Raw genomic sequence first — 42,529 nt, 5'->3', positions numbered from 1 at the left:
CGTCCATGGGGCAATCATATACGTGTCCCACAGGGTCACCCCCAGAACGATCGCCAGCACAACGACGCTCAGGGTCAGGACCACGCGGATCAGGGTGCGCAAAAGAGGCATTGTTTATCTCGGACCTTGCAGGGGGCAGGTGTTCGGTCGTTTCTCAGACGAACAGGATCATCAGGCACAGAACACAAGTGTAGAGGGCGACCTCGAACAGCGCGAGATGCCAGAACCATTTCATGATGCCGGTCCACCACAGCAGGAAACGGATCAGCATGGTCACCGGCAGGGCGGCGATCGCGTAGACGACGATCGGCGCCATGAAGACACCGAAGAAATTGAACTCGGTCAGCATCACGCGACTCTCAATCCGAACGAACGCGTCTGGGGCGGGACGGCCATATTCAGCCTGTTATTGGCGCCTTGCATGTCGCCAGGCAATTGCAGGGGACCATGTTTGTGGAAGAATCCGGGCGCCGAGTCTACCAGGAGCGACGCCTGTTCCAGGCATGCTGCAATGCGCCGGGTGGGAACGTGGGATGCGGCGGGGCGGTCTTCGACATCGGCCATCACCTGCTGCGCCGCCGTGCGCAAGAGCAGTGCGGTGCGGGTGGGGTGCGTGCACAGATGCTGGAATGCGGTCAGCGCCGCCAGTGCGCGCGCCCGATCCTGCGCGTGAACTGCCGGGTTCTGCATCAGATGCCGCAGCCGGGTGATCAGGCGTCCCACCGAGACGGAGATGAACGCCGCGTCGGTGGTTTCGTAGACGCGCGTGGGGGGGGCGACCAGCGAGAAGCGCTGGATCATGCGCAGGATCTTCTGCATCTGCAGGTTTTCCCACACCGTCCAGCTTACATGGCGGTCCAGCGGCAGGCGGGCCAGCTGCTGGGTGGCGCGGTTGATCGACATGACCAGCCGGCCGGTATCCAGCCGGTGGTCGGACGGCAGGATGACCCGGAATACCAGTGCCAGCCCGATCAGGGCGATCAGGTAGGACAGCCAGACATTCATCAGCGACAGGTCGTCGAAGGAGATCGGGTTGCGGATCTGCACCATGGCATTGAAGAACACCGCATAGCCGAAGCCGCGCATGGCGTGGCGGGGATGGAACTGCAGCCAGATGCCCGGCAGCAGGCAGACCGACAGGGACAGCCATAATAGCGGATAGCCGTCGATACGGGGCAGGAGGAAGGTCTGGCAGATGAAGGCGGCGGGGATGGCGGCCAGGGTGCCGCTGGCGAACAGGACGCTGGCGCGGGATGCCACCGGGCTGGTGGCCAGCAGGCAGGAGGCCGGGATCAGGTAGGCAAGCATGGCCGCGCCGTTCGACCAGCGGAAGACGTACCAGGTCAGGCAGCCCAGCAAGGTCACGAACGCGCCGCGCGTGCCGTTGCGCAATGCCGCCGGCCAGTCGAAGAACAGCCGCAGCCTGAGCGGGCGCACATGGGCCTGCGGCCCCACGAAATCGTCCAGCGCGCTCCGCAACTGCACCAGGATATCGCGTTCATTGTCGATGAACGCGATCGTGGGGAGGTCTTTCGTCTGCTCGGACAAATCGTCCAGCGTGTCGATGGCGGTGGCGAGGCGCGCGCGCATATGGCCCGGATCGTCCAGATGCAGGTTTTCCGGCGGCGTGACGGCGAAGCTGGCCATGACCTCATGCACTAGGTCGCGGGCGGCGGCCGATTGCGGGTTTTGGGGCGGTTCGTCGCGCCAGATCGGGTGGTCGGTGCTGAGCAGCCCCAGCAGCCTGGCCACGCCCGCGCGCAGGCCATCGACCCGGCGGCCGATCGCGAAATTGTCGGCGGCGGCATATTCGATCGCCTCGACCAGTGCATTGGCCTGGGACAGCAGGCGGGCGCGCGCATCGTAGCTGGTCAGCGTCATAGTGCGGAAGGAGAGCGGCTGGCCGCCATCGTCCGGCATGGGTGTCTGGCCGGGAACCGCGTCCTCGAGGTCCGCCGGGTGCGAGAACTGGCTGGCGATATTGCGCAACGTCTGGTCGACCTGGCGCAGGACCTTTTCCGGCCGGCTGACCGAGGTGACCAGAAACACCACCGCCGTGCTGACGATGCCGACCGTGACCGCCGACAGGCGCGACATGGCGGCCATGAAGATGCGGTCGGGGTCCGCGAAGGTGGAGATCGAAACCAGCACGATGGTGTAGCCCGCCAGCACGGCGGCATAGGCCTTGTAGAACCGCAGCAGCGTCGACACGCAGCAGGCGATGCCGATGATGAGCGACAGGCCCATGAAATAGAGCATCGGCGATTGCGGAAAGGCCGCCATCAGCAGGACCGCCGCCGTCGCGCCGATCACGGTGCCGAAAATGCGCCAGAAGCTCTTGGAGACCATCGCGCCGACGACGGGGTTGGCCACGATCAGGACCGTCGTGACCGAGGACATCGGCGTCTGGAGCTGGAAGAAGAAGGCCAGGAACAGCGCCAGCCCGACGGCCAGCAGCGCGCGGATGCTGTAGGCGATGGTGGGCGAGAGCGTCTGCCAGTCGGGGAAGGCGAAGCCGCCGAACCGGACCAGCGAACGCGGGACATGCAGCGCCGTGTGGGGCGGAACCAGCCGGATGCTCATGTCCGGGCCGCCGCATGCGCGGCCCGGACATGCGGCGCGCCACGACCGGGCCGTCCCTGTCGAGAGGCGTTCTTATGGGTCAGACGACGTCCAAAGGATCGTGCCCGCGCACTACGCTCGGAGTCCGCCATCCCTGCAGCTACCCGGTTTCCCTGCTGTCATGAACACGCATGTGGGGCGTATGCTCATGAAATTGTGACCAGGGAACAGGGTTCCAGAAATGGGGGGCGGGGGCCAATGCAATTTCAGCATGGTCCCCAACCGGCTTTGGCGTCTCTCCTGCCAGGCGGGTGTCAACAGGAGATCAGATGCCGCCCTTGCGGCCGAAGAGCGAGCGGACGAGGTGCATGAGTCCGCGCAGGGCCTGGCGGCCGACCGGGCCCGCGATCGCCGACGTGACGGCGGTCAGGGCCAGGGCCTGCCGCAGTTCGTTCAGCGCATGTTCGCGCGCGAAGCGGGCGCGGATTTCCGTCGCCGTCATGATCGAGCGGCGGCCGAGCAGCAGGAAGAGCAGCGCCATCACGGCGTCCACAGCGAAGACCAGGATGGCCGCGCCGAGGACGCTGAACCCCAGCGTCTGATAGGCGAAGGCCCACAGCAGCGCGTGTCCCGACAGGACAGCCAGCAGGCCGAACACGGCGGCGACAACCAGGAATGCTACCTGCCTGCCTATGCGAATGGCCATCTCGCGGCGTACGGTCAGTTCCGCCTGGACAGTGGCCTTGCCAAGTTCGGCTATCTTCATGGTCCTTGCTTCGTCCCTACTACTGCGTTGGCGGGCGTTCCGCCGGAATGCCCGCCCGGCCAGATAGCTGATCGCGGCATGGCTGGCGATGGCCGCCCTGGGTGCTTGGGGCCCCGGCGGCTCAGGTCTTGCGCGGATAATCGGCCAGTTCGCGCGCCTTGGCAACGACCCGTCAGGCTGTCCATGCCCGCTCGGCCTCCGCTTCCGGACCGGGAAGAGGGGGGTGCGGGGGCGGTCGTCAGCGGCGGTGTTAGGCCGATTTTACGGGCTGGTGCCTCAGGAACGGTCGTATCTTTGATGCGGGTTGTCTACACTGGCCGACTTTCGCTCCGTCCTGTCAGGTTTCGCTTCTCGCATGGCTCCCCTCTCTCCACGTCTTGACGTTCGCGGATTTGTGTGTGCGCCGGTGGAGCCTTCCACGCCCACGCTGTCCTTTTCGATCGCACCCGGCGGGTGCCTGGCATTGCTTGGGGACCGTGCGGCCGATCTCTCCCGCCTGCTGGACACGCTGGCCGGCCATCTGCCGTGCGTGGCCGGCCAGATCCTGCTCGATGGCCGGGACGTGGCCGCACGGCCGGCGGGGAGCCGGGGCCTGGGGCTGTTCAGCGCGCGCGATCCGCTGTTCGCGCACCTGACGGTGCGGCGGAACCTGGCCTTTCCGCTGGAGGCGCGCGGGCTGGCGCGGCCGGCGATCGCGGCGCGGGTCGATGCGGTGCTGGCCCTGCTGGGGCTGGATGGACAGGCCGCCCGCCGCCCGCACGCCCTTGCCCCGCAGGATGAGTGGCGCGCGCGCCTTGGCCGGCTGCTGGTGTTCGCGCCCTCGGTCCTGCTGCTGGACGACCCGTTCGCGGGGCTGGAGCGCGAAGACCGGCTGGCGATGCGCCGCCTGCTGGCCCGCGTGGCCCGGGCGCAGGGCCTGACGCTGCTGCTGGCGACCGGGGATCGGGATGATGCGCTGCTGCTGGGGGATGCGATCGGTGTGCTGTCCGGTCGGACGCTGTTGCAGGTCGGCAGTGCGGCCGAATTGTTCGACCGGCCGGCCTGCGACCGGGTCGCCACGCGCTTTGGCGACGCCAACGCGCTGACCGGCCGCGTCGCGTGGGTCGAGGACGATCTGGCATCGGTCCATCTGGCCAGCGGTGCGCGGGTCGAGGCCATGGCCGGGCAGGGGGTGGACGCGGACATGCTGTGCACGCTGTGTGTCCGGCCCGACCGGATCGCCACCCTGTTTCCGACCGGGCGGGCCGCCGCCGACGATGATGGCGAGGACACGCTGCCGGCGGTGCTGGCGGGGCTGCACCATATGGGCGACCATATTCGGCTGCGCTTCCGCCTGGAGGACGGGCAGGAGGTCCTGGTCCGCCGGCCGCCCGCGCAGAACCTGACGGGGCTCGTGCCCGGACGGACCGCCCGGCTGGCCTGGCCGCCGGCGCATGCCGTGGCCTTTCCGTTCCGGGGGGAAATGGGCTAGCGTGCCCGCCTCTCTGCCCCGCCCCCTGCGAAAGTCCATTCCCCTGTCCGGCCCGCTCCGCACCTTCCGATCGCTCCGTCGTCTTCTGATCGGGCTGCTGCTGCTGGCGATCGTGCCGACCGGCGGGAATGCCCGGACGGGCTGGCGCGCGCATGCGCTGGTGGTGAACAGCCTGGGCGGCGCCCTGGGCGCCGCCCAGGACAAGGCGTTCTTCCGCCCCTTCGCGGCCCAGATGAAGGTCGGCATCCTGCGCTATGTATGGGATGGCGATCCGCAGCCTGCCGCCAGCCATGGTTCTGGCGGCCGTGCCTGGACCGTGGCGCTGATGGAAGACAGCACCGCCCGCGCCGCCTGCATGCAGGGAGTCCTGCTGCGGCTGGGCGGCGCGCCGGGCAGCGCGGATGCGTGTGGCGTGCCGGCCCTGCGCGAGGGGATCGCCCTGGCGTGGGATCGCGGCCGCATTCCGGTGGCCCCGCACTGGAGCGATTTCTGGAATGTCGTCCGCTATCCCGGCAAGCGCGGCCTGCGCAAGGACCCGCGCTCGACGCTTGAGATCGCCTTGATGGCCGATGGCGTGGCGCCAGCCGATGTCTATGCCGTGCTGGCGACGCCCGACGGGGTGGCGCGTGCGTTCCGCAAGCTCAGCCAGTTGCGTCCCTATATCGAATGGTGGACCAGCCCGGCGGAATCCGCGCGCATCATCGGCAATGGCAGTGTGCTGATGACCAGCGCGGTGGGGGGCGAGGTGACGGCGGCCGGGTCCGGCCAGCGCGATGTCGGGCTGCAATGGGAACAGAGCCTGGATGACGGCCTGTCCTGGGGTGTTGCGCCCGATCTGGATCGGGCGACGCGCGACCGGGCACGCAGCCTGCTGCATTTCATGACCCAGCCCGAGCAGGTGGCGCGGTTCGCTTCGCTCTATCATGCGCGTCCGGACGCGCCGTCGGCGCAGCCGGTGCCGATGGATGCCGCCTTCTGGCAGGAGCATCTGCCTGATCTGTCCCGGCGCTTCGCGGACTGGCTGGCCGCGCCATGACCGGGCTGCCGGCTTTCTCGTCGCCGGCACTGGTCGTCGGTCTGCTGGTGGAAGGGGGGGCAGCCCTGGCCGCGTGCGGGCTCGGCCTGCTGCTGCGGGCGGGGCCGCGGGGGCGGCGCGTGCTGTCGGCCGCCCAGGTCTGTGCCCTGGCACTGGCGATTCCCGGATGGATGGGGGCCGTTGCGCTGTCCGGGCCCTGGCGGGATGGCGGCGCGGAGCCGGTCGTGACGCAGGCTGTCTGCCTGGTGCCGCTGGTGCTGCTGCCGCTTCTGCGCGCGCTCGACCGCCTGCCGCCCGGACTGGCGCGGACGGCGGCGGGTCTGGGGGCCGGGCGGGTTGTCCGGCTGCGCGGCCTGTGGCTGCCGCTGCTGGGGCCGGCGGCGCTGGGTGCGGCGGCGCTGGCGGTGGCGGGCGCCGTGATGATGGGCGTTCTGGACGGGTAGGCGGCGTTTTTCTTCTCTCGGCCGGCCGGATTCAGTAAGACGGTCGCCATGACCGATACAAAGCCGTTCTGGCAGGTCCGCCGCCTGGACGAAATGACGACCGAGGAATGGGAATCGCTGTGCGATGGCTGCGGACGCTGCTGCCTGCACAAGCTGCGCGAGGACGTGACCGAGCAGATCCTGTTTACCGAGGTTGCCTGCCGGCTGCTGGACCTGGAAAGCTGCCGCTGCTCGGATTACGCGTGCCGCCGGCGCAAGGTGCCCGACTGCGTGCAGCTGACGCCCGAGGCCCTGGCGGAGATCGACTGGCTGCCGCCTTCCTGCGCCTATCGGCTGCTGGCCGAAGGGCGGAAGCTGCCATGGTGGCATCCGCTGGTGTCGGGCTCGCCCGATACCGTGCATGAGGCCGGGATTTCGGTACGGGGACGGGCGATCAGCGAGCGTCGCGCCGGCCCGCTGGAGCATCACATCGTCGACTGGCCCGGTGTGATGCCGCGTCCGCGCCGGCCACGGACGCCCACTGGGGAATGAGGGCCGGCCTCACCGGTCCGATGCCGGCGGAGGCCGAGACCGTCCGGCTGGCCGGGCGCGACGTGCCGGTCCGCTGGCGTCGGTCGAGCCGGGCGCGGCGGCTGTCGCTGCGGATCGATGCGCGTGAGGCCGAGATCGTGATTACCCTGCCGCCACGGGCGGAGCGCGAGGCGGGGTTGGCGCTGCTGCGCAGCCATGCCGTCTGGGCGCTGTCGCGGCTGGACCATCTGCCGGCGGCGGCGCCGTGGCATGACGGGGGACAGGTGGTGCTGGATGGGTGCCCGCATGGGATCGTCCATTGCCCCGATGGGCGGCGGGGCGTGTGGATCGAGGACGATGCGGTGAAGGTGAGCGGCGAGGCGCCGTTCCTGCGCCGCCGCCTGACGACGTTCCTGCGGCAGGAAGCCGGGCATCGGCTGGGCGCGCGGCTGGCGCAGATCGCGGGGGCCTCCGGCCTGCGGCCCCGCCGGCTGGTGATCAAGGATACCAGCAGCCGCTGGGGCAGTTGCAGCGCGGATGGCACGGTGATGCTGAACTGGCGGCTGGTGATGGCGCCCGTCGACGTGCAGCATTACGTGCTGGCCCATGAACTGGCCCATCTGCGGCACATGAATCATGGCCCCGATTTCTGGGTGCTGGTGGCCAGCCTGACACCGCACCGCCACATGGCCGAAGCCTGGCTGCGCCGTCACGGGCCGGCATTGCTGCGCGCCGCATAACCTGCCGAAAACCGCCGCTGCCGGATTTCACCCGCCGCGCGAGTATGCTAGATGGCGGGCCGGGCGAGCTTGGCGGAATGGTAGACGCACGAGACTTAAAATCTTGCGCCCGCAGGGGCGTGCGGGTTCGAGTCCCGCAGTTCGCACCAACAGAACCGATATCGGGGGCGCGACCCGCATGGCGCCGAGTCCGGTCGTGACCGTCCTGGTCCATGGCTGGGCATCCGATCGGATTGACTCGGCTGAGGGGAGGAGGTTCGTCCGTCCTTTCGTGGACCCGACGCAGCATGGCGCAAAGGCGGCCCGGTCCTCATCAATCCTGAAATGGTTGACGGTCTGGCGAAGGGATGTCGCATCTCGAGCAGGATTGTGCATGGCCGCGTTTCCGGGCTCTGAGAGCCTGAGCGTAAATGCGCGCTGGCGGCGCGTCCTGTGCGCGTTTCCTGTGCTTCGGTGCTTACGGCCATCAAGGCCGCTCCGCTCCGATGCTCGGAAACTCACGCCGGGCGCGACCCTTGCGGGCCGCTCTCGCTCGCCAGCCCACATTTCCGGTCAGGCTCTGAGGTCCATCTTGTTTATGGTTGAAATGCTTTCGTTCAATCTTGTGGATTCATCGGGGAGCGAATTCGAAACTTTCTTGATAGGGGAAGAGTGTTCCTTCAGGTAATTTGTCGTGATTCCTGATGCGGCGTTCGGTGTCATGCACAGATTTCACGCCGCTCCTGTCCTTCTTCTGTGACATCTGAAGTTTTTGCGCGCGGGCATCCGGGATTTCGTAAAGGCGTGATTGATGCGCAATTGATTGAGTGTGGTGGCATCGGGCCATGGTTTTAACTTGGTATCATTTCTCAACCTTGGACATCCCGGGGCCGCTTATGCATAGCTACGCGACTTGATCGCAACGCCTGTTTCCGGAGCGTCGAATGAGTGACGAGAGCTTCCTGAGCATCCTGACCGGATCTTTCTCCACGCCTTGCGCCGACAACCCGACGGTTGCCATGATCGAGGCCGCCTATCGCCATCATGGCATCGACGCGCGCTACATCAATTGCGATGTGAAGCCCGACAATCTCGCCGATGCCGTTCGGGGTGCGAAGGCGATGGAATGGGTCGGGTTCAATTGCTCGCTGCCGCATAAGGTTGCGGTCATCCAGCATCTGGATGCGCTGTCCGAGGCCGCGAAGATTATCGGCGCGGTCAATTGCGTGACCATCCGCGACGGCCGGCTGACCGGTGACAATACGGACGGCAAGGGCTTCCTGGCCTCGCTCAAAGAGGTGACCGATCCGCGCGGCAAGAAGGTGCTGCTGCTGGGTGCGGGGGGCGCCGCCCGGGCGATTGCGGTGGAGCTGGGCCTTGCCGGCACCGCGCATATCACGGTCGTCAATCGCGACCCCGCGAAAGCCGAAATCATCGCGGCGCTGGTGCGCGACAACACCAGAAGCGACGCGGCCGCCATGCCGTGGGACGGCGCGGTACGCATCCCCGAGGATGTCGATATCCTCATCAATGCCACCTCCATCGGGTTGGGCGACAAGGATGCGCTCCCGTCGATTGCGCTGGACACTCTGAAGAAAGGGCACATCGTCGCCGACGTGATCCCGAATCCGCCCAGGACGCACCTGCTGCGCGAGGCGAAGGCGCGCGGCTGCACGCCGCTCGACGGTCTTGGCATGCTCGTCAACCAGGGGGTGATCGGCGTGGAATTGTGGCTGGGCAAAACGCTTGATGCCAGCGTCATGAAACGCGCGCTGCAGGATATTTTCGGTTCCGCCGACTGATGTGAACGACGGCAGCGGCTGATCGCGAAGGGCCATCGGCTGCGCGCCGACCGTTGGGGAAGGGCTGTCATGCGCTAATTTCTCTTCCCCCGGGGGGTATTTTGCCCCCATCAAACGGGCTGGTCGATCAGCGCAAGGAAAGCCTCCCCTGCTTCAGCATCTGGACAGCCTGCTGCACCATTATGGTTACGGTATCGTGACCCTGGCCGTTCTGCTGGAGAGCATGGGCATTCCCATCCCGGCTGAAACCTGCATCATTACGGCATCGCTCTATTGCCTCAAGACGCACCATCTGGCCATTCAGGGCGTTGCGCTGGTCGCCATTGCCGGTGCCGTCATCGGTGACAATTTCGGCTACATGATCGGACGGCATTTCGGCCTTCCGCTTCTCGAGAAACATGGTGCCCGTATTGGCCTGACGTCCGAACGGCTGATTCTCGGGCGTTATCTGTTCAGCCATCATGGCAGTGCCATCGTCTTCCTGGGGCGCTTCGTCTCGCTGCTGCGTGTCTGTGTGGCGCTGCTGGCCGGGGCATGCAACATGCGCTGGCGGCGCTTCATGCTCTTCAATACCCTGGGGGGCACGTGCTGGGCGGGCGGTTATGCCGTGGGCACCTATCTTCTTGGGCGCAAGATCTCGCAGCTGTCCGGTCCGACCGGCATGGCGATCGGAATCGTGACGATCATCGGCCTGTTCTTCTCGGGGCTCTTCCTGAGGAAGAATGAACAGCGATTGACGCAGTTGGCGCTGAAGGAAGACGCCGCGCTTTCCGCGCGACCGGGAGTGTAATCGAACGCCCGGTTCGGCGTCTGGTTTGATCTGATGGGATCGAAAGTTTTTCGTTATTTTTTCGTTTTTCAAAAATATGGGAATGGAGGAAACAAACAGGATTTTCCGTGATCGTGAACGTCTGCCGATCATTGGGAATTTTTAAGAATTGTCTCAAATATCGAGACGAATGAACGTGTTAGAGCGTGCTGAGTCTTGAAGAACTCATTACGATCAGTCGCTCTCCAGAGAACCTGATGCGCCACATAATGTTGGGGGGTGGTGTTTCCTCTGGAGCATGATCGGATGGCAGGTTTATACAGGCCCCGAAGGGCCTCGGAATGGGCAACGTGCGCGGTTGCGGTACTGCTCATTGTTCTTGGACTTCCCCTGGTGATCATGGGGACCGAGCTGGCCCTGCTTGGCGGGTCGCTTTACTATATCCTGGCAGGAACAGCCATTGTTGCAGGTGGCATCCTCATGCTGAGAGGCTCGGTTGCCGGGGCCCTGCTGTATCTGCTGGCGTGGCTGCTGACCTGGCCCTGGGCCTTGTGGGAGGTCGGGTTTGATGGCTGGGCGCTTCTGCCGCGCCTGCTGGGACCGACGCTGATTGCCGTTCTTGTGATGCTGACCATTCCGGTTCTGCGCCACCTTCAGAAAATAGCCGTGGCAGAGAAGGATATTGCGTGATGGCGGCGGTCAATCCCGCTGCTGCCACGGCATTGTGCGGCCTCGTGCTTCTGTCCGCAGTGGCAGGCATGGTACCGGCTCGGGCCCAAAGCGCGTACAGGGAGGCCCCGCCCCGCTTGAGTGAGGCGGATGCATCCGAACAAAAAGAAGGTAAGGGATTAGCGGCTCCGTCGCCTTTTGCGCCGCAGGCGCCCGGGGTCAATGCCGCGAATATTCCCGATGGACCGCCGGCCGAGCCCGGTGAGGCCACACCTGCCGTCGAGCAGATCGGCAGCCATCCGGCGCATGATGACTGGCCTGCCTATGGTCGGGATACCGACGCCACGCGCTTTTCCCCGCTGGAGCAGATCACGCCCCGGAATGTCGGGCAACTCACGCGCGCATTCATCTATCATACCGGCAGCAAGCCCGCGCCGGGCCAGGCGAACAAATGGGCCGCCGAGACCACCCCCATCAAGGTGGGCGACGGGCTGTATATGTGTACGGCCATGAATGACATAGTAAAGCTGGACCCGGAAACCGGAAAGGAGGTCTGGCGGCATAATGCCGGCGTGAAATATGCCAGTATTCCCTATGCGGCGGCCTGCAAGGGGGTTGTATATTATACCGCGTCGACCGTGCCGGCGGGGCAGTTGTGCCATAACCGGATCCTCGAAGGCATGCTGGACATGCGGCTGATCGAGGTCGATGCCGATACCGGAAAATTGTGCGAAGGCTTCGGCGATCACGGACAGGTCAACCTGATGAAGGGCATGGGTGAATCCGTTCCGGGCTTCGTGTCCATGACGGCACCGCCCCCGATCGTGAACGGCGCGATCGTGGTGAACCATCAGGTGCTGAATGGCCAGCGCCGCTGGGCGCCCTCGGGTGTGATTCGTGGCTATGACGCCGAAACGGGAAAATTCCTGTGGGCATGGGACGTCAACCGCCCGGACGACCACGGTGAACCCGCGGAAGGCCAGCATTACAGCCGCGGCACGCCCAATTCCTGGGCCCCCATGACGGGCGACGATGGGCTGGGGCTTGTTTACGTCCCCATGGGCAATGCGGCCGTCAATTATTACTCTGGCATGCGCTCGCCGGAGGAGAACAGGGTTTCGTCCGCGATCGTGGCGCTGGATGTGAAGACCGGTTCGCCGCGCTGGGTGTTCCAGACCGTGCATAAGGATGTCTGGGATTACGATATCGGCTCGCAGCCGACCATGATCGACTTCCCCGGCCAGGACGGCCCGGTGCCGGCCCTGGTGGTGCCGACCAAGCGCGGCCAGACCTTCGTGCTCGATCGCCGCGACGGCAAGCCGATCCTGCCGGTCGAGGAACGTCCGGCCCCGGTGGAGACTGATGTAGAGGGCGATCCGCGTTCGCCCACGCAGCCCTGGTCGGTCGGCATGCCGCGCCTGGGCCTGCCGGACCTGAAGGAAAGCGACATGTGGGGGATGTCCCCCATCGATCAGCTCTTCTGCCGCCTGCAATTCCGCCGTGCCAAATATGAGGGCGAGTTCACGGCCCCCAGCGTCGACAGGCCGTGGATCGAATATCCTGGCTATAACGGTGGAAGCGACTGGGGCAGCATGGCGTACGATCCGAAGACGGGCGTGCTGATCGCCAACTGGAACGTGACCCCGGTCTATCAGATCCTGACCCGCAGGAAAGCCGATGGCCTGATGCCGGTCGACGATCCCAGCTTCAAGGCCGGTGGCGGGACCGAAGGCAAAGGTGCCCTGGCCGACACGCCGTATGGCATCATGGCTTCGCCGTTCTGGAACCGGTACACGCGCTTGCTGTGCAGCAAGCCGCCCTATGGCATGATCACGGCGATCGACATGCACACGCGCAAGGTGCTGTGGCAGCATCCGCTGGGCAGTGCCCGGGCCAACGGCCCGTGGCGCATTCCCACCTATCTGCCGCTGACGATCGGTACGCCCAATAATGGCGGGCCGGTGGTGACGGCCGGTGGCGTGGTGTTTGTCGGTGCCACCACCGACAATCTGCTGCATGCGTTCGATGCCAAAAGCGGCAAGGAACTGTGGAACGACGTGCTGCCGGGCGGTGGGCAGGCCACGCCCATGACGTATGAGTACAAGGGCAGGCAGTATGTCGCCATCATGGCGGGCGGGCATCATTTCATGAGGACCCCGGTCAGTGATGCGCTGGTGGTTTACGCCCTGCCTGGCAACAAGTGAGGCTGGAGCCTTTTCAGCGAGCCCTGGTTCGCTGAAAGCGGGGCTCTGCCCCGTACCCCGCCAAAGGCGGTGCCTTTGGAATCCATTCATTTGGGGTCAAGACGCATCATCCGGCCATTCGGGGCATCGCGCTGGCCATCATTGTCGGCACCGTCATCGGTGCTCTCTGTTTGACCATCAGGGCCGTGCCATCGTTTTCCTGGGGTGCCCTGTCTCGCTGCCGGACGGGTATGCATGGGAATCGTGGCGATTTCCGACCAATATTTCTAAAGATCCTCTTGGAAAGACTGAAGCTTGTCGTCTCCATTCAGGGATGGCGATGCAGCCGCATATCATCCCCCAAAATACAGAAACCGAGCGATGGAAAGGGATTTTTCAGCCATGCGCGCTGCGCCTCCCTCAAGCTTTTGCGGAGGCGCATCTCGCCGATGGTGCGCATTGTCCGATAGGGCGCGCACTTTATATTGAACTGCCTTTTTGTAATCAGTTCTTTTTCGGATGAACCCGATGGTCCACAAAACCTTGGAATGATGTTTTGTTCGGAGCATTGATGGATGGCGGGTTTATACAGACCTCGAAGGGCCTCGGAATGGGCGACGTGCGCGGTTGCGGTACTGCTCATTCTTCTTGGGCTTCCCCTGTTGATCATGGGTGCTGAGCTGGCCCTGCTCGGTGGGTCGCTTTACTATGTCGTGGCGGGCGCTGCCATTATCGCCGGCGGTATTCTCATGCTGATGGGCTCGGTTGCCGGGGCCTTTCTGTATCTGCTGGCATGGCTGCTGACCTGGCCGTGGGCCTTGTGGGAGGTCGGGTTTGACGGCTGGGGGCTTCTGCCGCGCGTGCTGGGACCGACGCTGATTGCCGTTCTCGTGGTGCTGACCATTCCCGTTCTGCGCCGCCTTCAGAAAACATCTTTGGCACAGAGGGGAATTGCGTGATGCCCAGGACGGATCTTTCTGCCGCCACGGCATTGTGTGGCCTCGTGCTTCTGTCCGCGACGGCAGGCATCGCGCCGGCTCGGGCCCAGAGTGCCTACAAGGAGGCCCCGCCCGGGCCGGGAGACGCGGATGCGCCCGGGAAGAAACCCAGTGACAAATTTGCAGGCCCGTCGCCTTTTGCGCCGCAGGCGCCCGGGGTCAATGCCGCGAATATTCCCGATGGACCGCCGGCCGAGCCCGGTGAGGCCACACCTGCCGTCGAGCAGATTAGCAGCCATCCGGCGCATGATGACTGGCCTGCCTACGGGCGGGATACCGACGCCACGCGCTTTTCCCCGCTGGAGCAGATCACGCCCCGGAATGTCGGGCAGCTCACGCGCGCATTCATCTATCATACCGGCAGCAAGCCGGCGCCGGGCCAGGTGAACAAATGGGCCGCCGAGAGTACCCCCATCAAGGTGGGCGACGGGCTGTATATGTGTACGGCCATGAACGACATCGTGAAGCTGGACCCGGCGACCGGCAAGGAAATCTGGCGGCACGAGGCCGGCGTGAAATATGCCAGCATTCCCTATACGGCAGCCTGCAAGGCGGTGGTGTATTACACGTCCTCCACCGTGTCTGAGGGGGAGCCCTGCCATAACCGGATCCTCGAAGGCACGCTGGACATGCGGCTGATCGAGGTCGATGCCGATACCGGCAAATTGTGCGAAGGCTTCGGCGATCACGGCCAGGTCAACCTGATGAAGGGCATGGGGGAATCCGTTCCGGGCTTCGTGTCCATGACGGCACCGCCGCCGATCGTGAACGGCGCGATCGTGGTGAATCACGAAGTGCTGGATGGCCAGCGCCGCTGGGCGCCGTCGGGCGTGATTCGTGGCTATGACGCCGAGACGGGAAAATTCCTGTGGGCATGGGACGTCAATCGCCCGGACCAGCATGGCGAGCCCGCGGAAGGCCAGCATTACAGCCGTGGCACGCCCAATTCCTGGGCGACCATGACGGGCGACAATGCGCTGGGCCTTGTCTATGTCCCGACCGGCAATTCGGCGGCCGATTATTATTCCGCCATGCGCTCGCCGGAGGAGAACAAGGTTTCGTCCGCGATCGTGGCGCTGGATGTGAAGACCGGTTCGCCGCGCTGGGTGTTCCAGACCGTGCATAAGGATGTCTGGGATTACGATATCGGCTCGCAGCCGACCATGATCGACTTCCCCGGCCAGGACGGCCCGGTGCCGGCCCTGGTGGTGCCGACCAAGCGCGGCCAGACCTTCGTGCTCGATCGCCGCGACGGCAAGCCGATCCTGCCGGTCGAGGAACGTCCGGCCCCGGTGGAGACTGATGTAGAGGGCGATCCGCGTTCGCCCACGCAGCCCTGGTCGGTCGGCATGCCGCGCCTGGGCCTGCCGGACCTGAAGGAAAGCGACATGTGGGGGATGTCCCCCATCGATCAGCTCTTCTGCCGCCTGCAATTCCGCCGTGCCAAATATGAGGGCGAGTTCACGGCCCCCAGCGTCGACAGGCCGTGGATCGAATATCCTGGCTATAACGGTGGAAGCGACTGGGGCAGCATGGCGTACGATCCGAAGACGGGCGTGCTGATCGCCAACTGGAACGTGACGCCGATGTATGATCAGCTCGTCACGCGCAAGAAGGCCGATGCGCTGGGCCTGATGCCGATCGACGATCCCAATTTCAAACCTGGCGGTGGCGGGGCGGAAGGCAATGGCGCCATGGCCGACACGCCGTATGGCATCGTGGTTTCGCCGTTCTGGAACCAGTACACGCACATGATGTGCAACAAGCCGCCTTACGGCATGATCACGGCGATCGACATGCACACGCGCAAGGTGCTGTGGCAGCATCCGCTGGGCAGTGCCCGGGCCAACGGTCCGTGGGGTGTGCCGACCTATCTGCCCGTGACGATCGGCACGCCCAATAATGGCGGGCCGGTGATTACGGCGGGTGGCGTGGTGTTTGTCGGTGCCACCACCGACAACATGCTGCATGCGTTCGATGCCAAAAGCGGCAAGGAACTGTGGAACGACGTGCTGCCGGGTGGCGGGCAGGCCACGCCCATGACGTATGAGTACAAGGGCAAGCAGTATGTGGCCATCATGGCGGGTGGCCATCATTTCATGATGACCCCGGTCAGTGATGCGCTGGTGGTTTACACGCTGCCTGATAACAAGTGAGGTCGGAGCCTTTTCAGCGAGCCCTGGTTCGCTGAAAGCGGGGCTCTGCCCCGCACCCCGCCAAAGGCGGCGGCTTTGGAATCCATTCGTTTGGGGTCAAGGGGCCGACTGGCCCCTTGCGGGTTCGGGCGGAGCCCGACCTTCTCCCGCCCGCCGGCGCAAGGCGGACACGATCCGCTCCAGCCCCAGGATACCGCCGATCGCGGCCACGCCGAGGGCGAGTTCGTGGCGGGCATGCGGATCGACCGCCATGGCGACGAGCACGGCGGCGAGGCCCGCCAGGGTCAGGAGCGCGGCCCGGCGCCCGTCACGCACGAGATACAGCCGGGCGAGGACGATCATCATGTTGCCCGCGATGATGAAGACGCCGACGACGCTGATCAGGAACGCGAAGACCAGAGTGGGCGAAAGGATGGCCGAGGCCGCGACGGCGGCGCTGGCGGCGGCCACGCACAGAATGGCCCGGTGCGGAATGCCGCTGGCCGGGGCGGTGGCCCTGAGCGTGGCGGGCGCGTTTCCGGCGAGGGCGACATCGCGCAGGATCCGGGACGACGCGTAGAGGCCGGAATTCAGCGTGGAGAGAACGGCCGCCAGGATGACGATGGTCATCAGCGTATCGGCGAAGGGAATATGCAGCGCGTCCAGCACCTGGAGAAAGGGCGAATGGCCGGGGGCGATGCTCTGCCATGGCAGCAGGCAGAGGATGACGGCGATCGAGGACAGGTAGAAGCCCAGCAGGCGGATGGCGATGGTGCGGGCGAGGCGGGCGATGTTCTTCTTCGGCTGGTCGGAATCCAGCGCCGCGATGGTGCCGATCTCGGTGCCGGCCATCGAGAAGACGACGATGGGCACCGCGCTGAGAATGGCCACGCCGCCGTGGGGAAACAGGCTGCCGCCGAGGAACGCGGCGTGGGGCACATGGTGGCCCGTGGCCAGCGCGATCACCCCGATGAGGATGAAGATCACCACGGCGGCGACCTTGGTGAAGGACAGGCAATATTCGGTCTCGCCATACCCGCGCACCGAGGCGAGGTTGAGCGCGGTCATGCTGCCCAGCACCAGCAGTTCCAGCAGCCAGTAGGGTAGCGGCACCAGCGGGGCGAGGAGCGAGGCGGCGGCCATGATTTCCGCCGCCAGCGTGGTGATCCAGACCAGCAGGTAGGTCCAGCCCATGACGAAGCCGTAGCGCGGGCCGAGGATATGGCCGACCTGGCTGACGAAGGACCCGCGATGGGGTGTGCGGCCCAGCAGGTCGCACAGGATCAGGTTGACGAAGAAGATCAGGATGCCGGCGAAGGCATAGGACAGCAGTACCGCCGGCCCCGCCATGGCGATGGCGCCCGAGGAGCCGATGAAGAAACCCGCCCCCATGACGCCGCCGAGCGAGATCATGGTGATATGGCGAATGCGCAGCGATGCCGCCGGTGTGGAGTCGATGCTGCCTGGCGCCACGTCTTGTCCTTTCCGTTGTCCGGGCGCCGCCCGGCCCGGGTACGGGGGCATCCGGCTCAGAAAATGGCCGGACCGGGGGAGGCGACGGAGGGAAAGGCTACGCCGAAAAGGGCGTTGGCCAATGTCGTTGTGGCCGCAATGCCGTTGGTGAAATCGCGGCGGGTGATCGCGGATCTGCAAGCCGGGCGGTCTGACATGGGCGCGCTACTCCGGACGTGATTCCGCAGACCCTTCCATGCTGTGTGCCGGATGGGCATCGGGACGCAAACAATGGCTGGATTGTCCAGATTGTTGTAGGACCGATATGATGGGCCGGCAAGAAATTTTTCACGCTCGTGAAAAAACCCGCTATATCGGACGGGCTGACCACCCAGCCAGTGAAGGCGATGCATGGAAAATCCGGATGGTGCCGTGGGGCGGCACCTGCGTCAGCGGCGGAAGGCGCTGGAGCTGTCCCTGCAACGGATTGCGGACCAGGCCGGCATTTCGGTCGGGCATCTGAGCCAGATCGAACGCGGCCTGTCCTCGCCCTCGGTGCGCGACCTGATCCGGATCGCGGAAATCCTCCAGGCCTCGCCAGGGGATTTTCTCGACCAGTCCGGGATGGCGTCGCCGGACCCGATCATGGTTCGCCGCACGCGCCGGCCCCCGGTAATGCTGAAGAACGGAATCACGAAGCGGCTGCTGACGCCGCAGGATGAGGCTCCGTTGAAGATGTTCATGGTAACGCTGGCGCCGGACAGCACGACGGGCGACGATCTGTACACCCACGAGGGCGTCGAAGCAGGGCTGGTGCTGGAAGGCCGGATCACGCTGGTGGTGGAAGATCGGGACATGCTGCTGGAGGCCGGCGACAGTTTTCGCTTTGCCAGTTCCCGGCCGCATCGTTTCATGAACGCGCATGACGGCGAAAGCCGGGTACTGTGGGTCAATTGCGCCATGCCGGCCGGTGGGCCAGCCTGACGGAGATCGGGGAGGGGAACGCGGCATGTATGGTCGTCTGGCACGCCTGCGTCTGGAATGGTACGGCCGGCTCGGCCGCGACCTGCTGGCACGGCATTGGCAATGGGCGCTGCTGGCAACCCTGCTGGTGCCGGGGGCGCCGATCGTCGCACCCTTTCTCAAATTTTCCGTGCTGCTGGGGGCGGTGGTTGCGCCCGGCGTGGGGATGGCGGGGCATGCCCTGCTGGCGGTGGTGATCGATCTGGCGGCCATGCTGTGGATCATGCCGCAGCGGCGGGCGGTGTCGGGTGGGGCGTTCATGGGCTATGTGGCCACCCTGCCGGTGTCGCGCCCCATCCGGCAGGCCGTCGAGGCCACGATGCTGGCGGTCGCCAATGGTCCGCTGCTGCCCGTGGCCGGGCTGGCCGCCGCACGGGCGGCCGTGCTCGCGGATGGGGCGTATCGGGCGTGCGGCTTCCTGGCGGTGCTGGGCCTGGCGGCCTTGGCGCAACATGCCGTCGTCACCCGGCGGCTGTTGCCGCTCGGTGGGGTGGCGATGGGTGACTTGCTGCTTGCCATGGGGCTGGATGCCGCATCGCCACCGGCGCGCTGGTGCCTGCTGGCGGTGGCGCTCGCAGTGGCCGTGGCGGGGGTCGGCGGCTGTCCGGCGGGGCTGGGTGGGCGATGGAGGCGCGGGCGTACCGGGCCGGGGGCGGTGATGTTCGATCGCCGGCGGATCGTCGCGCCCGCGCTGCGGGTCCAGTGCGGAATCCTGGCGGATCGGCCGGTGGTGTCCGTGCTGCGGATCGGTGCGGCGGTCGGGCTGGCCATGGGGGGCGCGCGGCTGGTCGAGCTGTTCGATTTCGACACGCGGGCGATCCCGACCATGATCGTGGCGGTGGCGGCGACCGGCCTGCTGCTGGCGGGCCTGTATTGCACCCTGTCCGACGCGCATCGGGCGGCGGCGCCCTATCTGGCCGCGCTGCCGCTGCCGCCGCGCTACTGGCCGCTGCGCGATACGGGGTTCCTGATGCTGGTCAATCTGGTGCCGCTGGCGATCCTGTTCCGGCCGCAGGGGCGCGGCCTGCTGGCGGTGTCTGCCGGGCTGGCGGTGGCGGGACAGGCGCTGCTGGTGGCGCTGCGCTGGCCGGTGCTGCGTGGCGGGCGCCATCGGTTGGTCCTCAGCCTGGTGCTGGCCGCCGGCTGGTCGGGCGCCGCGATCGCGGCGGTGTCGCGATGAGCGGCGGCGGCCGTCTGGCCTGCGCGGGGCTGCTGGCCACCGCCGGCGGGCGCACGATCTTCGAGGGGCTGGGCCTGGATCTCGGGCCGGGGGTGCATGCCCTGCGGGGCGAGAACGGCATCGGCAAGTCGACGCTGCTGCGCCTGCTGGCCGGTGCGCGGCCGATCGAGGCCGGGCGTATCCTGGTCGACGGGATCGACCTGGCACGGGCGCCCGAGGAGGCCAGGCGGCGCCTGGCCTATGTGCCCGATGAAAGCCCGGTCTATCCTTTCATGACCGGCGAGGACCTGCTGCGTTTCGTCGCCGCCGCGCGGCGGGCTGCGATCGGCCCGGAGGTCGCGGCCATGGTCGGCGCGTTCGGGCTGGAGCGGCACCTGCGCACGCGCTTCGATGCGATGTCGCTGGGCACGCGCAAGAAGATGCTGGTCTGCGCGGCCTGGATCGCGACGCCCCCCGTGCTGCTGCTGGACGAGCCTTCGAACGGCCTGGACCCGGAGGCCCGCGACCATCTCGCCATCCTGTTGCGCCGGGCGGGGTGCGACAGGATGGTGCTGTTTGCTTCGCACGACGAGGATTTCATCGCGGCGTGCGGCGCGGCTACGGTCGAGATGCGCGCCCTTCAGAAATCGAGCGACGTGCGGACGTAATACATGCCGCCGCTGAAGCCATAGGGTCCGAAATAGGAATAAAGCGACTGGTTCTGCAATTTTCCACGGATGGCGTAGGGAACGCGCGTGGGGTACTTGTTGCCGATATTGCGTCCGCCGACGGCGACGGCCCAGCGCGGCAGGATGCGGTAGGACACTTCGAGATTCGTCAGCATCGCCGGATTTTCCGATACGCCGGGCAGGGCGGGTGACGGCAGGAACAGGGTCGAGCCATAGCGCTGTTCCTGCGCGAAGATCGACCAGCGTCCATATTTCCAGGTGATATCGAGATTTTCCCGGTTCTTGGGGCTGGTATGGAGCAGGATTTCCTCGGCATAGGTATTGAAGCTTTGCAGGCCGAGATTTTTCAGGACCGCCGGCGTCTTGTTGTAGCTGCGGATTTCGTTGTCGGAGAAATTGACGCCGACGCGGAAATCGAACGATCCGTAGCGTCCGGTGTTCCACAGGTAGTCGAGGCTGAAATCGCCGCCATAGGTCTGGGTATTGACGGGGTTGGTGTAATAGGACGCATAGGTCACGCCGCCCAGCCCGGCCTGGCTGAGGATGTTGGCCACTGCCGGTCCGCCCAGCGCGGTGGTGCTGGCAAGGCGGTCGTTGATCGCGATGTAATAGAGATTGCCGATGAGGTGCATGTTCTCGATCGGCGAGGCCTCGAAGCCGATGCTGTAATTGCGCGAATATTCGCCCTTGAGCGGCCCGCCGCCCAGCGCGCGCGCGGCTTCGCTGTTGCTGGGGAGCTGGTCCTGGGAATAACCGGCGAAGGGCGCGTTGTAGTAGAAATATTGCTGTCCGAGCGTGGGCGGACGATAGCCGGTGTTGAAGCTGGCCCGGACGGCGAAATGCTTCGAGAAATTATAGCGTGTTCCGACCGACCCGGTTTCGATGGTCGCCAGGTTGTTGTAGCTGACGCTGCGGCCGCCGATGGTCCATTCCCATTTGGGCGTCAGGTAGAATTCGAGATTGACGTGCCCGTCATAGACGTCGCGATTCTGGTTCGTCGCGGCAAAGGGCTGGTTGCCCGCGTGATCGGAGGCGCCGCGGCCGTACCACGAGCCGTATTCGCCCTCGGTCATCTGGAACGTGTCATGCCGGTATTCGAAACCGAAATCGAGGTTGATCGGCCGGGGCAGCAGCGCGGTCGCGAATGCGCGCGAGGCCCGGAAGCCGGATGTCAGTTCGGAGACGATCGAGGCGCCGTCATCGAAATCCGTCGGGCTCATGGTGCCGAGCGTGATGTTGTTGGTGTGGATGGTCGAATAATCCTGCTGGTCGCGGGCGAAGTTGGTATAGACGTCCCACGCGAAGCCGCCCAGCGTGCCCTTGAAGCCGGTATCGGTCTCGAAATCATACTGGTCCAGGCCCAGATAGGGCAGCATGCCGTTGGGCCACAGCGCCGGGGTGGTCAGGGACGACGCCGCCGACTGGTAGGTCAGGGCGACATGGCTCGCGCGGTGGGAGAAGGTGGAGGTGTTGTAGAGATTGATCGTGTTCGTGACGGGCAGGTTCGTCACCGCGCTGATCGTCTCCATCGTGGATTTCGGAATGCCCATGATCCGCTGCACGTCGCGGCTGTCGGTCGCGTTGCGGGGGTCGGGCACGCCGCCGGCCAGGGCGGGATAGAGGGTGCCGTTGAACAGGCCGCTGCGGTTGGTGGGCAATTGATGCGTGACCTGGGCGGAAATGTTGAAGCTGCCGCGCTGGCCGACCGCCATGCCGTAATGCGCCGATCCGTCCAGCGCCTGGCCGTCCCCGGCGTAAAAGCCGCTGTTCTTGAAATTGATCGTGCCGCCGTCGGTGCCCTGTTTCAGGACGATATTGACCGCGCCGGCGATCGCATCCTGGCCGTAGAGGGCGGTCGCACCTTCGGTGATGACCTCGATATGGTCGATCGCGGAGATCGGGATCAGCGCGATGTCGGTGGGTTCGGTGCCCCAGTTCGGGCCGGCATTGGGGTTGAAATTGGCCCCGATATGCCGGCGATGCCCATTGACGAGGATGAGCGTGTCGTCAGCCGACAGGCCGCGAAGCTGCATGGTCTGGACCAGGGCGTTGCTGCCCGTGGCGCCGAGCGGCGGCGAGGTGATGGACGGGGAACTCTGGGCCAGCGCCTCCATGACGTTGGTTGCGCCGGTCTTCATGAGCGTGGCGCCCGAGACGATCACGACCGATGTCGTGCTGTGGGTTTCCGTGGTCGTGGCGAGGGCGCCCTGGCCGGCATTGGTGCCGTGGACCACCCGGATTTCCTCGGCCTGCATGGGGCGCGGCGCGGGATGGGGCACGGTCCGGGCGGCGGGCAGGGGCGTGGAGGCCGGTGCCGGCTGCTGGGCGGGGGGTGGCGCGGCCTTTGCGCTCGCCGCGTGCTTCCTGGCCGTCGCCGCCTGCGCCAGCCCCGACAGGGATGTCGTCATCAGCAGGGAGAGCGAGAGATACAGAAAACATTGCCTGTTCATGTCGTATTTGTCCCGGAACGAAATGATTGCGAGGGGGCGCCGCCGGCCCGTCAGGGCGGCGGGCTGAGGAGGGCGTGGAGAAGGACCTCCACACCCGTGAGAAAATCGTCGATTTCCATGGATTCGCACGGATTGTGCGATCCATGCTGGTTGCGGACGAACAGCATGGCCGAAGGAATGCCGGCCCGGGCGAAGATCGTCGCGTCATGGCCCGCGCCGCTTGGGAGTGTGGCCGGGGGAATGCCGAGATCGACCATGATCGCGCAGAGTCGTTCGCGCCATCCGGCATCCATCACCCCGGGCTGCACGGTGCTGCATGGTCCCGTCTCGACCGCGACCCCGCGCGCGGCGGCGACGGTCCGGCAGGTTTGCTGGAACAGGTCGTCGAACAGGCGCAGCGTCTTTTCGGACTGGCTGCGGAATTCGAAGGAGAAGGATGCCTGTTCGGGAATGCGTGAAATCGCATGGCGCGCAGCATCGGTCTGGCAGCGCCCCGCATTCATGACGAGGTCGTGGCCTTGTTCCAGCAGGCTCTCCCAAGCTGTTTCCATTTTCGACAGGATGGCGCAGGTGGCCAGGACCGCGTCATGCCGCAACGCGCGGGGGACCGCCCCGGCATGTCCGGCCTGCCCCGTGCAGGTGACCGACGGGTAGCGGACATTGCCCCGCACGGCGCTGACGACGGCCACCGCCTGGTCCTGTGCCTCCAGGACCGGCCCCTGTTCGATATGCAGTTCCAGCCAGCAGGCGATGCCGGCGGGATCCACCAGCCTGTCGCCGCGCGACACCCGCGCCAGGTCGGCGCCCACGCGCGCCATGCAGGTGGCCAGGTCCGCCTGTCCGTCGCTGGAGTGCAAGGCGAGCATCCCGGGCGTGATCTGCCCGAACAGGGCCGAGGAGCCGAGATGGGGCACGCTGAATTCCGCGCTTTCCTCGCCCCGCAGGCCCAGCAGGCGGATCGTGCGGAGTGGTACGATGCCGGCCCGCCGGATCGAGATCATTGCGACCAGACCGGCGACGACCCCGGCGGCGCCGTCGTAATTGCCGCCCTGGGGCACCGAATCCATGTGTGATCCGGTGACGATCGCCGGCTGGTCGGGGTCCCGGCCCGGCAGCGTGACGACCAGGTTCGCCGCGGCGTCGCGCGTCGTCTCCAGGCCGTAGGCACGGGCATGGGCCTCGATGATCTCGATGGCGCGGGTTTCGCCGTCGCCATAGCTGCGGCGCGTGATCCCGACCCCGTCGCTCCCCGCCGCCTGCAATTCGGCGAACAGGCGGCGGGCCAGCGCCGGGGCGCCCGCGAACAGGGAGGGGGCCGGACCATGCGGCATGCGGGTCGGGGTAGCGTTCATCGGTCAGGCGTCCTTGTGGACGGTGGACGGAAAGAGGCCTGATGTCGTCAGGTCCGCGATGCGGGCCAGGTCGTGGGCGGCGCCGTACCGTTCCAGCCCTTCGAGGATCTCGATCATCGCGCGGCTGTTGACGAAGGTGGCGGTGCCGACCTGTACCGCCGTGGCGCCGGCCAGCATGTATTCGGCCGCGTCCTCGGCGGTCGCGATGCCGCCGCAGCCAATGATGGGCAGGTCGACGGCGCGCGCGCATTGATAGACCTGGCGCAGGACGATGGGCTTGATGGCGGGCCCGGACAGGCCGCCCATGACGTTGCCGAGCCTGGGGCGGAAGGTCCGTGTGTCGATGGCCATGGCCAGGACCGTGTTGGCCACCACCAGCGCGTCCGCGCCGCCGTCGCGGGCGGCACGGGCGATCTCGGCGATATCGCCGACATTGGGCGACAGCTTGACCCACAGCGGAAGCCGCGTGGCGCGGCGCACCGCGCGGACGGCGCGCTCGGTGCCGGCGGCATGCATGGCGAACGCCCTGCCGTCCGCCTCGAGATTGGGGCAGGAGATATTGGCCTCGATCGCCGCGATGCCGGGTACGTCGACCATGGCCGCCAGTTCGGCGAATGCCATGGCGGTGGGGGCGGATATGGAAACGACCAGGGGGGCCTTCCACCGCCGGTAATGCGGCAGGTGGTCGTGCAGGAAATCACGCGCGCCGGCCGACGGGATGCCGATGGCGTTCAGCATGCCCGACGTGGCCTCCGCGACGCGCGGCAGCGGGTTGCCGGTGCGGGGGGCGCGCGTGATGGTCTTGAGGACCAGGGCGCCGAGCCGGTCGAGGTCGAAGACGTCGCCCAGCCCTTCGGCGAAGGTGCCGGAGGCGGGCATGACCGGGTTCTTCAGGCGCAACCCGCCGATGGAGACCTGCATGTCGATCATGCCACGGCGTCCATCAGGTCGAAGACCGGGCCGTCCCAGCAGACCCGCTTGTGAACGATGCCGCCGGCACCGCGGAAATCGCGGACGCAGCAGAAGCACATGCCCAGGCCGCAGGCCATCTGCTGTTCCATCGCCACCTGGCCGTCCAGCCCGTATTCGGCGGCCAGTGTCTGCTGCACCCGCAGCAGGCGCGCCGAACCGCAGGTCAGGAAGGCATCGCAGCGCCCCTGGCGGACGAGGTCGCGCAGGAGTGCCTCGACCCGGGCCGGGTCGCTGGTCCCGGCCGCGTCGGTCACGACATGGATCTCGATCCCGTCCGGACCCGTGGGCAGGGGCGGAACCAGCGCCGCGTCGCGCGCCGAAACGATGAGCGTGACGCCGATGCCGCGTGCGTGCGCGGCGGCGACCAGCGGGTGCAGGGTCGCCAGGCCGACACCGCGCCCCACCACCGCCACATGCTTCCAGTGCGGGGCGAGGCGGTAGCCATGTCCCAGCGGGCCGAGGATGCGCATCGGGTCGCCGGGCGCCATCAGGGCCAGGCTGCGCGTGCCTTCGCCTGTCACCTTGTAGAGGAATTCTATTTCCGCATCGTCCGGGCGCGCGGCGTACAGGCTGAACGGGCGGCGCAGATAGGGGATGTCCGCGCGGGCCGGCGAACAGGCGATCTGGTAGAACTGGCCGGGCATGCCCGCGGCCAGGGCGGCGCTTCCCCGCACCGTCATGTGCCGATATTCGCGGTTCACCAGGTCATGGCTGACGATGGTCGCGATTTCGTCGACGGGACGGGGATGGCGGCCGGAAGGGACGGTCATGATGCCGGTGTCTCCTGCGTGTCGCTGATCAGGGCCAGCGCGGCGATATCGATCAGATAGAGGATCGAGAGGACGGCGATCGTCCTGCCGATTCCCCACGAGACGGACAGTGCGCCCATCACCACCGGCCCGAATCCGCCGACCAGCCGGCCGCCGTTGAACAGGAGATTCTGGGCGGTGGCGCGTATGGTCGCGGGGTAGGAATCGCTGATCAGGGCGCCGTAGCCGCCGATCATGCCGTTGACGAAGAAGCCCATGGCGGCGCCCGCGACCAGCAGGCCCGGCGGCGTGGTCATCTGGGAATAGACGACGACCATGATCGCGGCGCCGCACATCCAGGTCCGGAAGGCGATTTTCTGCCCCAGCCTGTCGGCCACGTGGCCGAAGGAGGCGATGCCCGCCGCCATGCCCAGGACGGTCGTGGCCGTCCACAGTCCCGTGCGGGTCAGGGTATATCCGAAATGGCCCGCCAGATAGTTCGGCAGCCAGATCATGACGCCATAATAACAGAAATTCTGAACCGAGCAGAGAACCAGGATGCCGAGCGCGGTGCGCCGCGCGGCCGCGCTGCCCAGGAGGGGGCGCAATGACAGCCCCGGTCGGGCGGAGGCCGCCGGGCGCGGGCTGCCCGCCGGTTCGGCCAAGCCGCGCCGGATGAAGACCGCGACCAGCGCCGGAACCGCGCCGAGCAGGAACATGCCGCGCCAGCCGATCAGCGGCAGCAGCAGCGGGGTGGAGATCGCCGCGAGAAAGACGCCCGCCTGCCAGCCGAGGCCGACATAGGACGAGGCCCGGGCGCGATAGGCCGGCGGCCAGGATTCGGCCACCAGCGCCATGCCGATCCCGAATTCTCCGCCCAGTCCGACCCCTGCGGCCACGCGACAGGCCAGCAATTCGGCATAGGAATGCGCGAAGGCGCACAGGCCGGTAAAAAGGGCGAAGACAAGGATGCTGATGGCCAGGACACGAATCCGACCCAGTGCATCCGACAGCAGGCCGAAGCCCAGCCCGCCGGCGACGGTGCCCAGCAGCGTGGCGGTGACCAGCCAGGAGCCCTGTACCATGTCAAGGTGAAGATCCTTGACCAGGGAGGGCATGACGAAGCCAAGCAGCAGGAAATCGAAGCCGTCCATCGCATAGCCGACGGCCGACCCCGCGACACTGGCCCATGGAAGCCGGGCACGGGCAGGCCGCGATTGTTCGGGTAATGGAGAGATTACTCGGGAAGTCATGCGAAACGGTCCAATTCCTCTCTGCCCCGCGGAGGGTCGACGTGGCGTCGCTTCGGGACGGGCGGTGATCAATGGTGGATGCTGCCCGCAAACCCGGAGGAATTTCCAGTCCGCGTCCGTAACGTAGGAACGGGCGGCCTGTGCTGGAAAGCATCGATTTTAGGGCAAGCTGATGCCGAAACGGCATCGGCTGCGGCATACCCTGCCGGGGGAGCGCGGGGTATCATGCGTGCGGGCGACAGGGGGCTGTTCGCGGATCGGCGGGATATGCGCGACATGGCGGCTTCTACGAAAAAGACGGTGCCGGGGAAGACCAAGCTGCGTCTTCATTCGGCCGTTCTTCATTATTTCGATGCGGTGCATCGCGCGGGATCGGTCCGCGAGGCGGCGCGGCGGCTGAACGTCGCGTCATCGGCCGTCAACCGGCAGATCCTTTACCTGGAAGAGGAACTCGGCACCCCCCTCTTCATGCGCCTGTCGTCGGGCATGCGGCTGACCAGTGCTGGAGAATTGCTGGCGCATCATGTCCAGCTGGTCCTGCGCGATGCCGAGGAGGTGTCGTCGCGCCTCGACCAGTTGCGCGGCCTGCACGCGGGGCATGTGGAGGTTGCGACCGTGGAAGGATTATGCGCCTTCATCCTTCCTGAGGCCATCGGGCTGCTGGCCCGCCGCCATCCCAGGATCACGGTCGGCGTGCAGGTCCTCGATACACGCGACATCCCCGGTGCCATCGCACGCGGCGACGCGCATATGGGCCTGGCGTTCGAAGTCAGCAAGCAGCCGGACATCCGGCAGCTTCACGTCGCACCCTTCGTGCTGGGGGCGATCGTGCGTCCCGATTCTCCCCTGGCCGTGCGGCGGGTCTCCGCCCTGTCGGATTATTTCGACATGCCCGTCATCCTGCCCAAATCGAATTTCGCCAATCGCGCGCAGCTCGACGCCCTGCTGCCGCATGCCATCCGCCAGGAATGCCGCCGGTACGACGTGGGGTCGATCGAACTGATGAAGCAGCTCGTGCTGCGCAACGCGGGTGTCGCGTTCATGACCCAGGTCGGGATCGAGCCCGAATTGCGGGCCGGGACGCTGCAGCATATCCCGATCGACCATCACCGGAAGCGGGTCGTCAGCAATCTGGGCCTGTACGCCCACGCCACGGCGCCGCTGCCGGTCGCCGCCGACGCCCTGGCGCGCCACCTGATCGGCGTGATGGGGGCCGGGGGCGTTCCTACACCGTGAACTGTTCGGCGAGTATCCGTTCCGACAGGCTCTGGTCGGCGTCGAACAGAAGGGTGGCGTGGAGGGTGCGGTCCTCGGCGATCTCGACCCGCACCACGTCGCGGACTTCCGTGAAATCGGCGACGGCCGCGACGGGGCGTTTCTCGCTCTCCAGGATCGTCAGCGTCACCCGCGCGGTGGAGGGCAGCAGCGCGCCGCGCCAGCGCCGGGGGCGGAAGGCGCTGATCGGGGTCAGGGGCAGGAGATTGGCCGAGAGCGGGACGATCGGCCCGTGGGCGGACAGGTTGTAGGCGGTCGACCCGGCGGGGGTGGCGACCAGCACGCCGTCGCAGATCAGTTCCGGCATGCGGACCCGGCCATCGACCTCGATCTCGATCTTCGCGGCCTGTCGGGTCTGGCGGAACAGGAACACGTCGTTCAGGGCCAGGGCCTTGGTTTCCACGCCCGCGCGGTCGACCGAACACATGCGCAGCGGGTGCAGCGTCGCGGCCTGGGTATGGGCCAGATGGGCCGGCAGGTCGTCGGGCACGGACGGATTCATCAGGAACCCGACCGATCCGCAATTGATCCCGTAGACCGGCGTCGGCTCGCCCAGCATGCTGTGCAGCGTCTCCAGCATGAAGCCGTCGCCGCCCAGGCAGATGACGGCGTCCGCGTCTGGCGGGGCATACTGGCCGTAACGGGCGACCAGCTCGTCCTGCGTCCGGCGGGCGACATCGTTCGGGGCCGAGATGAAGCACAGGCGGCGCGGCGCGCCACTGCGGGGCCAGATTGGGGGATGGACTTCGGTCATCGCACGGTCGCGGCCGGGTGGGGCGCTGTCACGTATTCAGAGCCTGACCGGAAATGTGGGCTGGCGAGCGAGAGCGGTCCGCAAGGGCCGCGCCCGGCGTGGGTTTCCGAGCATCGGAGCGGAGCGGCCTTGATGGAAGTGAGCACCGAAGCGCAGGAAACGCGCGTCGGATTGCCGCCAGCGCGCATTTCCGGTCAGGCTCCCAGGCGGCGATGGGCCAGCACGGGCATGCCGGCACGGACACGCTCGACCTGGTCGAGGGTCAGGGTGGCCGTGGCCCAGCCGACGCCGTTCGACGCCTGGGTGACGATCGTGCCCCAGGGGTCGATGATCATGGAATGGCCGTAGGTGCGCCGGGCATGGCCGCCCGCATCGATATGGGTGCCGGTGGTGCCGCAGGCCACGACCCAGCACTGGGTTTCGATCGCCCGGGCGCGCAGCAGCGTGGCCCAGTGGGCCTCGCCGGTCTCGGCGGTGAAGGCCGCCGGCAGCACGATCACGTTCGCGCCGCGCCTGCGCAGGGCCAGGAACAGTTCGGCGAAGCGCAGGTCGTAGCAGATGGCCAGCCCGGCGGTGAACGCGCCCACCGGGACGGTCACGACCTCTTCGCCCGGGGCGTAGGTATCGCTTTCGCGATAGCCTTCGCCGCCGGGGGTGGTGATGTCGAACAGGTGGATCTTGCTGTAGCGCGCCCGTTCCACCCCGTCGGGGCCGAAGACGAGGCTGGTGTTCAGCAGCTTCCCGCCATATCGCTGGCCGATCGACCCGCCATGCAGGGTGATGCCGTGTTCGCGTGCGGTCTCGGAGAGGAAACGATAGAGCGGGCCGGCGCCGGCCGTGGCGCCGGGGGCGGGCAGTTCCTCGGCATTGGCGAATTTGGTTTCGGCCGCGCCGCCCAGGCAGCTCCAGATTTCCGGCAGCACCACCAGGTCTGGCCGGTCGGCGGCTACGGCGGCCGCGATCAGGTCACGGGCCTGGGCGATATTGTCCGGCAGGGACGCGCCGGGGGCCATCTGGACGACAGTGGTGCGCACCTGACACTCCGTGCGAAAGCGGACGCGGCCGGCCGGCCGATCCATGGTCTCGAGCCGCCTTTTATAAGGTGCGGGCCGACCCGCCCGCAACTGCCGCCCGCTTCGGGGGGCTGGTTTTCGGTGTCGGCATCTTCGACGCGGCCGGCATCCGGTCTATGCTGGGCCTTCGCTGTCCGGAGTGACCATGGCCGCCTCTTCGTCCCGTTTCGTGATCTACGCGGCCCTGGGGGGCAACCTGCTGGTTGCTGTCGTCAAGTTTGCCGCCGCCTTCATGACCGGCAGCGCCGCGATGTTGAGCGAGGCGATCCATTCGCTGATCGACACCGGCAACCAGATGCTGCTGCTGGTGGGCCTGCGCCGTGCCGCGCGCCCGGCTACGCCCCTGCATCCGTTCGGCTATGGGCTGGAACTGTATTTCTGGACCTTCGTGGTGGCGCTGCTGATCTTCGGCCTCGGGGCCGGTGTCTCGGTGATCGAGGGCGTCAGCCGCATTCGTCATCCCCAGCCGGTGGATCATGTCGTCGTCAATTACGTGGTGCTGGCGCTGGCCATCCTGTTCGAGGGCTCGGTCTGGCTGATGGCGCTGCGGGCGTTCCGGCGCAACGGCAAGGGGCGGCGCGGTTGGATCGAGGCCGTGCGCCACAGCAAGGACCCGACCGTCTTTACCGTGCTGTTCGAGGATACGGCGGCGCTGTGCGGCCTGCTGGTCGCGTTGCTGGGCAATATCCTGGCGGAAACGCTGGACCAGCCGATGCTCGACGGCGTGGCCTCGATCCTGATCGGCGTGATCCTGACCGTGACCGCCGCCTTCCTGGCGCGGGAAACCCAGTCCCTGCTGACCGGCGAGGGCATGGCGGTGGAATCCCAGGCCAAGGTCCGGGCCCTGGCCCTGCGTGAACCGGGCGTGCTGGGGCTGAACGAAATGCGTTCGATGCATTTCGGTCCGTCGGATGTGCTGGTGGCGTTGAGCCTGGATTTCGACAACGGGTTGAGCGCCGGGCAGGTGGAACGGTCAGTCTCTCATATCGAGGAACAGATCCGCGCGGCGGTGCCCGAGGTGACGCATGTGTTTATCGAGGCGCAGGATGCGTCGGCGCGGATGGCGAAGGGAAAGCGGTAGAAGTTCTTTTTTGAAAAAAAGAACCAAAAAACTTTTATTCGTTCAGGAGCCTTGTGCTGGGGACACGCGATGACCCTGAACGATTGAAAGTCTTTTTGCTTCTTTTTCTTCAGAAAAAGAAGGGCTTTAGTCCTCGCTCACGAACGATGTCGCCGGATAGCCCTGCGCAAACAGCAGTGCACGCAGGCTGGCGTGTTCCACCCGGTTGCCGATTGCCGCGCGGACGATCGGCTTGGCGTGGAAGGCGATGCCGAGGCCGGCGTCCTTCAGCATGGCCAGGTCGTTGGCGCCGTCGCCCACGGCCATGGTGGCGGCGGGTTTCAGGCGCCCGTCTTCGGCCAGGCGGCGCAGATGGGCCAGCTTGGTGTCGGGGCCTAGGATCGGCTCGCCGACCGTGCCGGTCAGGATGCCCTTCTGGATCTCCAGCACGTTCGCATGATGTTCGGTGAAGCCGCACAGGGCCGCGACGCGGCTGGTGAAGAAGGTGAAGCCGCCGGAGACCAGGGCGGTGCGGGCGTTGCGGGCGCGCATGGTGGCCACCAGTTCGCGCGCGCCTTCGTTGAGGCGTACGTCGTTCCAGGCGGTTTCCAGCAGGGTGGCGGGCAGGCCGGCCAGCAGGGAAACGCGCTCGCGCAGGGCGGCGGCGAAATCGATCTCGCCGTTCATCGAGCGCCGGGTGATCTCGGCGATGCGTTCGCCGATGCCGGCATGGGCGGCCAGGTCGTCCAGCGTCTCGTTGGCGACGATGGTGCTGTCCATGTCCGCGACCAGAAGCCCTTTGCGTCGTCCGCGCGAACGCGTCAGAAGGACGTCGATCTGGCGCGGGCCGAAGACGGCGCGCATCGTGTCCAGCGTCGGCATGCCCGAATGGGGCGCGGGGCTGGGAATATCCACGGCCTCGCCGGGCGAGAGGATGACGGGGACGCCGCCCTTCACCATGTCCCGCGCGGCGCGGGCATCGGCGTCGGTCAGGGTCGTGGCGTCGCGGCGGGCGACGAGCGTGATGGTATGGGACAGCGACATGACGAACAGGCGTGTGACAGGGAAGGCGGCATGACGCAAGCGGTGGATCTGTCGCAACGGCCGGTGGTGGTGATCGCGGGGCCGACCTGCTCGGGCAAATCGGCGCTGGCGCTGGCGGTGGCGCGCGCGACGGACAGCGTGATCATCAACGCGGATTCGATGCAGGTCTATCGCGATCTGCGGGTGCTGACGGCCCGGCCGACGCCGGAAGAAGAAGCGGCCGTGCCGCATCGTCTGTATGGTGTGTTGCCCGCGCACGAGACCGGCAGCGTCGCCTGGTGGCGCGCCCGCGCGATAGCGGAAATCGAGGCGGCGTGGGCTGAAGGGCGGTTGCCGGTGCTGTGTGGCGGCACCGGCATGTATATGCGCGCGCTGACCGACGGTTTGACCGACATTCCCGACCCCGGTGCCGAGGCCCGGGCTGAGGCGCGCCGGCTGGTCGAGGAAGAGGGGTCGGCGGCGCTGCATGCCCGGCTGGCGGCGGTCGATCCCGAAAGTGCGGCTGCGCTGCGCCCCTCCGACAGCCAGCGCGTGGCCCGCGCGTGGGAGGTCTGGTCGGGCACCGGGCACGGCATGGCCCATTGGCGCCGGGCCGCGACGCTGCCGCCTCTGGCCTGTCACCGGGTGGCGGTGCGGCTGGAGCCGCCGCGTGATGCGTTGCGGGCCGCGATCGCGCGGCGCTTCGATGCGATGCTGGGGGCCGGGGCGCTGGAGGAAGTGCGGACGCTGCTGGCGCAGGACCTGTCCCCGGCCCTGCCGGCGATGCGCGCGCATGGCGTGCCGGAACTGGCCGCCCATCTGCGCGGGGAGCTGACAGTGGAGGAAGCCGCGGGCCGTGCGGTGCTGGCGACCGGGCGCTACACGCGGCGGCAGACGACCTGGTTTGCCCATCACAGCCTGGCGGATGCGGCCGATACGCGGGTGATCGACACGCGGATCGACAGCGATGCGCAACAAATGGAAAGAAATGACGGCAACGTCATTTCTTTTATTCTAAACCGGATTGACGCGGGCCGTCAGTTTCCCTAAACCCAGCCCACATTCCGTCCGGAGGGGGCCTTGTGGCCCCGCGTCAAACACGCCGGATGGAGGAGCAGGGACATGAACGCGACACCCAACCTGAACGACCTGAAGCCGAACACGCGTGACCACGGAGCGGATATTGTCCTCTCCGGTGCCGAGGTTTTGCTTCGCGTTCTCGTCGAGCAGGGGGTCGATGTCATCTTCGGCTATCCGGGTGGCGCGGTGCTGCCGATCTATGACGCGCTGTTCAAGCAGAACGCGGTGCGCCACATCCTGGTGCGGCACGAGCAGGCGGCCGTGCATGCGGCCGAGGCCTATGCGCGCTCGACCGGCAAGGTCGGCGTGGTGCTGGTCACCAGCGGCCCGGGGGCGACCAATGCCGTGACCGGCCTGGTGGACGCGCTGATGGATTCCATCCCGGTGGTGTGCTTCACCGGGCAGGTCGGCGTGCCGCTGATCGGCACCGATGCGTTCCAGGAGGCCGACACCACGGGCATCACCCGTCAGGCCACCAAGCATAATTATCTGGTGAGGAAGCCGGCCGATCTGGCCCGGGTGGCGCACGAGGCCTTCCACATCGCCCGCAGCGGCCGGCCCGGCCCGGTGGTGGTGGACCTGCCCAAGAATATCTCGGTGGGGCCGGCGCCCTATGCCCCGGCGTCGCGCGCGCCGCATCCGTCCTACCGTCCGCGCACCGAGCCGGAGCGCGAGGCGGTGGTGCGCGCCGTCGCGGCCATGAAGCGTGCGCGCCGGCCGCTGTTCTATACCGGCGGCGGCATCATCAATGCGGGCCCGCAGGCCAGCGAGGCGCTGGGCCGGCTGGTGCGCAAGACCGGCTTCCCCTGCACCTCGACCCTGATGGGGCTGGGCGCCTATCCGACCACCGACCGGCATTTCCTGGGCATGCTGGGCATGCATGGAACCTATGAGGCCAATCTGGCCACCCATGGCTGCGACGTGCTGGTCGCGCTGGGCGCGCGCTTCGACGACCGGGTGACCGGGCGGCTGGATGCGTTCTCGCCGGATTCGTTCAAGATCCATGCCGATATCGAGCCCTCGCAGATCAACAAGATCGTGCAGGTCGACGTGCCGATCGTCGGCGATGCCGGTCGCGTGATCGAGATGATGCTGGAGGAATGGGACCGCCAGGACGGCGCGCCCGATCCGGCGGCGCTGGGTCAGTGGTGGCAGCAGATCGATGCCTGGCGCGGCATCCGCAGCCTGCATTTCGACCAGGACAGGACGCCGTCGGCGATCATCCGGCCACAGCATGCGGTCCGCCGGCTGTATGAGCTGGCGATGGAAACCGGGCGCGACACGTTCGTCTCGACCGAGGTGGGCCAGCATCAGATGTGGGCCGCGCAGCATTTCCAGTTCGACCGGCCGAACCGCTGGCTGACTTCCGGCGGGCTGGGCACCATGGGCTACGGCCTGCCGGCGGCGGTGGGCGCGCAGGTCGCGCATCCCGACGCGCTGGTGATCGACATCGCGGGCGAGGCCTCGACGCTGATGAACATCCAGGAACTGGGCACCATCGCCCAGTACCGCCTGCCGGTGAAGCTGTTCATCCTGAACAACCAGTATATGGGCATGGTCCGCCAGTGGCAGGAACTGCTGCATGGTTCCCGCTATTCCGAGAGCTACAGCGCGGCCCTGCCGGATTTCATCCGCCTGGCCGAGAGCTTCCATGCCAAGGGCATGCGCGCGACCTGCGTGGGCGAACTGGACGACGTGATCCGCGCCATGCTGGCCGAGCCCGGCGCGGTGGTGGCCGATATCTGCGTGGCGCAGGACGAGAACTGCTATCCGATGATCCCGTCCGGCGCGGCCCATAACCAGATGCTTCTGGGTCCCGAGCAGGAAGGCGAGGTGAAGGTCAGCGCCGAGGGCCGCATGCTGGTCTGATCCGACGCCCCTTCGCCCCCGGCCCATCCGGCCGTCTCCCTTGATATACACCGGCAGCGGGGTTCGCCCCGTGCCGGGCCCTGTTCAGGAATTCTCATCATGACCATGCAGGACGAGACGACAGTCTCCGCGGTCATCTCCATTCTGGTGGAAAACGAAAGCGGCGTGCTGGCCCGCGTGATCGGGCTGTTTTCGGGCCGTGGCTACAATATCGAAAGCCTGACCGTGGCGCCGGTCGAGCAGTCGCGCCACCAGTCGCGCATCAATATCGTGACCTCGGGCACGCCGCAGGTGATCGAGCAGATCAAGGCCCAGGTGGGGCGGCTGGTGCCGGTCTATCGCGTGGCCAACCTGACGCAGGTGGGGCCGCATGTCGCGCGTGAAATGGCGCTGGTGAAGGTCGTCTCGAGCGGCGAGGCCCGGACCGAGGCCCTGCGCATTGCCGAGGCCTTCCGCGCGCGCGCGGTGGACACCACCGCCACATCCTTCGTCTTCGAGCTGACCGGCGCGACCGAGAAGCTTGATTCGTTCATCGACCTGATGCGTCCGCTCGGCCTGGCCGAAGTCTCCCGCACGGGCGTGGCCGCGATCATCCGGGGCCCCCGGACGATCTGACCGCGGGTCATCCATCCTTATCTTTCGTCTCAACAGGAGGTCTTATCATGCGCGTGTATTATGATCGCGACGCCGACGTGAACCTGATCAAGTCCAAGAAGGTCGCGATCATCGGCTATGGCAGCCAGGGCCACGCCCATGCCAACAACCTGAAGGACAGCGGCGTCACCGAGATGGTGATCGGCCTGCGTCCGGGCTCGTCCGCCGTGGCCAAGGCCGAGGGCGCGGGCTTCAAGGTCATGGACCCCTCCGCCGCCGCCGCCTGGGCCGACGTCGTGATGGTGCTGACCCCGGACGAGGGCCAGGGTGCGCTGTACAAGGAGCATCTGGAAGCCAACCTGAAGCAGGGCGCGGCGCTGGCCTTCGCGCATGGCCTGTCGATCCATTTCCGCATCATCGAGGCCCGTCCGGATCTCGACGTGTTCCTGATCGCGCCCAAGGGCCCCGGCCACACGGTGCGTTCGGAATATCAGCGTGGCGGCGGCGTGCCCTCGCTGGTTGCCGTGGCGCAGAACGCGTCGGGCAATGCGCTGGAAATCGCGCTGTCCTATGCCTCGGCCAATGGCGGCGGTCGTGCCGGCATTATCGAGACGAGCTTCAAGGAAGAGGTCGAGACCGACCTGTTCGGCGAGCAGGCGGTGCTGTGCGGTGGCCTGGTCGAGCTGATCCGCGCCGGGTTCGAGACGCTGGTCGAGGCCGGCTATGCCCCCGAGATGGCGTATTTCGAGTGCCTGCACGAGACCAAGCTGATCGTCGACCTGATCTATGAAGGCGGCATCGCGAACATGAACTACTCGATCTCGAATACGGCGGAATACGGCGAATACGTCACCGGCCCGCGCATCGTGACGCCCGAGACCAAGGCCGAGATGAAGCGCGTCCTGACCGACATCCAGGACGGCACGTTCGTGCGCAACTTCATCCTGGAAAACCAGTCCGGCAATGTCGGCTTCAAGGCTATCCGCGCCCGCAACAACGCCCACCAGATCGAGCAGGTCGGCGAGAAGCTGCGCGCGATGATGCCGTGGATCGGCAAGAACGCGCTGGTCGACAAGACCCGCAACTGATCATGCGACAGGCCGGGCGGGTGATTGTGGCCGCCCGGCCGTAAATCTTCTTTTTCTGAAGAAAAAGAAGCAAAAAGACTTTTGATCTGTTCAGGGACATTGTGTGTCCCCAGCACAAGGCTCCTGAACGAATCAGGAGTTTTTTGGTTCTTTTTTGTAAAAAAGAACAGAAACCCTGCCGGAATCCATCGAAAGGGCTGTGTGATGCACGCCGTCAGCACACGATGGGCGACCATGGCCGATCTTCCGGCATTGGGGTCGCTGATCGCCCTGTCGATCGAGACCTTGCAGGCGGGGTTCCTCACGCCCGAACAGATCGCGGCCAGCCGGGCGATCATGGGGCTGGATACCCAGTTGGTCGTCGACGGCACTTATCTCGTGGCCGAAAAGGACGGCGAGATCGTGGGATGTGGCGGCTGGAGCCGGCGTGCGACGCTTTATGGCGGCGATCACAGTACGCGCCTGCGCAACCCGCAGCTTCTCGATCCTGCCCGTGACGCCGCGAAGATCCGTGCGATGTATACGCACCCGCGTTGCGCGCGGCAGGGTATCGGCCGTGTGATCCTGTCGGGGTGCGAACAGGCTGCTTGTGCCGCAGGATTTTCGGCGGTGGAACTGATGGCGACGCTGAGCGGCCAGCCGCTTTATGTGGCGAGCGGGTACCAGCCTGTCGAAACGGTCGAAGCGATCGTGAACGAGGTTGCTGTTCCGCTGGTCCGGATGCGCAAGCATGTTACCGCGTAAGGGCTCTTTCATGCCGGTGGAGAGTGGGAATAAGCTTGCCCGGCTCAGTCAATAAGGACACCCCATGACCGATTACGTCATCGCTCAGCCGCCTCAGCCCAGCCTGTCCGTCACGGGGACCGATGCCCGTTTCCCGGTGCGCCGGATCTGGTGCGTCGGCCAGAACTATGCCGAACATGCGCGCGAAATGGGGAGCGATCCGGATCGGGCACCGCCTTTCTTCTTCGCCAAGCCGGGCGATGCCGTTGTTCCTGGCGGCGGGGTGCTGCCCTTTCCGGTCAGGACCGCCAATCTGCATTATGAAGTCGAGCTGGTGGTGGCGATCGGCACCGGCGGCCGGGATATCCCGGTGGATCAGGCGCTGTCGCATGTCTATGGCTATGCGCTGGGCCTGGACATGACGCGCCGCGACCTGCAGGCCGAGGCCAAGAAGGCCGGTCGGCCGTGGGCGCTGGCCAAGGGGTTCGATCAGTCCTGCCCGATCGGGCCGGTGGCGCCTGTGGCTGTGATCGGCCATCCGGAGCGCGGGCCCATCACCCTGTCGGTGAACGGGATGGTTCGTCAGCAGGGTGACGTGTCGGACATGATCTGGCCGGTCGCCGATATCGTCTCGCAGCTCAGTGCCTTCGTTGAGCTGGCGCCGGGGGACCTGATCATGACCGGCACGCCGGCGGGCGTTGGCGCGGTGCAGCCGGGCGATGTGCTGCATGCAAGCTGCGTCGGGGTCGGCACGCTGGATGTGACCTACGGCGCTGTCTGATCGGCCATGATGCCGTCCGGCGCCAGCAGGTCGTCGATGAACAGCGCGATCTTCTGTGAGTGGGCGATGCTGACGGGGTGGATGGCGTAGAAGGTGACCGGGTCCGGCTCCCAGGCTTCCATCACCGTTACCAGCCGTCCGGTGTGCACGGAATCCTCGACTACGGTCGCGGGCCAGCTGACGGGCGGACCGGCCCGTGCCGTCGGGCCTTCCGTCATCACCACCCAGAAACTGTCGTGGGAGGTTGCCGATCAGCTCGCGGCGGCTGCCGTGCGGATCTGTGCCGCGCGCGGCTGGTCGGTGACCGCCGCCGTGGTCGATCCGTCCGGTCATGAGCAGGCGATCATCAAGGGCGATACCGTGCCGTTGCAATCGCTGTCGGTATCCTACCGCAAGGCCTACACCGCTTATGCCTATGGCATGACCTTCGACAAGGATACGACCAGCGCGCTGATCGCGGCCAAGGTCACCGGGCCGGCCAATGGGGCGCTGAACACGATTCCGCAGGTGCTGTTCGTGCCCGGTGGCGTGCTGCTCCGCCGGGCGGATCGTTCGGTGCTGGGGGGCCTGGGCGTCTCGGGCGCGCCCGGCGGCGATCTGGACGAGGCCTGCGCCGTTGCGGCGGTTAAGGAAGTCTTGCCCCGGTTTCAATGATCGGTGTCATGAAACCGGCCGCGCGAGGGGCGGGGCAGTCATGTGCCATCGCGTCTCCAGACCCTTGTAACAACGTCTCATTATCCCCATCTCGACCTCTGTGTGGCGTGCCATTGCCTTATGAAGGGATGGCATCCCCAGCTTCAGGTCGCCTGAGTGAAAGGGACATGGGATTATGAATATCGAGAAATTCACCGAACGGTCGCGCGGGTTCCTCCAGGCCGCGCAGACGATTGCCGTGCGTGAGTACAATCAGCAACTGACGCCCGAACATCTGCTGAAGGCGCTGCTGGACGACCCGGAAGGCGCGGCGTCCGCGCTGATCCGCGCTGCCGGTGGGCAGGCGCCCGCCATTCAGGCGGCGGTCGAGGCCGCGCTGGCCAAGCTGCCCCGCGTGCAGGGTGGCGGGGCCGGTCAGCCCCAGGCCACGCCCGATCTGGTCCGGCTGCTGGATGCGGCGCAGAGCGCGGCGCAGAAGGCCGGTGACGAATATGTGGCGCAGGACCGTCTGCTGGTGGCCATTGCCGCCTCGGACACGCCGGCCGGCCGCGCGCTGCGTGAGGGCGGTGCCACGCCGCAGGCGCTGGACAAGGCGGTTGCCACCATCCGCAAGGGCCGTACCGTGACCAGCGAGAACGCCGAAGCCAGCTTCGATGCGCTGAAGAAATATGCCCGCGACGTGACCGAGATCGCCCAGCAGGGCAAGCTGGACCCGGTGATCGGACGCGACGAGGAAATCCGTCGTGCGATCCAGGTTCTGGCCCGGCGCAGCAAGAACAACCCGGTCCTGATCGGCGAGCCCGGCGTGGGCAAGACCGCGATCGTCGAAGGGCTGGCCCTGCGCATCGTCAATGGCGACGTGCCGGAGGCGCTGAAGAACAAGCGGCTGCTGTCGCTCGATCTCGGCGCGCTGGTGGCCGGTGCCAAGTTCCGGGGTGAGTTCGAGGAACGGCTGAAGGCCGTGCTCAAGGAGATCGAGAGCGCCGAAGGGCAGGTGATCCTGTTCATCGACGAGATGCACACGCTGGTGGGGGCCGGCCGGACGGATGGCGCGATGGATGCGTCCAACCTGATCAAGCCGGAACTGGCCCGCGGCACGCTGCATTGCATCGGCGCCACCACGCTGGATGAGTACCGCAAGTATATAGAGAAGGACGCGGCCCTGGCCCGGCGCTTCCAGCCGGTCTATGTCGGCGAGCCCTCGGTGCCCGATACGATTTCGATCCTGCGTGGCATCAAGGAGAAGTACGAGCTCCATCACGGCGTGCGGATCACCGACAACGCGCTGGTGGCGGCGGCGACGCTGTCCAACCGCTACATCACCGACCGTTTCCTGCCCGACAAGGCGATCGATCTGGTGGATGAGGCGGCCAGCCGCCTGCGCATGCAGATCGACAGCAAGCCGGAGGAACTGGACGAACTCGACCGCCGGCTGATCCAGCTGAAGATCGAGCGCGAGGCGATCCGCAAGGAAGAGGATGCCGCCAGCCGCGAGCGTCTGGTGAAGCTGGAAGCCGAACTGGCGGAGATCGAGGAAAAATCGAACGCCATGTCGGCGGCCTGGCATGCCGAGAAGGACCGCGTGAACGCGATCCAGAAGCTGAAGGAACAGCTCGACCAGGCGCGGTCGGATGTCGAGGTCGCCCAGCGGCGCGGCGATCTGGGTCGGGCGTCGGAACTGATGTACGGCGTCATCCCCAATCTGGAGGGGAAGATCTCCAGTGCGCAGGAAGCGAATGAAAGTGCCGCCGCGGGCGCCGGGCTGGTCAGCGAGGCCGTGACTGAACAGGGCATCGCCTCCGTCGTGTCGCGCTGGACCGGCGTGCCGGTGGACCGCATGCTGGAAGGCGAGCGGGCCAAGCTGCTGCGGATGGAAGACGAACTGCGCCGCAGCGTGGTGGGTCAGGAACCGGCGCTGAAGGCGGTGGCCAATGCGGTGCGGCGTGCCCGCGCGGGCTTGCAGGACCCCAACCGGCCGATCGGCTCGTTCCTGTTCCTTGGCCCGACCGGTGTGGGCAAGACGGAGCTGTGCAAGGCGCTGGCCCGCTTCCTGTTCGATGACGAGAAGGCCCTGCTGCGCATCGACATGAGCGAGTTCATGGAGAAGCATGCGGTCTCCCGCCTGATCGGCGCGCCTCCGGGCTATGTCGGTTACGAGGAAGGCGGCGTGCTGACCGAAGCGGTGCGGCGCCGGCCCTATCAGGTGATCCTGTTCGACGAGGTGGAGAAGGCGCACGAGGATATCTTCAACGTCCTGCTCCAGGTGCTCGATGACGGGCGGCTGACGGACGGGCAGGGGCGGACGGTCGATTTCCGCAACACCATCATCGTCCTGACCAGCAATCTGGGGTCCGATGTCCTGGCGCATCTGCCGGACAATGAATCCACCGATATGGTGCAGGCCGAGGTCATGAAGGTGGTGCGCAATCACTTCCGGCCGGAATTCCTCAACCGTCTCGATGAGATCATCCTGTTCTCCCGTCTCCAGCGGGCGGACATGACGCGGATCGTCGATATCCAGATCGGGCGCCTGCGCAAGCTGCTGGACGAGCGGCATATCGAGCTGGATCTGGACGAACCCGGGCATCTGTGGCTGGCCGAGGAAGGCTACGATCCGGTCTACGGCGCGCGTCCGCTGAAGCGGGTGATCCAGCGCACGTTGCAGAACCCGCTGGCGGGGCTGCTGCTGGATGGCACCATCCATGATGGCGAGCGCATCAAGGTGTCGGCCGATGACAAGGGGCTGACCATCAACGGCCGGTCGATCGCCGAAGACTGACCGGTTGGCGGGGCGGCGCAATGTGATGCGCCGCCCCTTTCAGGGGCTTTTCGCGGCCCTGACATGGAAAAGCAGAAAAAAGTTCATTTTCTTATCCACGCTTTGTCCACAGAGGGGTGTGGGCTCCCGGTTGGGTGGGCCGGTTTTCCGGGAAAAACAGGGTGTTTTGGGGCTGTTTTGAAGCGCGTTGACATCCCCCCCCGATCTCCGTAAAACCCGCTTCACCGAACGGCACTACCGCTTCGGACCGGTTCTTTGACAATAGAATATGGAATGGAAGGGATATGTTGGCGGCGTTCTGGCGGCCTGCGAGAGTGGGTTGTTAGGGATTGGTTTTATCTGGGTTTAGCCTGGGTTTGATTGATGCCTGCTTGGACGCTGTGATGCATATTTCTTTGATTTATGCGTTTTTATAGCTTCGAGTTTGATTGCTTGGGCCTTTGGTTTGAGTAGTTAAGGCTTGGATTGAGTTCGGGTTTGTTTGTTTTGGGTTTCTGCTTTTGTGGAGATCTGAGATGAACCTGAGAGTTTGATCCTGGCTCAGAGCGAACGCTGGCGGCATGCTTAACACATGCAAGTCGCACGAACCTTTCGGGGTTAGTGGCGGACGGGTG

At 66.2% G+C, this 42,529-nt stretch carries 38 protein-coding genes, 1 tRNA gene, 1 rRNA gene and 1 pseudogene; 26 read left to right on the top strand and 15 right to left on the bottom strand.

All coding sequences use genetic code 11. The features are described 5' to 3' along the window. The 4 genes and pseudogenes from HLH29_RS16940 to HLH29_RS16925 all read right to left on the bottom strand — a co-directional run. Nucleotides 1-111: pseudogene (locus HLH29_RS16940) on the bottom strand (efflux transporter periplasmic adaptor subunit); the annotation flags it as partial. Between the two features lie 43 nt (nt 112-154). Continuing rightward, entirely contained in the window at nt 155-349 is a 195-nt protein-coding gene (locus HLH29_RS16935) for a DUF1656 domain-containing protein (protein WP_182950834.1), read from the bottom strand. Continuing rightward, nucleotides 349-2,583, bottom strand: coding sequence for an FUSC family protein (locus tag HLH29_RS16930; protein WP_220791567.1), 2,235 nt, complete (start codon nt 2,581-2,583; stop codon nt 349-351). The genes HLH29_RS16935 and HLH29_RS16930 overlap by 1 nt, the downstream gene beginning before the upstream one ends. Before the next feature lie 304 nt (nt 2,584-2,887). Further along, nucleotides 2,888-3,328 carry a hypothetical protein gene (locus HLH29_RS16925; RefSeq protein ID WP_182968553.1) on the bottom strand — a complete coding sequence of 147 codons (441 nt, stop codon included), beginning with the start codon at nt 3,326-3,328 and terminating at the stop codon, nt 2,888-2,890. Between the two features lie 406 nt (nt 3,329-3,734). Here HLH29_RS16925 and HLH29_RS16920 point away from each other — a divergent pair, with 406 nt between their 5' ends. The 10 genes from HLH29_RS16920 (at nt 3,735) to HLH29_RS16875 (ending at nt 12,951) form a co-directional block, all read left to right on the top strand. Further along, nucleotides 3,735-4,799 carry an ABC transporter ATP-binding protein gene (locus tag HLH29_RS16920; protein ID WP_338030278.1) on the top strand — a complete coding sequence of 355 codons (1,065 nt, stop codon included), beginning with the start codon at nt 3,735-3,737 and terminating at the stop codon, nt 4,797-4,799. A 1-nt stretch (nt 4,800) separates the two neighbouring features. After that, complete coding sequence (locus tag HLH29_RS16915) at nt 4,801-5,835, top strand: extracellular solute-binding protein (protein WP_338030277.1); 1,035 nt, start codon at nt 4,801-4,803, stop codon at nt 5,833-5,835. Continuing rightward, nucleotides 5,832-6,278: a hypothetical protein gene (locus tag HLH29_RS16910; RefSeq protein ID WP_182968550.1), complete on the top strand. Its 447-nt coding sequence runs from the start codon at nt 5,832-5,834 to the stop codon at nt 6,276-6,278. The genes HLH29_RS16915 and HLH29_RS16910 overlap by 4 nt, the downstream gene beginning before the upstream one ends. 48 nt (nt 6,279-6,326) lie before the next feature. Next, the gene (locus HLH29_RS16905) at nt 6,327-6,809 is read left to right on the top strand and encodes a YcgN family cysteine cluster protein (protein WP_182968549.1); all 483 of its coding nucleotides are present in this window, start codon (nt 6,327-6,329) and stop codon (nt 6,807-6,809) included. Beyond that, entirely contained in the window at nt 6,806-7,528 is a 723-nt protein-coding gene (locus HLH29_RS16900; RefSeq protein WP_246374362.1) for a M48 family metallopeptidase, read from the top strand. Before HLH29_RS16905 ends, HLH29_RS16900 begins: the two co-directional genes overlap by 4 nt. A 63-nt stretch (nt 7,529-7,591) precedes the next feature. Then, nucleotides 7,592-7,677 (top strand) — tRNA-Leu (locus HLH29_RS16895). A gap of 774 nt (nt 7,678-8,451) precedes the next feature. Next, nucleotides 8,452-9,309 (top strand): shikimate dehydrogenase, encoded by an 858-nt coding sequence (aroE, locus tag HLH29_RS16890; RefSeq protein WP_182968548.1) that lies wholly within the window; start codon nt 8,452-8,454, stop codon nt 9,307-9,309. A gap of 196 nt (nt 9,310-9,505) precedes the next feature. Next, entirely contained in the window at nt 9,506-10,099 is a 594-nt protein-coding gene (locus tag HLH29_RS16885; RefSeq protein WP_338030276.1) for a DedA family protein, read from the top strand. Nucleotides 10,100-10,471: 372 nt separating this feature from the next. Continuing rightward, on the top strand, nt 10,472-10,768 hold the full coding sequence (locus tag HLH29_RS16880) for a glycerol dehydrogenase (RefSeq protein WP_408871988.1): 297 nt from the start codon (nt 10,472-10,474) through the stop codon (nt 10,766-10,768). Continuing rightward, on the top strand, nt 10,768-12,951 hold the full coding sequence (locus HLH29_RS16875; protein ID WP_246374361.1) for a pyrroloquinoline quinone-dependent dehydrogenase: 2,184 nt from the start codon (nt 10,768-10,770) through the stop codon (nt 12,949-12,951). The genes HLH29_RS16880 and HLH29_RS16875 overlap by 1 nt, the downstream gene beginning before the upstream one ends. A 307-nt stretch (nt 12,952-13,258) precedes the next feature. On the opposite strand, the gene HLH29_RS16870 is transcribed toward HLH29_RS16875, so the two are convergent. Then, nucleotides 13,259-13,573, bottom strand: a complete 315-nt coding sequence (locus tag HLH29_RS16870; RefSeq protein ID WP_182968562.1) for a hypothetical protein — start codon at nt 13,571-13,573, stop codon at nt 13,259-13,261. On the opposite strand from HLH29_RS16870, the gene HLH29_RS16865 reads away from it, so the two are divergent. Beyond that, nucleotides 13,506-13,889, top strand: coding sequence for a glycerol dehydrogenase (locus HLH29_RS16865; protein WP_182968546.1), 384 nt, complete (start codon nt 13,506-13,508; stop codon nt 13,887-13,889). The genes HLH29_RS16870 and HLH29_RS16865 overlap by 68 nt on opposite strands. Beyond that, nucleotides 13,889-16,084 (top strand): pyrroloquinoline quinone-dependent dehydrogenase, encoded by a 2,196-nt coding sequence (locus HLH29_RS16860; RefSeq protein ID WP_182968545.1) that lies wholly within the window; start codon nt 13,889-13,891, stop codon nt 16,082-16,084. Before HLH29_RS16865 ends, HLH29_RS16860 begins: the two co-directional genes overlap by 1 nt. Nucleotides 16,085-16,180: 96 nt before the next feature. Here the strand turns inward: HLH29_RS16860 and HLH29_RS16855 are convergent, their stop codons facing one another. Further along, nucleotides 16,181-17,536, bottom strand: coding sequence for an amino acid permease (locus HLH29_RS16855; protein ID WP_182968544.1), 1,356 nt, complete (start codon nt 17,534-17,536; stop codon nt 16,181-16,183). A gap of 390 nt (nt 17,537-17,926) precedes the next feature. Here HLH29_RS16855 and HLH29_RS16850 point away from each other — a divergent pair, with 390 nt between their 5' ends. Genes HLH29_RS16850 through HLH29_RS16840 form a run of 3 tightly spaced genes read left to right on the top strand, consistent with a single transcriptional unit; the run spans nt 17,927 to nt 20,365 of the window. Beyond that, on the top strand, nt 17,927-18,499 hold the full coding sequence (locus HLH29_RS16850; protein WP_182968543.1) for a cupin domain-containing protein: 573 nt from the start codon (nt 17,927-17,929) through the stop codon (nt 18,497-18,499). 25 nt (nt 18,500-18,524) lie between these two features. Further along, nucleotides 18,525-19,718, top strand: coding sequence for a hypothetical protein (locus HLH29_RS16845; protein WP_182968542.1), 1,194 nt, complete (start codon nt 18,525-18,527; stop codon nt 19,716-19,718). Next, nucleotides 19,715-20,365, top strand: a complete 651-nt coding sequence (locus tag HLH29_RS16840) for an ABC transporter ATP-binding protein (protein ID WP_182968541.1) — start codon at nt 19,715-19,717, stop codon at nt 20,363-20,365. The genes HLH29_RS16845 and HLH29_RS16840 overlap by 4 nt, the downstream gene beginning before the upstream one ends. On the opposite strand, the gene HLH29_RS16835 is transcribed toward HLH29_RS16840, so the two are convergent. From HLH29_RS16835 to HLH29_RS16815, 5 genes are read right to left on the bottom strand one after another with little or no spacing between them, the layout of a single operon-like run. Then, a complete protein-coding gene (locus HLH29_RS16835) occupies nt 20,338-22,836 on the bottom strand; it encodes a TonB-dependent receptor plug domain-containing protein (protein WP_246374360.1) in 2,499 nt (832 codons plus the stop codon). The two genes, HLH29_RS16840 and HLH29_RS16835, sit on opposite strands and share 28 nt — an antisense overlap. A 50-nt stretch (nt 22,837-22,886) precedes the next feature. Next, nucleotides 22,887-24,188, bottom strand: coding sequence for a Zn-dependent hydrolase (locus HLH29_RS16830; protein ID WP_246374359.1), 1,302 nt, complete (start codon nt 24,186-24,188; stop codon nt 22,887-22,889). Between the two features lie 3 nt (nt 24,189-24,191). After that, nucleotides 24,192-25,118, bottom strand: a complete 927-nt coding sequence (locus tag HLH29_RS16825; RefSeq protein WP_182968540.1) for a dihydroorotate dehydrogenase — start codon at nt 25,116-25,118, stop codon at nt 24,192-24,194. After that, nucleotides 25,115-25,930, bottom strand: coding sequence for a dihydroorotate dehydrogenase electron transfer subunit (locus HLH29_RS16820; protein ID WP_182968539.1), 816 nt, complete (start codon nt 25,928-25,930; stop codon nt 25,115-25,117). The genes HLH29_RS16825 and HLH29_RS16820 overlap by 4 nt, the downstream gene beginning before the upstream one ends. Then, entirely contained in the window at nt 25,927-27,162 is a 1,236-nt protein-coding gene (locus HLH29_RS16815; RefSeq protein ID WP_182968538.1) for an MFS transporter, read from the bottom strand. The genes HLH29_RS16820 and HLH29_RS16815 overlap by 4 nt, the downstream gene beginning before the upstream one ends. Nucleotides 27,163-27,387: 225 nt before the next feature. Between HLH29_RS16815 and HLH29_RS16810 the strand changes: the two genes are divergently transcribed. Continuing rightward, complete coding sequence (locus HLH29_RS16810) at nt 27,388-28,398, top strand: LysR family transcriptional regulator (protein WP_246374358.1); 1,011 nt, start codon at nt 27,388-27,390, stop codon at nt 28,396-28,398. Here the strand turns inward: HLH29_RS16810 and HLH29_RS16805 are convergent. Both HLH29_RS16805 and HLH29_RS16800 read right to left on the bottom strand, forming a co-directional pair. Beyond that, nucleotides 28,388-29,191 carry an NAD kinase gene (locus tag HLH29_RS16805; protein ID WP_182968537.1) on the bottom strand — a complete coding sequence of 268 codons (804 nt, stop codon included), beginning with the start codon at nt 29,189-29,191 and terminating at the stop codon, nt 28,388-28,390. The two genes, HLH29_RS16810 and HLH29_RS16805, sit on opposite strands and share 11 nt — an antisense overlap. 194 nt (nt 29,192-29,385) lie before the next feature. After that, nucleotides 29,386-30,225: a nitrilase-related carbon-nitrogen hydrolase gene (locus HLH29_RS16800; RefSeq protein ID WP_182968536.1), complete on the bottom strand. Its 840-nt coding sequence runs from the start codon at nt 30,223-30,225 to the stop codon at nt 29,386-29,388. 184 nt (nt 30,226-30,409) lie between these two features. Here HLH29_RS16800 and HLH29_RS16795 point away from each other — a divergent pair, with 184 nt between their 5' ends. Next, complete coding sequence (locus HLH29_RS16795; protein WP_182968535.1) at nt 30,410-31,345, top strand: cation diffusion facilitator family transporter; 936 nt, start codon at nt 30,410-30,412, stop codon at nt 31,343-31,345. Nucleotides 31,346-31,471: 126 nt separating this feature from the next. On the opposite strand, the gene serB is transcribed toward HLH29_RS16795, so the two are convergent. Continuing rightward, nucleotides 31,472-32,368: a phosphoserine phosphatase SerB gene (gene serB / locus HLH29_RS16790; protein WP_182968534.1), complete on the bottom strand. Its 897-nt coding sequence runs from the start codon at nt 32,366-32,368 to the stop codon at nt 31,472-31,474. A 30-nt stretch (nt 32,369-32,398) separates the two neighbouring features. On the opposite strand from serB, the gene miaA reads away from it, so the two are divergent. The 6 genes from miaA to HLH29_RS16760 all read left to right on the top strand — a co-directional run bounded on the left by miaA (nt 32,399) and on the right by HLH29_RS16760 (nt 38,482). Next, nucleotides 32,399-33,397 (top strand): tRNA (adenosine(37)-N6)-dimethylallyltransferase MiaA, encoded by a 999-nt coding sequence (miaA, locus tag HLH29_RS16785; RefSeq protein ID WP_182968533.1) that lies wholly within the window; start codon nt 32,399-32,401, stop codon nt 33,395-33,397. A 72-nt stretch (nt 33,398-33,469) separates the two neighbouring features. After that, on the top strand, nt 33,470-35,296 hold the full coding sequence (gene ilvB, locus HLH29_RS16780; RefSeq protein ID WP_182968532.1) for a biosynthetic-type acetolactate synthase large subunit: 1,827 nt from the start codon (nt 33,470-33,472) through the stop codon (nt 35,294-35,296). A 105-nt stretch (nt 35,297-35,401) separates the two neighbouring features. Then, the gene (gene ilvN, locus HLH29_RS16775; protein ID WP_182968554.1) at nt 35,402-35,911 is read left to right on the top strand and encodes an acetolactate synthase small subunit; all 510 of its coding nucleotides are present in this window, start codon (nt 35,402-35,404) and stop codon (nt 35,909-35,911) included. A 47-nt stretch (nt 35,912-35,958) separates the two neighbouring features. Continuing rightward, a complete protein-coding gene (gene ilvC, locus HLH29_RS16770; RefSeq protein ID WP_182968531.1) occupies nt 35,959-36,978 on the top strand; it encodes a ketol-acid reductoisomerase in 1,020 nt (339 codons plus the stop codon). A 234-nt stretch (nt 36,979-37,212) separates the two neighbouring features. After that, nucleotides 37,213-37,722: a GNAT family N-acetyltransferase gene (locus HLH29_RS16765; RefSeq protein WP_246374356.1), complete on the top strand. Its 510-nt coding sequence runs from the start codon at nt 37,213-37,215 to the stop codon at nt 37,720-37,722. A gap of 64 nt (nt 37,723-37,786) precedes the next feature. Next, on the top strand, nt 37,787-38,482 hold the full coding sequence (locus tag HLH29_RS16760; protein WP_182968529.1) for a fumarylacetoacetate hydrolase family protein: 696 nt from the start codon (nt 37,787-37,789) through the stop codon (nt 38,480-38,482). Here HLH29_RS16760 and HLH29_RS16755 read toward each other — a convergent pair. Continuing rightward, nucleotides 38,467-38,631 carry a hypothetical protein gene (locus tag HLH29_RS16755; RefSeq protein WP_182968528.1) on the bottom strand — a complete coding sequence of 55 codons (165 nt, stop codon included), beginning with the start codon at nt 38,629-38,631 and terminating at the stop codon, nt 38,467-38,469. The genes HLH29_RS16760 and HLH29_RS16755 overlap by 16 nt on opposite strands. Between HLH29_RS16755 and HLH29_RS16750 the strand changes: the two genes are divergently transcribed. From HLH29_RS16750 to HLH29_RS16740, 3 genes are all read left to right on the top strand, one after another. Then, nucleotides 38,624-39,136, top strand: a complete 513-nt coding sequence (locus HLH29_RS16750) for a GlcG/HbpS family heme-binding protein (protein ID WP_408871987.1) — start codon at nt 38,624-38,626, stop codon at nt 39,134-39,136. The two genes, HLH29_RS16755 and HLH29_RS16750, sit on opposite strands and share 8 nt — an antisense overlap. A gap of 175 nt (nt 39,137-39,311) precedes the next feature. Then, nucleotides 39,312-41,915 (top strand): ATP-dependent chaperone ClpB, encoded by a 2,604-nt coding sequence (clpB, locus tag HLH29_RS16745; RefSeq protein WP_182968527.1) that lies wholly within the window; start codon nt 39,312-39,314, stop codon nt 41,913-41,915. 517 nt (nt 41,916-42,432) lie between these two features. Further along, a 16S ribosomal RNA gene (locus tag HLH29_RS16740) occupies nt 42,433-42,529 on the top strand; the annotation flags it as partial.

It is taken from the genome of Gluconacetobacter tumulicola (genome assembly GCF_014174215.1).
Taxonomy (GTDB): domain Bacteria; phylum Pseudomonadota; class Alphaproteobacteria; order Acetobacterales; family Acetobacteraceae; genus Gluconacetobacter; species Gluconacetobacter tumulicola.
Note: the sequence above shows the minus strand (reverse complement) of the source record. Positions and strands in the feature narration are given on the sequence as shown.

What these genes read in the sequence shown, in the direction of transcription:
- HLH29_RS16935 (WP_182950834.1), bottom strand. Translation starts at nt 349, where the DNA reads ATGCTGACCGAGTTCAATTTCTTCGGTGTCTTCATGGCGCCGATCGTC.
- HLH29_RS16930 (WP_220791567.1), bottom strand. Translation starts at nt 2,583, where the DNA reads ATGAGCATCCGGCTGGTTCCGCCCCACACGGCGCTGCATGTCCCGCGT.
- HLH29_RS16925 (WP_182968553.1), bottom strand. Translation starts at nt 3,328, where the DNA reads ATGAAGATAGCCGAACTTGGCAAGGCCACTGTCCAGGCGGAACTGACC.
- HLH29_RS16910 (WP_182968550.1), top strand. Translation starts at nt 5,832, where the DNA reads ATGACCGGGCTGCCGGCTTTCTCGTCGCCGGCACTGGTCGTCGGTCTG.
- HLH29_RS16905 (WP_182968549.1), top strand. Translation starts at nt 6,327, where the DNA reads ATGACCGATACAAAGCCGTTCTGGCAGGTCCGCCGCCTGGACGAAATG.
- HLH29_RS16900 (WP_246374362.1), top strand. Translation starts at nt 6,806, where the DNA reads ATGAGGGCCGGCCTCACCGGTCCGATGCCGGCGGAGGCCGAGACCGTC.
- aroE (WP_182968548.1), top strand. Translation starts at nt 8,452, where the DNA reads ATGAGTGACGAGAGCTTCCTGAGCATCCTGACCGGATCTTTCTCCACG.
- HLH29_RS16875 (WP_246374361.1), top strand. Translation starts at nt 10,768, where the DNA reads ATGGCGGCGGTCAATCCCGCTGCTGCCACGGCATTGTGCGGCCTCGTG.
- HLH29_RS16865 (WP_182968546.1), top strand. Translation starts at nt 13,506, where the DNA reads ATGGCGGGTTTATACAGACCTCGAAGGGCCTCGGAATGGGCGACGTGC.
- HLH29_RS16870 (WP_182968562.1), bottom strand. Translation starts at nt 13,573, where the DNA reads ATGAGCAGTACCGCAACCGCGCACGTCGCCCATTCCGAGGCCCTTCGA.
- HLH29_RS16860 (WP_182968545.1), top strand. Translation starts at nt 13,889, where the DNA reads ATGCCCAGGACGGATCTTTCTGCCGCCACGGCATTGTGTGGCCTCGTG.
- HLH29_RS16850 (WP_182968543.1), top strand. Translation starts at nt 17,927, where the DNA reads ATGGAAAATCCGGATGGTGCCGTGGGGCGGCACCTGCGTCAGCGGCGG.
- HLH29_RS16845 (WP_182968542.1), top strand. Translation starts at nt 18,525, where the DNA reads ATGTATGGTCGTCTGGCACGCCTGCGTCTGGAATGGTACGGCCGGCTC.
- HLH29_RS16840 (WP_182968541.1), top strand. Translation starts at nt 19,715, where the DNA reads ATGAGCGGCGGCGGCCGTCTGGCCTGCGCGGGGCTGCTGGCCACCGCC.
- HLH29_RS16835 (WP_246374360.1), bottom strand. Translation starts at nt 22,836, where the DNA reads ATGAACAGGCAATGTTTTCTGTATCTCTCGCTCTCCCTGCTGATGACG.
- HLH29_RS16830 (WP_246374359.1), bottom strand. Translation starts at nt 24,188, where the DNA reads ATGAACGCTACCCCGACCCGCATGCCGCATGGTCCGGCCCCCTCCCTG.
- HLH29_RS16825 (WP_182968540.1), bottom strand. Translation starts at nt 25,118, where the DNA reads ATGATCGACATGCAGGTCTCCATCGGCGGGTTGCGCCTGAAGAACCCG.
- HLH29_RS16820 (WP_182968539.1), bottom strand. Translation starts at nt 25,930, where the DNA reads ATGACCGTCCCTTCCGGCCGCCATCCCCGTCCCGTCGACGAAATCGCG.
- HLH29_RS16815 (WP_182968538.1), bottom strand. Translation starts at nt 27,162, where the DNA reads ATGACTTCCCGAGTAATCTCTCCATTACCCGAACAATCGCGGCCTGCC.
- HLH29_RS16810 (WP_246374358.1), top strand. Translation starts at nt 27,388, where the DNA reads ATGCGTGCGGGCGACAGGGGGCTGTTCGCGGATCGGCGGGATATGCGC.
- HLH29_RS16805 (WP_182968537.1), bottom strand. Translation starts at nt 29,191, where the DNA reads ATGACCGAAGTCCATCCCCCAATCTGGCCCCGCAGTGGCGCGCCGCGC.
- HLH29_RS16795 (WP_182968535.1), top strand. Translation starts at nt 30,410, where the DNA reads ATGGCCGCCTCTTCGTCCCGTTTCGTGATCTACGCGGCCCTGGGGGGC.
- serB (WP_182968534.1), bottom strand. Translation starts at nt 32,368, where the DNA reads ATGTCGCTGTCCCATACCATCACGCTCGTCGCCCGCCGCGACGCCACG.
- miaA (WP_182968533.1), top strand. Translation starts at nt 32,399, where the DNA reads ATGACGCAAGCGGTGGATCTGTCGCAACGGCCGGTGGTGGTGATCGCG.
- ilvB (WP_182968532.1), top strand. Translation starts at nt 33,470, where the DNA reads ATGAACGCGACACCCAACCTGAACGACCTGAAGCCGAACACGCGTGAC.
- ilvN (WP_182968554.1), top strand. Translation starts at nt 35,402, where the DNA reads ATGCAGGACGAGACGACAGTCTCCGCGGTCATCTCCATTCTGGTGGAA.
- ilvC (WP_182968531.1), top strand. Translation starts at nt 35,959, where the DNA reads ATGCGCGTGTATTATGATCGCGACGCCGACGTGAACCTGATCAAGTCC.
- HLH29_RS16765 (WP_246374356.1), top strand. Translation starts at nt 37,213, where the DNA reads ATGGCCGATCTTCCGGCATTGGGGTCGCTGATCGCCCTGTCGATCGAG.
- HLH29_RS16760 (WP_182968529.1), top strand. Translation starts at nt 37,787, where the DNA reads ATGACCGATTACGTCATCGCTCAGCCGCCTCAGCCCAGCCTGTCCGTC.
- clpB (WP_182968527.1), top strand. Translation starts at nt 39,312, where the DNA reads ATGAATATCGAGAAATTCACCGAACGGTCGCGCGGGTTCCTCCAGGCC.